The organism is Betaproteobacteria bacterium (assembly GCA_016709965.1).
In the GTDB taxonomy this organism is placed as follows: Bacteria; Pseudomonadota; Gammaproteobacteria; order Burkholderiales; family Rhodocyclaceae; genus Azonexus; species Azonexus amarohabitans.
This window is the reverse complement of record JADJLT010000006.1, coordinates 344523-401366: the sequence shown is the minus strand read 5'-3', so window position 1 is coordinate 401366 and position 56844 is coordinate 344523. Positions and strand designations below refer to the sequence as shown.

General features: G+C 58.3%; 56 protein-coding genes, 1 tRNA gene and 2 pseudogenes (2 of these 59 running past the window's edge). 27 read left to right on the top strand and 32 right to left on the bottom strand.

The features are described from left to right. From IPJ12_16405 to IPJ12_16385, 5 genes are all read right to left on the bottom strand, one after another. Nucleotides 1-858: the 5' portion of a protein nirF gene (locus IPJ12_16405; GenBank protein MBK7648681.1), read on the bottom strand. The gene continues 306 nt to the left of window position 1, outside the view; the window shows 858 of its 1164 coding nt (coding positions 1-858); the start codon lies at nt 856-858; its stop codon lies off the left edge, out of view. A 7-nt stretch (nt 859-865) separates the two neighbouring features. Then, the gene (locus IPJ12_16400; protein MBK7648680.1) at nt 866-1147 is read right to left on the bottom strand and encodes a cytochrome c; all 282 of its coding nucleotides are present in this window, start codon (nt 1145-1147) and stop codon (nt 866-868) included. Between the two features lie 43 nt (nt 1148-1190). Continuing rightward, nucleotides 1191-1541, bottom strand: a complete 351-nt coding sequence (locus tag IPJ12_16395; GenBank protein ID MBK7648679.1) for a cupredoxin domain-containing protein — start codon at nt 1539-1541, stop codon at nt 1191-1193. Between the two features lie 5 nt (nt 1542-1546). Then, complete coding sequence (locus IPJ12_16390) at nt 1547-2389, bottom strand: hypothetical protein (GenBank protein ID MBK7648678.1); 843 nt, start codon at nt 2387-2389, stop codon at nt 1547-1549. A gap of 132 nt (nt 2390-2521) precedes the next feature. Continuing rightward, entirely contained in the window at nt 2522-4207 is a 1686-nt protein-coding gene (locus IPJ12_16385) for a c-type cytochrome (GenBank protein ID MBK7648677.1), read from the bottom strand. Nucleotides 4208-4467: 260 nt separating this feature from the next. Here IPJ12_16385 and cobA point away from each other — a divergent pair, with 260 nt between their 5' ends. From cobA to IPJ12_16335, 10 genes are all read left to right on the top strand, one after another. Then, on the top strand, nt 4468-5232 hold the full coding sequence (gene cobA, locus IPJ12_16380; GenBank protein ID MBK7648676.1) for a uroporphyrinogen-III C-methyltransferase: 765 nt from the start codon (nt 4468-4470) through the stop codon (nt 5230-5232). Then, nucleotides 5229-5627 (top strand): hypothetical protein, encoded by a 399-nt coding sequence (locus IPJ12_16375; GenBank protein ID MBK7648675.1) that lies wholly within the window; start codon nt 5229-5231, stop codon nt 5625-5627. Before cobA ends, IPJ12_16375 begins: the two co-directional genes overlap by 4 nt. Before the next feature lie 25 nt (nt 5628-5652). Beyond that, a tRNA-Leu gene (locus IPJ12_16370) sits at nt 5653-5737 on the top strand. Between the two features lie 248 nt (nt 5738-5985). Then, the gene (locus tag IPJ12_16365; protein MBK7648674.1) at nt 5986-6360 is read left to right on the top strand and encodes a signal protein; all 375 of its coding nucleotides are present in this window, start codon (nt 5986-5988) and stop codon (nt 6358-6360) included. A 208-nt stretch (nt 6361-6568) separates the two neighbouring features. Further along, on the top strand, nt 6569-7615 hold the full coding sequence (gene queA / locus IPJ12_16360; GenBank protein MBK7648673.1) for a tRNA preQ1(34) S-adenosylmethionine ribosyltransferase-isomerase QueA: 1047 nt from the start codon (nt 6569-6571) through the stop codon (nt 7613-7615). Further along, nucleotides 7605-8714 carry a tRNA guanosine(34) transglycosylase Tgt gene (tgt, locus tag IPJ12_16355; protein MBK7648672.1) on the top strand — a complete coding sequence of 370 codons (1110 nt, stop codon included), beginning with the start codon at nt 7605-7607 and terminating at the stop codon, nt 8712-8714. Before queA ends, tgt begins: the two co-directional genes overlap by 11 nt. A gap of 42 nt (nt 8715-8756) precedes the next feature. Further along, complete coding sequence (yajC, locus tag IPJ12_16350; protein ID MBK7648671.1) at nt 8757-9083, top strand: preprotein translocase subunit YajC; 327 nt, start codon at nt 8757-8759, stop codon at nt 9081-9083. Nucleotides 9084-9131: 48 nt separating this feature from the next. Then, on the top strand, nt 9132-11006 hold the full coding sequence (gene secD / locus IPJ12_16345) for a protein translocase subunit SecD (protein MBK7648670.1): 1875 nt from the start codon (nt 9132-9134) through the stop codon (nt 11004-11006). Nucleotides 11007-11022: 16 nt separating this feature from the next. Then, nucleotides 11023-11967 carry a protein translocase subunit SecF gene (gene secF, locus IPJ12_16340; protein MBK7648669.1) on the top strand — a complete coding sequence of 315 codons (945 nt, stop codon included), beginning with the start codon at nt 11023-11025 and terminating at the stop codon, nt 11965-11967. After that, entirely contained in the window at nt 11964-12650 is a 687-nt protein-coding gene (locus tag IPJ12_16335) for a cytochrome b/b6 domain-containing protein (protein ID MBK7648668.1), read from the top strand. The genes secF and IPJ12_16335 overlap by 4 nt, the downstream gene beginning before the upstream one ends. A 50-nt stretch (nt 12651-12700) precedes the next feature. On the opposite strand, the gene IPJ12_16330 is transcribed toward IPJ12_16335, so the two are convergent. The 4 genes from IPJ12_16330 to purB form a co-directional block, all read right to left on the bottom strand. Beyond that, a complete protein-coding gene (locus tag IPJ12_16330; GenBank protein ID MBK7648667.1) occupies nt 12701-13180 on the bottom strand; it encodes a cytochrome c in 480 nt (159 codons plus the stop codon). A 140-nt stretch (nt 13181-13320) separates the two neighbouring features. Then, on the bottom strand, nt 13321-13638 hold the full coding sequence (locus IPJ12_16325) for a DUF2322 family protein (GenBank protein MBK7648666.1): 318 nt from the start codon (nt 13636-13638) through the stop codon (nt 13321-13323). Beyond that, entirely contained in the window at nt 13639-13914 is a 276-nt protein-coding gene (locus IPJ12_16320) for a zinc ribbon domain-containing protein (GenBank protein ID MBK7648665.1), read from the bottom strand. It abuts the gene before it with no gap. Beyond that, nucleotides 13914-15281 (bottom strand): adenylosuccinate lyase, encoded by a 1368-nt coding sequence (gene purB / locus IPJ12_16315; protein MBK7648664.1) that lies wholly within the window; start codon nt 15279-15281, stop codon nt 13914-13916. Before purB ends, IPJ12_16320 begins: the two co-directional genes overlap by 1 nt. A gap of 94 nt (nt 15282-15375) precedes the next feature. On the opposite strand from purB, the gene IPJ12_16310 reads away from it, so the two are divergent. Continuing rightward, nucleotides 15376-15984, top strand: coding sequence for a glutathione S-transferase (locus IPJ12_16310; protein ID MBK7648663.1), 609 nt, complete (start codon nt 15376-15378; stop codon nt 15982-15984). Between the two features lie 130 nt (nt 15985-16114). Beyond that, nucleotides 16115-16720, top strand: a complete 606-nt coding sequence (locus IPJ12_16305; GenBank protein MBK7648662.1) for an HD domain-containing protein — start codon at nt 16115-16117, stop codon at nt 16718-16720. 5 nt (nt 16721-16725) lie between these two features. On the opposite strand, the gene mnmA is transcribed toward IPJ12_16305, so the two are convergent. The 3 genes from mnmA to IPJ12_16290 are packed head-to-tail and all read right to left on the bottom strand — an operon-like array spanning nt 16726 to nt 18819. After that, nucleotides 16726-17823, bottom strand: a complete 1098-nt coding sequence (mnmA, locus tag IPJ12_16300) for a tRNA 2-thiouridine(34) synthase MnmA (GenBank protein MBK7648661.1) — start codon at nt 17821-17823, stop codon at nt 16726-16728. Beyond that, entirely contained in the window at nt 17816-18370 is a 555-nt protein-coding gene (locus tag IPJ12_16295; GenBank protein ID MBK7648660.1) for a hypothetical protein, read from the bottom strand. The genes mnmA and IPJ12_16295 overlap by 8 nt, the downstream gene beginning before the upstream one ends. Beyond that, nucleotides 18370-18819: an NUDIX hydrolase gene (locus tag IPJ12_16290; protein MBK7648659.1), complete on the bottom strand. Its 450-nt coding sequence runs from the start codon at nt 18817-18819 to the stop codon at nt 18370-18372. Before IPJ12_16290 ends, IPJ12_16295 begins: the two co-directional genes overlap by 1 nt. 89 nt (nt 18820-18908) lie before the next feature. Between IPJ12_16290 and IPJ12_16285 the strand changes: the two are divergent. From IPJ12_16285 to IPJ12_16250, 8 genes and pseudogenes are all read left to right on the top strand, one after another. Continuing rightward, nucleotides 18909-19828 (top strand): annotated as a pseudogene (locus IPJ12_16285) (branched-chain amino acid transaminase). Between the two features lie 15 nt (nt 19829-19843). Continuing rightward, nucleotides 19844-20032 carry a zinc-finger domain-containing protein gene (locus IPJ12_16280; protein MBK7648658.1) on the top strand — a complete coding sequence of 63 codons (189 nt, stop codon included), beginning with the start codon at nt 19844-19846 and terminating at the stop codon, nt 20030-20032. Between the two features lie 48 nt (nt 20033-20080). Beyond that, entirely contained in the window at nt 20081-21094 is a 1014-nt protein-coding gene (gene waaF, locus IPJ12_16275; protein ID MBK7648657.1) for a lipopolysaccharide heptosyltransferase II, read from the top strand. Then, nucleotides 21091-21522: a nuclear transport factor 2 family protein gene (locus IPJ12_16270; protein MBK7648656.1), complete on the top strand. Its 432-nt coding sequence runs from the start codon at nt 21091-21093 to the stop codon at nt 21520-21522. The genes waaF and IPJ12_16270 overlap by 4 nt, the downstream gene beginning before the upstream one ends. Beyond that, complete coding sequence (locus IPJ12_16265; protein MBK7648655.1) at nt 21473-22486, top strand: alpha/beta fold hydrolase; 1014 nt, start codon at nt 21473-21475, stop codon at nt 22484-22486. The genes IPJ12_16270 and IPJ12_16265 overlap by 50 nt, the downstream gene beginning before the upstream one ends. A gap of 101 nt (nt 22487-22587) precedes the next feature. Beyond that, the gene (locus IPJ12_16260; GenBank protein ID MBK7648654.1) at nt 22588-23964 is read left to right on the top strand and encodes a phosphomannomutase/phosphoglucomutase; all 1377 of its coding nucleotides are present in this window, start codon (nt 22588-22590) and stop codon (nt 23962-23964) included. 9 nt (nt 23965-23973) lie between these two features. After that, nucleotides 23974-25224: an EAL domain-containing protein gene (locus IPJ12_16255; GenBank protein MBK7648653.1), complete on the top strand. Its 1251-nt coding sequence runs from the start codon at nt 23974-23976 to the stop codon at nt 25222-25224. Between the two features lie 93 nt (nt 25225-25317). After that, entirely contained in the window at nt 25318-25632 is a 315-nt protein-coding gene (locus tag IPJ12_16250) for a hypothetical protein (GenBank protein ID MBK7648652.1), read from the top strand. On the opposite strand, the gene IPJ12_16245 is transcribed toward IPJ12_16250, so the two are convergent. The 5 genes from IPJ12_16245 to IPJ12_16225 all read right to left on the bottom strand — a co-directional run bounded on the left by IPJ12_16245 (nt 25633) and on the right by IPJ12_16225 (nt 31157). After that, nucleotides 25633-25935 carry a hypothetical protein gene (locus IPJ12_16245; protein ID MBK7648651.1) on the bottom strand — a complete coding sequence of 101 codons (303 nt, stop codon included), beginning with the start codon at nt 25933-25935 and terminating at the stop codon, nt 25633-25635. It abuts the gene before it with no gap. Continuing rightward, a complete protein-coding gene (alaS, locus tag IPJ12_16240; protein MBK7648650.1) occupies nt 25932-28547 on the bottom strand; it encodes an alanine--tRNA ligase in 2616 nt (871 codons plus the stop codon). Before alaS ends, IPJ12_16245 begins: the two co-directional genes overlap by 4 nt. Before the next feature lie 134 nt (nt 28548-28681). Continuing rightward, a complete protein-coding gene (locus IPJ12_16235; protein ID MBK7648649.1) occupies nt 28682-29038 on the bottom strand; it encodes a hypothetical protein in 357 nt (118 codons plus the stop codon). A 64-nt stretch (nt 29039-29102) separates the two neighbouring features. After that, complete coding sequence (gene ugpQ / locus IPJ12_16230; protein ID MBK7648648.1) at nt 29103-29846, bottom strand: glycerophosphodiester phosphodiesterase; 744 nt, start codon at nt 29844-29846, stop codon at nt 29103-29105. Continuing rightward, nucleotides 29847-31157, bottom strand: coding sequence for an extracellular solute-binding protein (locus IPJ12_16225; GenBank protein ID MBK7648647.1), 1311 nt, complete (start codon nt 31155-31157; stop codon nt 29847-29849). It lies immediately after the preceding gene. Between the two features lie 93 nt (nt 31158-31250). Here IPJ12_16225 and IPJ12_16220 point away from each other — a divergent pair, with 93 nt between their 5' ends. The 3 genes from IPJ12_16220 to IPJ12_16210 all read left to right on the top strand — a co-directional run bounded on the left by IPJ12_16220 (nt 31251) and on the right by IPJ12_16210 (nt 35892). After that, on the top strand, nt 31251-31655 hold the full coding sequence (locus IPJ12_16220) for a hypothetical protein (protein ID MBK7648646.1): 405 nt from the start codon (nt 31251-31253) through the stop codon (nt 31653-31655). 43 nt (nt 31656-31698) lie between these two features. Then, entirely contained in the window at nt 31699-34233 is a 2535-nt protein-coding gene (locus IPJ12_16215; GenBank protein ID MBK7648645.1) for a HAMP domain-containing histidine kinase, read from the top strand. Between the two features lie 192 nt (nt 34234-34425). Beyond that, on the top strand, nt 34426-35892 hold the full coding sequence (locus tag IPJ12_16210) for a DEAD/DEAH box helicase (protein ID MBK7648644.1): 1467 nt from the start codon (nt 34426-34428) through the stop codon (nt 35890-35892). Between the two features lie 64 nt (nt 35893-35956). Here IPJ12_16210 and IPJ12_16205 read toward each other — a convergent pair whose 3' ends face one another. The 7 genes from IPJ12_16205 to hyi form a co-directional block, all read right to left on the bottom strand. After that, on the bottom strand, nt 35957-36730 hold the full coding sequence (locus IPJ12_16205; GenBank protein ID MBK7648643.1) for a serine/threonine-protein phosphatase: 774 nt from the start codon (nt 36728-36730) through the stop codon (nt 35957-35959). An 86-nt stretch (nt 36731-36816) separates the two neighbouring features. Then, complete coding sequence (locus IPJ12_16200; protein ID MBK7648642.1) at nt 36817-37710, bottom strand: HDOD domain-containing protein; 894 nt, start codon at nt 37708-37710, stop codon at nt 36817-36819. Beyond that, nucleotides 37707-38942 (bottom strand): glycolate oxidase subunit GlcF, encoded by a 1236-nt coding sequence (gene glcF, locus IPJ12_16195; GenBank protein MBK7648641.1) that lies wholly within the window; start codon nt 38940-38942, stop codon nt 37707-37709. Before glcF ends, IPJ12_16200 begins: the two co-directional genes overlap by 4 nt. A 12-nt stretch (nt 38943-38954) precedes the next feature. Next, nucleotides 38955-40004 carry a glycolate oxidase subunit GlcE gene (gene glcE / locus IPJ12_16190; GenBank protein MBK7648640.1) on the bottom strand — a complete coding sequence of 350 codons (1050 nt, stop codon included), beginning with the start codon at nt 40002-40004 and terminating at the stop codon, nt 38955-38957. Then, a complete protein-coding gene (locus IPJ12_16185; protein ID MBK7648639.1) occupies nt 40004-41485 on the bottom strand; it encodes an FAD-binding protein in 1482 nt (493 codons plus the stop codon). The genes glcE and IPJ12_16185 overlap by 1 nt, the downstream gene beginning before the upstream one ends. 5 nt (nt 41486-41490) lie before the next feature. Next, complete coding sequence (locus IPJ12_16180) at nt 41491-42750, bottom strand: glycerate kinase (GenBank protein MBK7648638.1); 1260 nt, start codon at nt 42748-42750, stop codon at nt 41491-41493. Continuing rightward, nucleotides 42747-43520 carry a hydroxypyruvate isomerase gene (gene hyi, locus IPJ12_16175; GenBank protein ID MBK7648637.1) on the bottom strand — a complete coding sequence of 258 codons (774 nt, stop codon included), beginning with the start codon at nt 43518-43520 and terminating at the stop codon, nt 42747-42749. The genes IPJ12_16180 and hyi overlap by 4 nt, the downstream gene beginning before the upstream one ends. A 60-nt stretch (nt 43521-43580) precedes the next feature. Here hyi and IPJ12_16170 point away from each other — a divergent pair, with 60 nt between their 5' ends. The 3 genes and pseudogenes from IPJ12_16170 to IPJ12_16160 all read left to right on the top strand — a co-directional run bounded on the left by IPJ12_16170 (nt 43581) and on the right by IPJ12_16160 (nt 44986). Further along, nucleotides 43581-44159 (top strand): cob(I)yrinic acid a,c-diamide adenosyltransferase, encoded by a 579-nt coding sequence (locus IPJ12_16170; GenBank protein MBK7648636.1) that lies wholly within the window; start codon nt 43581-43583, stop codon nt 44157-44159. Beyond that, entirely contained in the window at nt 44156-44440 is a 285-nt protein-coding gene (locus IPJ12_16165) for a DUF1330 domain-containing protein (GenBank protein MBK7648635.1), read from the top strand. Before IPJ12_16170 ends, IPJ12_16165 begins: the two co-directional genes overlap by 4 nt. A gap of 21 nt (nt 44441-44461) precedes the next feature. Then, nucleotides 44462-44986 (top strand): annotated as a pseudogene (locus tag IPJ12_16160) (enoyl-CoA hydratase/isomerase family protein). 137 nt (nt 44987-45123) lie between these two features. Here IPJ12_16160 and IPJ12_16155 read toward each other — a convergent pair. After that, nucleotides 45124-46253 (bottom strand): IS3 family transposase gene (locus IPJ12_16155; protein MBK7648634.1). Its coding sequence is split into 2 segments (ribosomal slippage): nt 45124-45995 and nt 45995-46253, totalling 1131 coding nucleotides; the frame shifts between segments, so codons are not numbered across the junction. Between IPJ12_16155 and IPJ12_16150 the strand changes: the two genes are divergently transcribed. Next, on the top strand, nt 46140-46640 hold the full coding sequence (locus tag IPJ12_16150) for a hypothetical protein (protein ID MBK7648633.1): 501 nt from the start codon (nt 46140-46142) through the stop codon (nt 46638-46640). The two genes, IPJ12_16155 and IPJ12_16150, sit on opposite strands and share 114 nt — an antisense overlap. A gap of 117 nt (nt 46641-46757) precedes the next feature. Here the strand turns inward: IPJ12_16150 and IPJ12_16145 are convergent, their stop codons facing one another. The 7 genes from IPJ12_16145 to IPJ12_16115 form a co-directional block, all read right to left on the bottom strand. Further along, on the bottom strand, nt 46758-48776 hold the full coding sequence (locus tag IPJ12_16145) for a DUF4062 domain-containing protein (protein ID MBK7648632.1): 2019 nt from the start codon (nt 48774-48776) through the stop codon (nt 46758-46760). Nucleotides 48777-48941: 165 nt separating this feature from the next. Continuing rightward, nucleotides 48942-50909 (bottom strand): cytochrome C, encoded by a 1968-nt coding sequence (locus IPJ12_16140; GenBank protein MBK7648631.1) that lies wholly within the window; start codon nt 50907-50909, stop codon nt 48942-48944. Between the two features lie 127 nt (nt 50910-51036). After that, nucleotides 51037-53373 (bottom strand): MtrB/PioB family decaheme-associated outer membrane protein, encoded by a 2337-nt coding sequence (locus IPJ12_16135; protein ID MBK7648630.1) that lies wholly within the window; start codon nt 53371-53373, stop codon nt 51037-51039. A gap of 20 nt (nt 53374-53393) precedes the next feature. Next, complete coding sequence (locus IPJ12_16130) at nt 53394-54359, bottom strand: DmsE family decaheme c-type cytochrome (protein ID MBK7648629.1); 966 nt, start codon at nt 54357-54359, stop codon at nt 53394-53396. 47 nt (nt 54360-54406) lie between these two features. Continuing rightward, a complete protein-coding gene (locus IPJ12_16125) occupies nt 54407-54757 on the bottom strand; it encodes a c-type cytochrome (GenBank protein MBK7648628.1) in 351 nt (116 codons plus the stop codon). A gap of 163 nt (nt 54758-54920) precedes the next feature. Next, complete coding sequence (locus IPJ12_16120; protein MBK7648627.1) at nt 54921-55571, bottom strand: response regulator transcription factor; 651 nt, start codon at nt 55569-55571, stop codon at nt 54921-54923. Nucleotides 55572-55578: 7 nt separating this feature from the next. Further along, on the bottom strand, nt 55579-56844 hold the 3' portion of the coding sequence (locus IPJ12_16115) for a PAS domain S-box protein (protein MBK7648626.1). It continues 780 nt past the right edge of the window; only the last 1266 of its 2046 coding nucleotides appear in the window; its start codon lies off the right edge, out of view — the gene reads right to left on this strand; it ends in the stop codon at nt 55579-55581.

The window sequence follows — 56844 nt, the reverse complement described above, 5'->3', positions numbered from 1 at the left end:
ACCGCGAACGGGGATGTGGCCTGCTTCTTTCCAGGTTGCCGTGTCGACCACCAATACCTCGTGGTGACCGACCGAGGGCAGGTATAGCTTGCCTTGCGCCATCGACCAGCCTCGCAGGTGCGGCATTTTGAACACCGGCAGCTTTTCCTGGCCCCGTCCATAGTGTTCGAGGATCTTGCGACTACCCTTGTCCGGCTGCCAGAGATCGAGCAAGGCGATGCCGTCCTCGCCAAAAAGGCCGGCCAGATAGTAGCGGCCATCCGGCGTCACCAGCCCATCATACGGCTGACGACCGGCTGGAAAACGCTGCGTCACCGGATGTTTCGGGTTGCTGAAATCGCTGACCCAGATTTCGCCGCCATCAAACAAGGCGTAGGCGAATTTGTGACCCGGCACATCGGCCAGCCCAACGACCTTGGAAAATTTCCCCGGCGCATATTCAGCCGGCACTTCGGAAAGCAGTTCCAGCGTTTCGGCATCGAAGGCCTTGATGCCGCCCGGCGTGTAGTTCTGGGCCACGACGATGCGCCCATCCTGCGAGATCGAGCCGCCGATGGCGTTGCCCGACTGGATGACGCGTTTGACGATCTTCGCTTCGAGAAGATCGAGCTTGGTCAGCCCGCCGTCACGCCCAAAGATGAAAGCGTAGCGGCCATCACGGGAATAGACGACAGAGGCATGCGACAGGTCGCCCAGACCGCCGATGCGCGCATAGGGCTGGCGCGAGGTGGTGTTGACCAGGGTCACGTTGCCACTGGCCCGCTCGATGATCAGGCCGAGATCGCCTGTACCGCGCAATTGCGGGCCGGCACAAGCGTTGAGCACGAGGATCAGGAGAAAACTCAGAAACAGGCGCATGGCGTTCTCATTGGGGAAATTCGGTCATCAGTTTTTCGACAATCCACGCCGCTTCCGCTTCGGACAGGAATTGCTGCCAAGGCGGCATGGGGGTGCCCGGACGGCCATAGTAAATCGCAGCGGCCAGCCCTTCGACCGGTTTGTCACGCAGATTTTCCGGCAATAGCGCCGGTCCAAGGCCGCCTTTCAACGTCATGCCGTGGCAGGAACCGCAGTCCTGACGAACGAGGTGCACCAACTCCTTTTGCCGCGCCTGATCGGGTTCCGCGGCAATAGCCGGTGCAGCCACACCGGTTGCCACGGTCAACAGGAAAAAAAGGCAAAAAATGAAATTATTCGGTGACAACGACAGCCCCTGTCATTTCCGGATGCGGCCCACAGTGATATTCATAACGCCCGGAGTGATCAAAGCGACGCTGCCAGCTATCATCCGGAAACAGGCGCTCTGATTCCAAACCGCCTTCCGCCGGAAAGATGACCGAATGGCTGGTGCGCTTCTCGTGATTGGTCCAGCGCACGCTTTCGCCCACCTTGATGCCAACTTCGGCAGGTATGAACTTGTAGCCTTCGATACTCACTTCAGCCACATTTTGCGCCAGCGCCGAGAGCGAGAAGAACGCCAGCAGCAGCGGCGCTCTTTTCAGCCACAGACATCCGGAATGCACGGCAAAGCCGGATGACATAACGATTACTGCTTGGCAGCCTTCACGTCGCCATCAGCGCCGAGGCCGAGCGTATGACCAAAGGACACATGGTGGAAGCGGCCACCGGCATTGTCGGCATGAATGGCAATGCCAAACGGTACGGTCTTGCCCGGGGCCAGATTGACGCCACCGGCCAGCTTGCGGGTGAAGGTCACGGTGGTCATGTCACCCGCCTTGGTCGCCTCGGCCGTCACGCCGGCCTTGTTGCTCTCCATGTTGCGCTTGTCAGACACCATGCCGTCGACAGCCTTACCGCCACCGCTGCTCTTCCACTGCATCAGCTCCATCGATCCGGCAGACACATACTTGGTCTTGGTATCGGCAGCGCCGGGCATCGTCCGCGCATCTTTGTGACAGGCTACCCAGCAACCGGCCTGTTCGCCGAGCGGCACCTTGTCGCTCGGGAACATGACGCTGGCCTTGAGTTCGTTGTCCTTGTCGGAATGATCGAAACCACCACCCGGTGCCTTGAAAGTCAGGCGAACGTAAAGATTGGTCGCGTCATAGGCGGCCTGCATGGTGACCGGGTAGGTCAGCGTCTTCGGCGCGCCCTTCGGCTCCATTTCCTTGCCGGCCAAACGCTTCAGGTCGAGGCTCAGCTTGCCATCTTCAATATGGCAACCGGAACAGCTTTCACCCTTCTTCAGGCCACTGGCACCACTATGCTCCCCCTTGCCCTGCACCCATTCGATCGGCGCAGCACCCGGGTGAAAAACGTGGATTGTGCTTTTGGCAGCCTTGCTCCAGTCCGGGGCCGCCATGGCAACCTGGGAACCGAGCGCGAGAAATGCACCAAAGACCGCCAAGGAAACTAGATTCTTCTTCATCGTGGTTATCTCCACCAAAAATGATTTGCAGACGCCGCAAGTAACGGAACCTGCGGGCAATTCTACGGTTTCATATGCTACGGGGGCTTGCGCCCCCGTAGCCTCAAGTCATGTCAAACAATCAGCAGTCGATTAATAGATATCGTGCTGCGTGTTGTAAACATTGAACTTGCCGGTCGGCGTGATCATCTTCGGATCGGTGATCACCTTCTTCAGTGTCAGCGTTGCATCGTCATAGACAACGATGGCTGACTGATCGGTCTTGCCACCCCACAAGGAGATCCAGACCTCCTTGCCATCAGCACTGAATTCCGGATGCACCGCACGGCGAGTTGCCTTGGTGACGGGCAGACCAGAATCCTTGGCGACATTGATCACTTTGTATGGTTTGGAAAGATCGGACAGATTCCAGACAGAAACCGATTCCGCCAGTTCCCGGTCAGAGTTCTGCGGCGAATCAGCCCACAGGTGCTTGGAGATCGGATGCGTCTTGACGAACAGGTTGCCCGGCACGTGCTTCACTTCCTGCACAACCTTCCAGTTGAACTCCTTGAACTTGGCATTTTTCTTGTCATCCGACGGTGTGCTGATCAGGGTCAGGACATCGGCACCAAGGTGACCCGTCGTCCATACCGGACCAAATTTCGGATGGGTAAAGTTGGCGCCACGACCCGGGTGAGGCAACTTCGCGACATCGATCAGCGCAGCCAGTTTGCCTGTCTTGGTATCAACCGCAGCGATCTTGTTGGACGCATTGGCTGCCACCAGGAAGTAACGCTTGGAAGCATCCCAACCGCCGTCATGCAGGAACTTGGCCGAACCGATGGTGGTGGTCTTCAGGTTTTCAATGTCGGAGTAATCGACCAACAGAATCTGGCCGGTTTCCTTGATGTTGATGACCCATTCCGGCTTGATGAAAGAAGCAACGATGGAAGCAACGCGCGGTTCCGGATGGTATTCGCCATCAACGGTCATGCCACGGGTGGAAACGACCTTGCGCGGCTTCAACGTGTCGCCGTCCATGATCACATACTGCGGGGGCCAGTAGGAACCGGCAACGGCATACTTGTCTTCAAAGCCCTTGAACTTGGAGGTATCGACCGAACGGGCGTCGAAGCCGATCTTGACTTCGGCAACCACCCCCGGCTTTTCCATCCACAAATCAATCAGCGACAAACGACCATCGCGACCAATCACATACACATAACGACCAGACGCCGAGAGGCGTGAAATATGAACTGCATAGCCGGTCTTGACGATACTGCGAATTTCTTTGGTATCGCCGTCGATCAGTGCCACTTCACCCGTATCGCGCAGGGTGACGGAGAACATGTTCTTCAAGTTGAAGTTGTTCATCTGCTTGGTTGGACGCTGGTCAACCGGCACGATGACCTTCCATGAATCCAGCGTTTCCTTGAAGCTGTATTCCGGCGGGACATCCGGCTTGTTCTGGATGTATTTGGCCATCAGGGAAAGCTCATCCTTGGTCAGGATGTCGTCAAAGTTCACCATGCCGCCATCGGTACCGTAACCGATGATTTTTTCCAGGCGCTGCTGGCCAAGCTTGAGCGTGCCGCCCTCGGTGACGTTGCCGTCCTTGTCCTTCTTGGTCCAGTGCGGCTCAAGATTCTTGCCGGTGGCGCCCTTGCGCAAGACACCGTGACAACCGGCACAACGTTCAAAATAAATTTTCTTGGCAGCATCTTTTTCGGCAGCCGTCATCTCCGGCGCCACCTTCGCAGTTTCCTGAGCGAAAGCCGATCCCATGGCTGCGGCCATGGCGCCAAGAGCAAGCATCCCCACTACTGTTTTTTTCATCTTTCTATCTCCTGAAACGAAACAATTCGCGTCCTATCCCCTTAACGCGATGCATTGCAAGGTTGAACCTCGGGCCGACTTGCATCCTTGATACCCATCAATCTTTTAAACATAAGAAATTGTTCATATTCAGCACGTTGTAATTACAATTAGCTACACCACTAGTGCTTTAGTAGTAATTCCGGTCATTCGTTGATTGCCTGCTATTGGCAGGCGCTGCATAGCGCATTAGGATGGCCGCCCAAAGACAGAGATCACGCATGAACCCATCTAACAAACTGGAAGCCGGCAAAGTCTGGCTGGTCGGCGCCGGCCCCGGCGATCCCGACTTGCTGACTGTCAAGGCGGCACGCCTGATTTCCCAAGCAGACGCCATCGTGTACGACCATCTGGTCGGCAACCGCATCATGGATTTGGCCCGCGCCGATGCACGTCTTATCTATGCCGGCAAGGAAGCGTCAAAACACACCCTGCCCCAGGACTCGATCAACCAGTTACTGGTTGATCTCGCTCGCGAAAATCTGTCGGTAGTGCGCCTCAAGGGCGGCGACCCGTTTATCTTTGGACGCGGCGGGGAAGAGCTCGAAACACTGGTGGCCTCCGGCATCCCCTTCGAGGTCATCCCCGGGGTCACTGCGGCAGCAGGCTGTGCCGCCTACGCCGGCTTCCCGCTGACTCATCGCGATCATGCGCAATCGCTGACCTTCGTCACCGGCCACCTCAAGGACGGCACCGTCAATCTCGACTGGCCGGCGCTGGCCCGACCGAAACAGACAGTCGTCTTTTACATGGGCATTGGTGCAGTCAACGAAATCTGCCGGCAGATGATCAATCATGGCCTGCCCTCGATGACTCCCGCCGCCGTAGTCCGCAATGGCACTCAGCCCGACCAGCAAACGCTGCTCGCCACACTGGGCACCCTGCCCAGTCGCATGGCCGAATTCGGCATCAAGCCGCCAGCCCTGATCGTGGTCGGTAGCGTCGTTAATCTGCAGGCAAAACTCAACTGGTTCGAAAAAAAATGAAATATCTCTGGCTGATTGCCGCTCTCTTCGTTACCTCTGCACACGCTTATACCGGCCAGGAACTGCGTGAAGACTGCCAGGCTGCGGACGAATTTTTCGCCGGCAAAAAAACGACAGACCTCTATCAATCGGTCAAAAGTGCGCGCTGTATTTCCTATGTCGCCGGGTTCGCCGACAGCTATTCAGTCAGTAACTTTCTGGCCGAAAAAGTCGGGGTAAAACTCAATGCCTTCTGCCTGCCGAACGACCCCGATCTATCTATGCGCCTAGTCCGTGCGGTGGTTATCCACGTCGAGCACGTACCGCCCAATACGACCGTCAGTACGGCAAAACTAATCGCGGGCGCGTTTGCAAAAGCATTCCCGTGCACCGATACGCTTGAATCCGGGAAGTGATTCGTGGATAATCCGCGCTCCGAATGCCCCGGTGGCGGAATCGGTAGACGCAGCGGATTCAAAATCCGCCGCCGAAAGGTGTGCCGGTTCGAGTCCGGCCCGGGGCACCAGTTATAAAGAAAAAGGCTTTCAGCGATGAAAGCCTTTTTCTTTTTCCGCACAAAGAACGGTTTTCCCCGAGCTTCTGGATGAACGCCACAGAAAGTACGAACCAAATCCCAGCCTTAACGCAGCAACATATTTTTGCAAATTTCCCTGTGTACTTTCGCGCCGCCTTGCCTATCTAGTGCTAGTGTTCATCCAGTTGGCAAGCATGCCGACCGAATAGATTCCAAGCTCAATCTCTTGAAGGGAATGTATGAAAACGCTACTGCAATCGTTTGTTTTTGGTACCAGCCTGGTGATCGCCGCTCACGCCTTTGCCCAAGCGCCTGCTGCGCCGGCCAAACCCATGACGGCAGCACCTCCCGCGGTCGTTGCCGCCCCTGCACCCCCGGCTGCACCGATGGCCCCGGCCACCGCAACGCCCCCGGCCAAGAAAAAAGCTTTCCAAACGCCTGCAACCGCAGCCCCTGGTGGCGGCGCTGACAAGGTTTGGGTGAATTCCGGATCGAAGGTTTATCACTGCCCAGGCGGCAAATATTACGGCAAGACCAAGGCTGGTTCATACATGAGCGAAGCTGATGCCAAGGCTGCCGGCAACCATGCAGTGAGCAAGAAAGGCTGTTTCTGATCCACAGCAGTTCGCCGCAACACTGAACCCCGCCGCGGCGGGGTTTTTTATTGCCCGGCTGCGGCCGGTCACCAAGCAGCGTCAGAGAGAATAAAAGTCCCGGTGATAGAATGTGCGCCCCTCGGTAGAACAGTCATTCACCCACAGGGATAAAGCCTGCAACTCAATTTTTACCGCCTACTTTGTTCATCAACTACGGATTCCGCCCATGTCGTTGACCGTCGACGACTTCGACTTCCCTCTACCGCCCGAACTGATCGCCCAGCACCCTGCCGCTGAACGCCGTGGCAGCCGCTTGTTGCATGTCTGCGGTCAACTGGAATTTCATCGAAAATTTGAAAATTTGCCTGAGCTGCTTGAAGCGGGCGATCTGCTGGTATTCAACGACACCCGTGTCATCAAGGCACGCTTCTTTGGCGTCAAGGACAGTGGTGGACGGGTAGAAATCATGCTTGAACGCATCGTCGATGCCACTCATGCAATCTGCCAGATTCGCGCCAGCAAGGCGCCGAAGCCAGGCAGCACCATGAAACTGGCCGATGCTTTCACGGTCAAAATGACCGGACGCACCGGCGCTGATGACGATTTTTTCGCGCTGGAACTCGCCGACTCGGGCGACTTCTGGGACCTAGCCGAACAGTACGGCAAGCTACCGCTGCCGCCCTACATCGAGCATCCGGCCGAAGGCGCTGACGAAACCCGCTACCAGACGGTCTATGCCCGCGAGCCCGGCGCTGTCGCCGCCCCCACGGCCGGCCTGCATTTCGATGAAGCAATGCTGTCCACGCTGCAGGCACAGGGCGTCAACACGGCCTTCCTGACTCTGCATGTCGGCGCCGGCACCTACCGCCCGATGCGTGTGGAGAAAATCGCCGACCATCGCATGCACAGCGAACGTTTCGAGATTCCACAAGTCACGGCCGATGCCATTGCCGCCACCCGAGCGGCTGGCGGCCGGGTCATTGCGGTTGGCACAACCAGCTTGCGGGCGCTCGAATCTGCCGGCAACGACGATGGAACCGTCCGTGTGGGCGGCGCCGAAACCAGCATTTTCATTACCCCCGGCTACCGCTTCAAGGTGGTTGACCGGCTGATCACCAATTTCCATCTGCCGAAATCGACGCTGCTCATGCTCGTTTCGGCCTTTGCCGGCTACGACAACATCCGCGCCGCCTACGCCCACGCCGTGGCCGAGCGCTACCGCTTCTTCAGTTATGGCGATGCCATGCTTCTGGAAAAAACCGATGCAATTTGAACTCCTGAAAACCGATGGCGCTGCCCGTCGCGGCACGTTGACGCTGGCCCACGGCCAGGTCCAGACCCCCGTCTTCATGCCGGTCGGCACCTACGGCACGGTCAAGGCCATGACGCCGCAATCGCTGCACGACATCGGCGCCCAGATTTGCCTCGGCAACACCTTCCACCTCTGGCTGCGTCCGGGGCTGGATGTGATTGCCGCCCACAACGGCCTGCACGATTTCATGAACTGGCAGAAGCCTATCCTGACCGACTCCGGCGGATTCCAGGTCTTCTCGCTCGGCGCCATGCGCAAGATCACCGAGGAAGGCGTCAAGTTCAGTTCGCCGCACGATGGCGCCAAGCTATTCCTGACGCCGGAAATCTCGATGCAGATTCAGAAGGTGCTGAATTCCGACATCGTGATGATTTTCGACGAATGCACGCCCTACCCGGCAACGCACGAAGAAGCGGCCAAGTCGATGCGGATGAGCATGCGCTGGGCGCAGCGTTCGCGCGACGAACACAACAAGCTGGAAAATAGCAATGCCCTGTTCGGCATCGTGCAGGGTGGCATGTACGAAGACTTGCGCGATGAATCGCTGGCCGGACTGGACGACATCGGCTTCGACGGCATGGCCATCGGCGGCCTGTCGGTCGGTGAGCCAAAGGAAGACATGGTGCGCGTTCTCGCCCATGTCGCGCCCCAAATGCCACTCCACAAGCCGCGCTACCTGATGGGCGTCGGCACACCGGAAGACCTTGTGCGCTCAGTCAAGGCCGGCATCGACATGTTCGACTGCGTGATGCCGACCCGCAATGCTCGCAACGGCCATCTTTTCACTCGATTCGGTGACGTAAAGATCAAGAATGCCCGATACAAGCTGGATACCGGCCCGCTCGATCCGTCCTGCTCCTGCTACACCTGCACCAATTTCACCCGTTCCTACTTGCATCATTTGTTCCGCCACGGCGAAATCCTCGGCGGGATGCTGAACACCATCCACAACCTTCATTTCTATCAGGTCATCATGGCCGAAATGCGCGCCGCCATTGAATCCGGCACCTTCGACGAGTGGTCGGACGAGTTTGTCCGCAAACGGTCATCCTGCGAGTGATAGAATTAACAGTTCTGCTTTTAGTTTATCCGGAGTTACACAATGATTAGTCTTGCCCACGCCCAGACCGCTGGCGCTGCAGCCGACCCGATGGGCGGCCTGATGCAGATGCTGCCGATGATCCTGATGTTCGTCGTGCTGTGGTTCCTGATGATTCGTCCGCAAATGAAGAAATCCAAGGAACACAAGGCACTGCTCGCAGCACTGGCCAAGGGCGATGAAGTCGTCACCCAAGGCGGTATCGTTGGCCGTGTGACCAAGGTCGGCGATGCCTACGTCACCGTCGAAATCGCCACTGGCACCGAAGTTGTCGTGCAAAAGCCGTCAATCGGCCTGGTTCTGCCCAAAGGCACGCTGAAGTCGCTGTAATCATCCCAAAAGGCGGCTTTGTGCCGCCTTTGTCGCTTTGAAGCCGCTATGAATCGCTACCCACTCTGGAAGTACATCACCGTTGCCATCGCGCTGTTGCTCGGCTTCGTTTATACCTTGCCCAACTTCTTCGGTGAATCACCGGCCGTGCAGGTTTCCAGCGCCAAGGTCACCATCAAGGTCGACGCCAAAGCCCTGGCGCGTGTCGAAGAAGCCCTGAAAGCCGCCGGCATCACGAACGAAGGTATCCAGCTCGATACCAACGGCGTGAAGACCCGCCTGAAGGACACCGACACCCAATTGAAGGCCAAGGACGTCCTCGAAAAGGCGTTCAATCCGGACCCCGCCGATCCGCAATACGTCATCGCACTGAATCTGCTGACGGCCTCGCCGCAATGGCTGACTTCGCTGCATGCTCTGCCGATGTACCTCGGCCTCGACCTGCGCGGCGGCGTTCACTTCCTGCTGCAAGTCGACATGAAGGGTGCTCTGACCAAGAAGCTCGACTCGACCGCCGCCGATCTGCGCACCGTGATGCGCGACAAGAATCTGCGCCACAGCGGTGTGAACCGCGAAGGCGACCGTATCGTCGTCAAGTTCCGCGATATTGAAACCCGCGACAAGGCTCGTTTCGCCATTAGCGACAGCCAGCCGGACCTGCTGCTCAGCGAACAGGGCGATACCAGCGAGCCAAAGCTGGTTGCCACGCTGAAGCCTGAAGCCCAGAAAAAGCTCGGCGAATTCGCGCTAAAGCAGAACATCAACACGCTGCACAACCGGATCAACGAACTCGGCGTTGCCGAGCCGGTTATCCAGCAGCAGGGCATCGATCGCATCGTCGTCCAGCTGCCCGGCGTGCAGGACACCGCCAAGGCCAAGGACATTCTGGGCCGTACCGCCACCCTTGAAATTCGCATGGTGGATGACTCGCCAGGGGCGCTGGAAGCCGCACTGGCCGGCAACCCACCCTATGGCACAGAGGTTTACACCGAACGCGGCGGCCAGCCGCTGCTGGTCAAGAAGCAAGTCGTACTGACCGGCGACCGTCTGACCGACGCCCAGCCCGGCTTCGATCACCAGACCAATGAAGCGGCTGTCCATTTGACGCTCGACTCGGCAGGCGCCCGCATCTTCAAGGACGTCACGCGCGAAAACGTCAACAAGCGCATGGCCATCTTGCTCATCGAAAAGGGCAAAGGCGAAGTCGTCACCGCACCGGTTATCCGCGCTGAAATCGGCGGTGGCCGCGTGCAGATTTCCGGCCGCATGAGCACCACCGAAGCCAACGATACCGCCCTGCTGCTGCGCGCCGGTTCGCTCGCCGCACCGATGGACATCATCGAGGAACGGACCATCGGCCCGTCGCTCGGCGCTGAAAACATCAAGAAGGGCTTCCACTCGACGATGTGGGGTTTTGCCGCGATCGCCGTGTTCATGATCCTCTACTACCAGATGTTCGGTGTCGTTTCGGTTATCGCGCTCGCTTCCAACCTGTTGTTCCTGGTCGCCATCCTGTCGTTGCTGCAGGCTACGCTGACCCTGCCCGGCATCGCCGCTATCGCGCTGACCCTGGGCATGGCGATCGACGCCAACGTGCTGATCAACGAACGTATTCGCGAAGAGTTGCGTAATGGCATGCCGCCGCAAGGGGCGATTTCCGAAGGTTATGAACGTGCTTTCGGGACTATTCTCGATTCGAACATCACGACCCTGATCGCCGGCCTCGCACTGCTCATCTTTGGTTCCGGCCCGATCCGCGGCTTTGCCGTGGTTCATTGCTTGGGCATTCTGACCTCTATCTTCTCATCGGTCGTCGTGTCGCGCGGCCTAGTGAACCTGATCTACGGTCGCCAGAAGAAGCTGACCAAGGTGGCCATCGGCCAACTCTGGAAACCCGCGACTGCTGCGGTCAACGGCAAATAACAGGAAAAAACGAAAAATGGAATTTTTCCGCATTCACAAAGACATTCCCTTCATGCGCCATGCGCTGAAGTTCAATGTCATCTCGCTCATCACCTTCCTGCTGGCCGTCGTTTTTCTTTTCACCAAGGGGCTGCACCTGTCGGTTGAGTTCACCGGCGGCACGCTGATCGAAACCCATTATGCGCAGACCGCCGATCTTGAAAAGATTCGCGGGGCACTGGGCAAGGCCGGGTTCTCTGATTATTCGGTGCAGAACTTCGGCACATCAGAGGATGTACTGATCCGCCTGCCGCTGAAGAGCGACCAGAACACCAACCAGATTGGTGAATCGGTCATGACCTCACTGGCCGCTGAAGCGCCCGGCGCCGAATTACGCCGCGTCGAATTTGTCGGCCCGCAGGTCGGCCGGGAACTCGCCGAAAACGGTGCCATGGCCCTGTTGCTGGTCGTCATCGGCATCGTCATCTACCTGGCTTTCCGCTTCGAATGGCGCTTCTCGGTGTCGGCCATCATCGCCAACCTGCACGACGTGGTGATCATTCTCGGCTTCTTCGCCTTCTTCCAGTGGGAATTCTCTCTGTCGGTGCTGGCTGCCGTGCTTGCCGTGCTCGGCTACTCGGTCAATGAATCGGTCGTCGTCTTCGACCGGGTCCGCGAAACCTTCAAGAAGGTCCGTGGCCTGACCACGCCGCAAGTGCTCGACCACGCCATTACCAGCACGATCAGCCGCACCATCATCACCCACGGTAGTACGCAGTTGATGGTCCTCTCCATGCTGATCTTCGGCGGCGAGACCCTGCATTACTTCGCCCTGGCGCTGACCATCGGCATCTGCTTCGGCATCTACTCCTCCGTCCTCGTCGCCAGCCCGCTGGTCATGTGGCTGGGTGTTTCGCGCGAGCAGTTCATCACCAAGGCCAAGACCATCGAAGGCGCCAACGAGGAAGGCGCCGTCGTATGAAAAAAGTGCTGGTCTGGGATCTCCCGACCCGTATTTTCCACTGGCTGCTGGTTGCCGCCGTTGCCGGTGCCTATTTCACGGGCGAGAATGGTGGCAACTGGCTGGTCTGGCATGAGCGGCTGGGGATTCTCATCGTTGGCCTGATCGCCTTCCGCCTGACCTGGGGTTTTGCCGGGTCCACCTACGCCCGCTTCGCCACTTTCGTGCGCGGACCGGCGGCCATCAAGGCTTACCTTACGGGACAGTGGCGAGGGCTAGGCCACAATCCGCTGGGTGCATTGTCGGTACTCGGCCTGCTGGCGCTGGTCGCCCTGCAATTCAGCACCGGATTGTTTACCCAGAACGACGACACCGGAATTGCTGGCCCCTTTTATGCCATGGTTAGCGACAATCTCGGCAACCTCGCGACGAGCCTGCACCACAAGATATTTGATGTGCTGGCGGTTCTGATCGGCTTGCATGTGGCTGCCATCGTGTATTACACACACGTCAAGAAAGACAATCTCCTCAAGCCGATGGTCACCGGCCACAAGGAAGTCAGCAAGGGCGAAAGTGCCCGTGGTGGTGGTCCGATCGCCTTGGTCATCGCCTTGGTCATTGGCCTTGCCGCCAGTTACACAGCCTCCGGCGCCTGGGTAGAAAAACCTCCGGCGCCACCAGCGGCTTCAACCCCCGCCTGGTGATAAAAAATGGCCGCCCCAAGGCGGCCATTTTTCTTTGCAGGCATTACCAATCAATGCTCGTGGTCATGCTCTTCTTCACGGTATTTCTCGTGACAGGCCTTGCAGCTTTCGCCCACCTTGCCGAATTGAACCTTCAGCGCAGCCGCATCGCCGGTAGCGGCAACTTTGGCCAGTTCATTGGCTTCCTTGTTGAAAGCCACGGCCACCTTGCCGACACCTTCTTTATCAGTAAATAGCGCTGGCTTGGCGCGGGTTTGCTCCCAGCCCTTGCCCTTGTCGCTACCCGGCACATAAAGCGCCCCCATGCCTGAATTGGCAGTGGCAGCTATCAGATTGGCAGCCGCAATCGCCTGATCCTTGTTGAAAGACGCAGGATTGTCGATCAGCATGCCTTTCAATTCGCCCATGTTCCAGGCCATGAAGGTATAGCCGGACTGGCGAATTTTGATCGCGTCATGAACTTTGAGCTGAGCAGAAGCGGTACCCGCGATGGCAACTGCCAGCAGGGCGAGCAAGAGTTTGGATTTCATTGGTTATCTCCGTGCTAGGAAGGGGTAAAAATGCCTTGCAGCCGGATAAACGGTTGCCGGCCAACATTTATTCCATGAAATTATAACCGCGCGATATGACAAAGAGCTCGCCCGGCGCGGCGCTCATTCAACAACCGGAATCAGACGGCAAAAACGTGCTTGACCCTCAAGGCCGGGGCGCCTTGCTCGATGGCGACAAGACGCGCGATGTTTGGGTGCTTGCCCGGATTGGCGCGCTCATCCTCAGTATGCTCGGCAAAGATTTCCATGCCTTTTTTGGCCGCTTCGACATTGATCGAGCCGTAGGTCTGCGCCAGATGGTTGTAAACCGCCAAGGATCCTTGGCTACCCGCCTTGTTTTCGATGGCGGCAACCACGTTTCCCTCGGCATCAAGCAGGTTGATGGCTGCAAGGTGCGAGATACCGGGCAGCTTTTTCAAATTTTCAGCAAATGACATTTATTTCCATTCCCGTTTTGCCCTGACCAGCCCAATGATCAGGCCGGTGGCAAAAGTACCAATTGGCAGCGCCAGTGCAATTGCCGTGATACCTCGTTCAAGTTCGTAATTGGCGAGCAGCACTGTCACCAGCGCCAGCCCGATGGCCAGCCCGATAGCCCCGCCTTTAACGCCGCCATTGATCACGGCAGCATCTGTCGTTTTACGATCACCGGTGCAGTGCGAGCAGTAAATCGCATCGGCCGGCACCTCCAGCCCGCATTTAGAGCACTGCATCAGATACGCTTCGCGAGTTCAGCAGCCTTGCCGGTGTAATCCCAAGGCGTTAGCTTGAGCAGCTCAGCCTTTGCGGCTTCTGGGATTTCCAGCGTCGAGACGAAAGCCTGCATGCCGTCGCGGGAAACACGGGTGCCGCGGGTCAACTCCTTCAGCTTTTCGTAGGCGTTCGGCACAGCGTAACGGCGCATCACGGTCTGGATCGGCTCGGCGAGCAGTTCCCAGTTGGCATCAAGGTCGGCTTTCATCAGGTCGGCGTTGACTTCCAGCTTGCTCAGGCCCTTCAACAGCGAATCGTAGGCCAGCAACGTATAGCCGAGACCAACGCCCATGTTGCGGAGCACGGTGGAGTCGGTCAGGTCACGCTGCCAGCGGGAAATCGGCAGCTTTTCAGCCAGATGCTTGAGCACGGCGTTGGCCAGGCCGAGGTTGCCTTCGGAATTTTCGAAGTCGATCGGATTGACCTTGTGTGGCATGGTCGAGGAACCGATTTCGCCCGCCTTGACCTTCTGCTTGAAGAAACCAAGGGAGATATAGCCCCAGATGTCGCGATCGAGGTCTATCAGGATGCTGTTGGCGCGGGCGAAGGCATCGAACAGCTCGGCCAGTGCATCGTGCGGCTCGATCTGAATGGTGTAGGGGTTGAAAACGAGGCCAAGCGACTCGACGAAGCGTTTGGCAAATCCTTCCCAGTCGTAGCCGGGATAGGCGACCAGGTGAGCGTTGTAGTTGCCGACTGCACCGTTGATCTTGCCCAACAGTTCGACATTGACGATGCGGACGCGGGCGCGCTCCAGGCGGTAGGCGACGTTGGCCATTTCCTTGCCCAGCGTGGTCGGCGTGGCCGGTTGGCCGTGCGTGCGGCTCATCATCGGCACGTCGGCATTGACGTGGGCGAGTTCCTTCAGACGGTCAATCACCTTGTCGAGCGCCGGCAGCATGCCTGCTTCGCGTGCCCCCTTGCACATCAGGGCGTGCGACAGGTTATTGATATCTTCTGAGGTGCAGGCGAAGTGGATGAACTCGCTGACCTTAGTGACCTCGGCATTGCCCTTGGTATGTTTCTTGATCCAGTATTCCAGCGCCTTGACGTCGTGGTTGGTGACGGCTTCTTCGGCCTTCACTTCAGCGGCCTGCTCAACGCTGAAGTTGGCGACCAGCGCGTCGAGCTCTGCCACGGTCGACGGGGAAAAAGCAGCGATTTCGAAAAAATGCGGTTCGGCGGCCAGGGCCTTCAGCCATTCGATTTCCACCTTGAGGCGGGCCTTGATCAGGCCGAACTCGGAAAAATGTTCGCGCAGGGCGTCAACTTTGCCGGCGTAGCGGCCATCAAGCGGGGAAAGGGCAGTCAAGGGATTGAAGGTCATGGAATCATCCTTTTCGGTAAGCCCTCAATTTTACCTGCCCAGCGGAGCACTCGCCATACGCTATAATCGAACTCCCAAAATCAGAGAGCATGCGATGAAGCTGATCGGCTCCCATACCAGCCCGTTTGTACGAAAAGTACGCGTCGTGCTGGCCGAAAAAAAGATCGAATACGATTTCGTCATCGACTCTCCATGGCTTGCCGGCAGCAAGGTGCCGAGCCAGAATCCGCTCGGCAAGATTCCCGTGCTGGTTCTCGATGATGAAACCCCGCTGTTCGACTCTCGCGTTATCGTCGAATACATCGACAACGTTACGCCGAACAACAAACTCTTCCCCGCACCCAATCGCGAGCGCACCGAAGTCAAGCGCTGGGAAGCACTGGCCGACGGCATTTGCGATGCAGCCGCAACCGCTTTTCTGGAAAACAAGCGCCCGGCGGATCAGCGCAGCGAGGACTGGATCCAGCGCCAGCGCAACAAGGTCACCCTCAGCCTCGAATTCATGGCCGAAGAGCTGGGCGAAAAGAGCTTCTGCATGGGCACGCATATTTCCATGGCAGATCTGGCGACCGGTGCCGCCCTCGGCTATCTCACTTTCCGATTCGCCGACATCAACTGGCACGAAACGCACCCGAACCTGGGCAAACTGTATGACAAACTGATGCTGCGGCAATCGTTTGCCGACACCGTGCCGCACGATTAGAAACATCATGCGGGCATTGAAAGGGGGCAAAGGCCTCCTTTTTATTGCTCCATGAGTTTCACCCCGGCAATGAAACCTTGGCGCAATCTTGCGGTCTGTAGGCTGGCACCACCTGTTGAAGGAACTTCCATTGAGACACCACGCCACAACCAGTCCGCTGCAAGACATTGCCCGAACCCTTTCCGTCGCCCTCGGGCAGCGCGATGAACACACCAGCCTTCACTCGGACCGTGTGGTGTTGCTCTCTGCCGAACTCGGGCAACACATCGGGTTATCCGACCATGAACTTGAACTGTTGTCCCTGGCAGCCCGGTTTCACGACCTTGGAAAAATTGGTATTCCGGACAAGATCTTGCTCAAACCGGCAGCTTTTGAGCAAGACGAATGGGCCTGCATGAAGCAACATGCAGTGATAGGCGAACGGATCATTCTTGCCATCGAAGGTGAGATGACGCCGACGGTAGCCAGGTCCGTTCGGCACCACCATGAACATTTCGATGGAAGCGGCTATCCGGACAAGCTTCTGGGAAGCGCAATCCCCCTGTATTCCCGCATCATTTCGGTAACGGACAGCTATGACGCGATGGTCGCCTCACGGCCATACCACAGGGCGCGATTGCACCAGGAGGTCATGGATATCCTGAGTAGCGAATGCGGGATCAAGCACGACCCTGACCTGCTCCACGCCTTCAAGGCGGTCATCGAGCAATCGGAAATGCGCGCACCGGATGCCTGAATAACCTACCGGATGACCCCGCCGCCCAGACAAACCCTGCTTTCGTAAAGCACCACCGACTGCCCCGGCGTCAATGCCCATTGCGCTTCGGCGAAATTGATCTTGCAGGCTTCTGTGTCAACCGACTCGACTTCGCACGGCTGGTCAGCCGTCCGGTAACGCGGCTTGGCGGTGTAAACCCAGTGCGTATGCGGCGCCCGGTTCGAGACCCAGGACAGCTGCTCAGCCACCAGATCGCTCTTGAGCAGCGCAGGATGGTCATGCCCCTGAACGACATAGAGCACGTTCTTTTCCATATCCTTGCCCACCACGAACCAGGCATCGTGATCGCCACCGCCGGCCTGACCTTTTTCCTTGATACCACCAATGTGCAGCCCCTTGCGCTGGCCCATGGTGTGGAACATCAGCCCGTCGTGCTCGCCCATCACCTTGTCATCATCCAGACGACGGATTTCACCCTTTTTGGGCGGCAGGTAACGCGCCAGAAACTCCTTGAAGGGGCGCTCGCCAATGAAACAGATGCCGGTCGAATCCTTCTTGGCGGCCACATGCAGGCCTTCGGCTTCGGCGATCTTGCGCACTTCGCGCTTGTAGATGTCAGCCAGCGGGAACAGCGTCCTCGATAATTGTGCCTGATTCAGCCGATAGAGAAAATAGCTCTGGTCCTTGGTGCCGTCCTCCGCCTTTAGCAGCTGATACTCACCATTGAACTCGCGGACGCCGGCATAGTGACCGGTGGCGATCTTGTCGGCGCCCAGTTGCAAGGCGTGGTCAAGAAAGGCCTTGAACTTGATTTCCGAATTGCACAGGATGTCCGGATTCGGGGTACGCCCAGCCTCGTACTCACGCAGGAACTCGGCAAACACACGCTCGCGGTATTCAGCAGCGAAATTCACCACTTCGACGTCAATGCCGATACGGTCGGCGACGCTCATAACGTCAATCAGATCCTGGCGCGACGAGCAGTACTCCTCGGTATCGTCGTCTTCCCAGTTCTTCATGAACAGGCCGATCACCTTCCACCCCTGTTGTTTCAGCAACAAAGCTGCCACAGAGGAGTCAACGCCGCCGGACAAGCCGACCACCACAGTTTTTTCAGACATCGGGCCCAGCCCCTTTCTTCCATTCATCCAGCGGCAAGATCACCGCTGGCTGGCCATTATCGACGAACCAGCTATCCACGACGAAGCGGCCAGTTTCGCCGTCTGTTTTTTCTTCTATCACCGCCGACCAATGCGCTAAAAAAACGCCGGCAAAATAGCGCGGCTCGCGTGCCAGCACCCGATGCCAGCGCAGGTAACGACGCGCTTCCAGCAACTGCAAAAGACGCGTTGTTGAGGTCGAATGATCGATGCAATCCATCTTGCCGGGAACGCTGCCATCAGCAAAATTGCCGCCACGATCATTGCGAATATCCGACTGCTCACCCGCCCAGGAATACATAAGCCCGATCGCCCCGGATATCATTTTTCGCTCATTTTCCGGGTCGACCGCGGCAAACAACATTCGGCGCACCAGCCCGAGCTGCCCTTCGGTGTAATGGATATCCGCCTGAGCCAGACAGCCATAACCATAGCAGACGCGGACCGTTTCATCGGCAACGCATTGCCCGGCGCCAAAAACCAGCAAGGCCAGCAGCCAATTTCGCATTAGTCGTAATGGACCAGCAGTTCGAGCGGAGACCGCTTGCCCGCCAGAAAGTCCTCGATGCAGCGCAGAATCAACGGACTGCGATGGCGGCCCTGCGTTGCCCTCACTTCATCCAGCGTCAGCCAGCGTGCAGCGATGATGCCGTCATCCAGAGGCCGGCCGGCCTCGTAACCACGCAACTCGCCGGCAAAGGCGAAGCGCAGATAGGTCGCATCCTCCTTGGTCGGATGCGTCCAATTGTAGATACCCACCAGATGCGTCGGCTTGAAGCGATAGGCCGTTTCTTCCAGCGTCTCACGGACCACGGCATCAAGCAGCGACTCACCTTCTTCAAGGTGGCCAGCCGGCTGATTAAAAGCCAGCCCGGCCTCGGTTTCTTCCTCGACCAGCAGGAATTTTCCATCGCGCTGCACCACAGCGGCGACAGTGACATGCGGTTTCCAGACCATGCTCAAGCTCAATCGGCAAAAGCGCTATTTTACCTGCTGATTTCGGCTAGAATTATGGGCTTTTACAGGCGCAACACGGAGAATCGAACATGTCCATGTCGGATCGCGACGGCTTTATTTGGCAAGACGGCAAGCTGGTGCCCTGGCGCGAAGCCACGACCCACGTCCTCACCCACTCCCTCCACTACGGCATGGGTGTATTCGAGGGTGTCCGTGCCTACAAAACCGAGCGTGGCACTGCGATTTTCCGCCTCAAGGAGCACACCGAGCGGCTGTTCCGTTCCGCCCACATCTTCCAGATGCAGATGCCTTTCACGGCCGAGGAACTCAACGAAGCCCAGAAAGAAGTCATTCGCGCCAACAATCTTGAATCCGGCTACCTGCGCCCGCTGGCATTCTTCGGTTCGGAAAAGATGGGCGTCTCGCCCAAAGGCGCCAAGGTGCATGTCATCATCGCCGCCTGGCCGTGGGGCGCCTATCTGGGCGAAGAAGGCATGGAACGCGGCATCCGCATCAAGACATCATCCTTCACCCGTCACCATGTGAATATCACCATGGTGCGTGCCAAGGCCTCCGGCAATTACATGAATTCCATCCTCGCCAACAACGAGGCCACCACCGATGGCTATGACGAGGCCCTGCTCCTCGATCCGGAAGGTTATGTCTGCGAAGGCGCCGGGGAGAACGTCTTCATCGTCCGGAATGGCAAGCTGTACACGCCGGATCTGACGGCCTGCCTCGAAGGCATCACCCGCGCCACCGTGATTCAGCTGGCTGGCGAAATGGGCGTTGAAGTCATTGAAAAACGCATCACGCGCGACGAAGTCTATTGCGCCGACGAAGCCTTCTTCACCGGCACCGCCGCCGAAGTGACGCCGATCCGCGAACTCGATAACCGCCAGATTGGTGTCGGCCATCGCGGCCCGATCACCAAGGCATTGCAGGAAAAATACTTCGATGTCGTCTAGGCCGCTCCGCAGCCCACGCCGACTGGCTGGCCACCGTCTAATTCAGGGAGAACATGATGTCCGACAAAAAATCCGTTGAAATCACCGCCCACGACCTGCCGCTGCATTGCCCGACCCCCAGCGTCGCGCTGTGGAGTCAGCATCCGCGCGTATTCCTCGATGTCCTGAAAACCGGTGAAGCGACCTGTCCGTACTGCTCCACCAAGTATATCTTCAAGGGCGAAGCGCCCAAGGGCCATCACTAAGTACCGGGCCGCGGGCCTGGTTTTGCTACCTGAGTCCGCCGCTGCCGCATGAAAAAAGCGCTGATCGTTGCCCCTTCTTGGATAGGCGACACCATCATGGCGCAGCCGCTGTTCGTCCGGCTGCACGCGCTCCATCCCGGTTTGCAACTTGATGCGGTCGCCCCGCGCTGGGTGGCCCCCGTCCTCCAGCGCATGGCGGAAATCACCGATGTCATCGACAGCCCCTTCGGCCATGGCCAACTCTCGCTGAAGCCGCGTTGGCGGCTGGCGCGGATACTGGCGGATCGCCGCTACGACGCAGTCTACGTCCTGCCCAACTCGCTGAAATCGGCACTCGTGCCATGGATGGCCAGCATTCCCAGACGTGTCGGATTTACCGGTGAATCTCGCTACGGCCTGATCAACATCCGCCACCGACTGGACAAACTGGCCTTGCCGCTGATGGTCGAACGCTTTGCCCAGTTGGCAGAGGCACCCGGTCGGCCGCTCAAAAATTCCGTTTTCCGGCCAAAAATCCGGTCGACCGCAGCAGACCAGCAAAAGACCCTGGCCGAGCTCAAACTTGACCGTCCGGCCCGCATAGTCGCGTTTTGTCCAGGAGCCGAATTCGGCCCGGCCAAACGCTGGCCGGCCGCGCACTTTGCAGCGCTGGCCAAGCGTCTCGCCGAACAGGGTTACGCCATCTGGCTGTTCGGGTCGCCCAAAGACCATGCCGTTGCCGAAGAAATTGCCCAACTCGCGCCCGGGCTTTGCCGCAACCTGTGCGGCACCACCTCGCTGGCCCAGGCCGTCGATCTGCTGGCCATGGCTGAACTGGTCGTCTGCAATGACTCCGGCCTGATGCATGTGGCCGCCGCGCTCGACCGGCCGATCGTCGCACTGTACGGCTCGTCGTCACCCGGCTTCACACCGCCCCTCTCGGACCAGGCCGACATCCTCAGCCTGAACCTCGACTGCAGTCCCTGCTTCAAGCGTGAATGTCCGCTCGGTCATCTGGATTGCCTGAACAAACTGATGCCAGAACGAGTCTTTGCCGCCTGCCAGAAGAGGATCGCCCCATGAGCGGCCCAGCCACGTTTGCCTCGCCGGAAGACGCCGAACACGCCTTCTACGATGCCATTACCGAGCGCGATGCCGACCGTCTGATGCTGGTCTGGGCCGAAGATGAAGAAACAGTCTGCGTCCATCCCACCGGGGTTCGCCTGCTCGGCCTGCCACCTATCCGCGAAAGCTGGCGCAGCATTTTCTCCAATGCCCGCCTGCGCGTTCAACCCGAACCCGTCGCCCACTGGCACAGCAGCGTGATTGCCATCCACCACCTGACCGAAGTGCTCTTCGTCGGCGACGATCCCAGCCCGCACGGCCCACTCTACGTCACCCATGTTTATGTCCGTGGCTCCCAAGGCTGGCGCCTGGTCAGCCGGCACGCCTCGGCGGCCGATGACAGCCATCAGGCCATGGCCGAAGCCGTGCCGCACACATTGCACTGAAGCCACGTTGAGCCCTTATCGCGCACCCGGCTGGCTGCCCGGCGGCCAGGCGCAAACCCTGTGGCCGCTACTCATCAAACCACTGCCACAGCCGCTGCGCCGCGAGCGCTGGGACACGCCAGATGGCGACTTCATCGATGTCGATTTCCTCGAAGGCCCGGTGGAGGCGCCACTGCTCGTCCTATTTCATGGACTCGAAGGTAGCGCCCGCAGCCACTATTCCATCTCGACGGCGCTTGCCTGCAAATCTGCCGGCTGGCGCCTGGCGCTGCCCCATTTTCGCGGCTGTTCGGGCGAACTCAATCGCCAGCCGCGGGCCTATCACTCGGGTGATTCCGAAGAAATTGACTGGATACTTCGGCGCCTTCACGCCGCCAACAGCCACCGGAAGCTGCAGGCAGCCGGCGTCTCTCTGGGCGGTAACGCGCTGCTCAAATGGGCTGGTGAACGGAACGACTCGGCTAGCGAACTGGTCACCGGCATCGCCGCCATCTGCGCGCCACTCGACCTTGCCGCCTGTGGTCACCATCTGGCGCACGGCTTCAACCGCGTGTACACGCAGCATTTCCTGACCACGCTGAAGTCGGTTTCAGCCAATCGCTTGCGGCAGTTTCCCGGTCTTTTCGACGAATCACGCATGCGCAAGGCAATCAATCTCTATCAGTTCGACGATGCAGTTACCGCTCCCCTGCACGGATTTGCTGGCGCTGACGACTATTGGCGACGCGCGTCGGCCAAACCCTGGCTGAAATCAATCACCGTGCCGACACTTGCGGTCAACCCGAAAAATGACCCGTTTTTGCCATCCCGATATCTGCCGACAGCTGCCGAAGTGAGCGCCTGCGTGCACCTCGAACACCCGGAAAGCGGCGGCCATGTGGGTTTTGTCACAGGCTCTTTCCCGGGAAATCTGGACTGGTTACCGCAAAGGCTCTTACACTTCTTTCTTTTCGAAACGTCATAAATCCATGCAATTTGGGCAAAGATGCGCTGGCGCAAGGAAATTGCAACGATATCCATGCATCATTCGTGTTTTCCCGCAGCAAAGCTAACGACAGGACAACCATGAGCCAACTTCCCGCTGAAATTTTCAAGGCCTACGACATTCGAGGCATCGTCGATAAATCGCTGACGGCCGATGTGGTCCGCCAGATCGGTCACGCACTGGGCTCATTGGCCATTGAGCAAGGTCAGAAGGCCATCGCCGTTGGTCGCGACGGTCGCCTGTCCGGTCCTGAACTGTCCGGCGCCCTAATGGACGGCATCTGTGCCGCTGGCGTTGATGCCATTGACGTCGGCTGCGTGCCGACCCCCGTCACCTATTTTGCTGCCTACGAACTGGGTTGCCACTCCTGCGTTTCAGTCACCGGCAGCCACAATCCGCCGGACTATAACGGTCTGAAAATGGTCATCGGCGGCAACACGCTGGCCCTCGACGCTATCCAGAACCTGAAAAAACGCATCGAAGCCGGCAACCTGAAGCATGGTCAGGGCAAGCGCAGTTCGGCCGACGTGCTCGGCGCCTATGTCGAAAAGATCGTCGGCGACGTCAAGCTGGCCCGACCGATGAAAATTGTCATGGACTGTGGCAACGGCGTTGCCGGCGCCATCGCCCCGGAACTCTTCAAGCGTCTTGGCTGCGATGTCGTGCCGCTGTTCTGCAAAGTTGACGGCAATTTCCCGAACCATCACCCGGACCCGTCCAAGCCGGAAAATCTGGCCGATGTCATCAAGGCACTCAAGGAAACCGACGCTGAAATTGGCATCGCCTTCGACGGCGACGGCGACCGCCTTGGCGTCGTCACCAAGGACGGCGAAATCATCTTCCCGGACCGTCAGCTGATGCTCTTCGCCGCTGACGTACTATCGCGTGTACCCGGTGGTACGGTGATATACGACGTCAAATGTACCCGCCTGCTCGCTCCGTGGATCAGGGAACACGGCGGCGTGCCGCTGATGTGGAACACCGGCCACGCGCTGGTCAAGGCCAAACTAAAGGAAACCGGCGCCCCGCTGGCCGGCGAGATGTCTGGCCACACCTTCTTCAAGGAACGCTGGTATGGCTTCGACGACGGTCTGTACACCGGTGCCCGCCTGCTCGAAATTCTCTCCCGTTCGGCCGATGCCAACGCCCCACTCAAAGCCCTCCCGAACTCGCCATCCACCCCGGAACTCAACATCAAGATGGCTGAGGGGGAACCTTTCACGCTGATTGACAAGCTGAAAGCTGAAGGCAAATTCACTGGCGCTGACGAAATCATCACGATCGACGGCGTCCGCGTAGAATACGCAGACGGTTTCGGCTTGGCCCGCCCGTCGAATACGACGCCAGTGGTTGTCCTGCGTTTTGAAGCCGATAACGCCACCGCGCTGGAGCGCATCCAGGCTGATTTCCGCCAGGCTCTCCAGTCTGTTTGGCCCGGTATCCATTTGCCGTTTTAAGGAGATTTCGTGAGCGAAACAGCCGCTGACCAGCTCTTTCTGGGACGCCAGCCCATCCTTGACCGCGATCAGCGGCTTTACGCTTACGAACTCCTATTCCGTAATGGCAGCCGTAATGCGGCTGATGTCACCTGCGGCGTCCATGCCACAGCCACCGTCATCGCCAACGCCTTTTCCGAACTGGGCGTCGAAGCAGCGCTGGGCAACCATCGCGGATTCATCAATGTCGACGAACATTTCCTGTTCAGCGACATGCTGGAACTGCTGCCGCGACATGCCGTCGTTCTCGAAATCCTCGAAACCGTCCCGCCGACACCTGCCGTCATCGAGCGCTGCATCGCGCTGAAGGCGGCCGGTTTTACGCTGGCCCTGGACGATGTCATCCAGCTTCAACCCGGATTTGCGGAACTGCTGTCACTGGTCGAGATCGTCAAAGTCGACATCCAGCCGCTGTCACGCGTTCAGTTGATGCAACTGGTCATGAAACTCAAGCCAATGGGCAAGCAGTTGCTGGCTGAAAAAGTCGATTCGCGCGAACAAATGGAGCAATGCCTGAAGCTCGGCTTCACGCTGTTTCAGGGCTACTATTTCGCCAAGCCAACGATCATTTCCGGCAAGAAGCTAGACCATTCGCAGCTATCGCTGATGAAGCTGATGGGCTTGCTCCTCGCCGATGCCGCCACCGCTGAAATCGAGGCGGCGCTCAAGCCCGAGCCCGGCCTGACCATCAACCTGCTGCGCATGACCAATTCAGTCGGTGCCGGCTGCAGCGAAAAAATCACCTCACTAAGCCACGCCATCACGGTGCTTGGTCGCCGCCAACTGCAACGCTGGCTGCAATTGCTGGTCTTTGCCTCAGGCAATCAGAATGGCAGTTGCAATCCGCTACTGCTCCTGGCCGCGACACGCGGTCGCCTGATGGAACTGCTGGCAGCAGAGTTGCGGCCAGGCGAGGGAGCCTTCGCCGACCAAGCTTTCATGGTCGGCATCATGTCACTGATGCCGGCACTGGTGGGTCTTGGCATTAACGACATCGTCGCTCCACTGGGCCTTACTGCCGACGTCCGCGATGCCCTGTGCGAAGGGACTGGCCCACTCGGCGCCCTGCTCGGACTAGCCGAAAATAGCGAAAATGGCGATATTTTCCGGTTGACCGCAGCACTCGCCGAGTTGCCGGGCTTGAGTGCCAAAGCGCTCAACCGCACCCAGACACAGGCACTGCAATGGGCCAACAGCATTGCGCAGGAGCAACCCGCCTAAGCGCGCTCCCGTTACAAAAACGCGACAGCACCCGCACAAACCAGCACAGGGACTCGTCTACAATCATCTCGTTTTCAATGACGTGAGCAGACCATGAACCTTGGGCAGAACCCGCAATTTCGACAAGGCACACCGCCTGGGCCAGTGGCCAAGCTGGCCGCCTTCGTCCTGAGCGTGGCCTTCATGGTACTGGCCTTCATGTTTTCACTGGTTGCGTTGGCGATTGTGGCGGTCGCCGGCGTGATGCTGGGCGGCTGGCTGTGGTGGAAAACCCGCGCGCTGCGCAAGCAGATGCAGGAAATGCGCGACGCCCAAACGATGGGACGTCCACAGCAGCCGGCGCGAAGCGATCAGGTGATTGAAGGCGAATTCATCCGCGAAGCCGGGCCGGACCAGCGCCTGCCCTGATCAGCGCAACTTGGGGTTCAACGTACCTCGGTTGTAATCCTTGTCACCTGGCATCACCGTCCGGCCTATGCCAAAAATACCCCCTTGGGCCTCTGCCGGGCGCACCTTGTTTTCCGGGTACTCGGCGGCCACTTTCTGAGCCGCTGCGGCCTTGGCTTGATCCACGAATTCCCAGCGACCGTTTGGAAAAAGACGCACTTTTTGCCCGTCGACCGTCGTGGCCTCCAGCGGCGTACGGTCCAGTTCAGCAGCGAGGCACTGCCCCGCCGCCAGGATTATCATGAGTGCAAAAACGGTTTTCATAGCCGGCCCTCAACCCAGGTCGGCACCGACGCCAATGCAGCCGTCAGGTTTTCCGGCTGTGTACCGCCGGCCTGCGCCATGTCCGGACGCCCGCCCCCCTTGCCGCCGACCTGCTGGGCGACCATGTTAACCAGCTCGCCTGCCTTGACCTTGCCGGTCAGGTCAGCCGTCACGCCGGCAATCAGCGTCACCTTGCCATCCACCACCGAAGCCAGCACGATGGCCGCTGATTTCAGCTTGTCGCGCAGCTTGTCCATGGTTTCGCGCAGCGCGTTGACGTCAGCGCCTTCGAGCGTTGCCGCGAGAACCTTGGCCCCCTTGACGTCGACGGCGTTCGACAACATGTCGTCGCCTTGCGCCGAAGCCAGCTTGCCCTTGAGGGCGGCCAGTTCGCGTTCGAGCTTCTTGACCTGATCGAGCACGGCCAGCACGCGGCCATGCACATCCTTCGGCAATACCTTGAGGGTGCCGGCGACACCGCCGAGGGCGGTTTCCATGTCCTGCATGTAGGCCAGCGCGTTGTCGCCGGTAACCGCTTCGACACGGCGCACGCCGGCAGCAACGCCACCTTCGGCCGTGATGCTGAACAGGCCGATGTCGCCGGTCCGTGAAACGTGGGTGCCGCCGCACAGTTCGCGCGAGGAACCGATGTCGAGGACGCGCACGTCGTCGCCATACTTTTCACCGAAGAGCATCATGGCACCGAGCTTCTGGGCTTCGGCAATCGGCAGGACGCGGGTTTCGGTGGCGACGTTGGCGAGAATCTCCGCATTGACGATATTCTCGACGCGGCGGATTTCCTCGTCGGTCATCGGCTGGTTATGCACGAAGTCGAAGCGGGTCTTGTCCGGATCGACCTGCGAGCCCTTTTGCTGGACGTGATCGCCGAGTACTTCGCGCAGCGCTTTGTGCAGCAGGTGGGTCGCCGAGTGGTTGCGCATGATGCGCTGGCGTGCCAGCACATCGACCTTGGCGGCGACGCCGTTGCCAACCGAGATGGTGCCGGTCTTGACCACACCGTGGTGGCCGAAGACGGTGGCCTGGATTTTCTGCGTATCTTCGACGGCGAAGATGCCATGCACCGACTGCAGCGCGCCGCAGTCGCCGACCTGGCCGCCGGATTCGGCGTAGAATGGCGTGTCGTCAAGGACAACGACGCCCATTTCGCCTTCATTGAGCTGGTTGACCGCAGCACCGTCCTTGTACAGGGCGAGTACATTGGCTTTGGCTTCGAGGGTGGCGTAGCCGTGGAAAGTCGTAGCAGGGCCGTCGTACTCGAGATTGGTCGCCATCTTGAACTTGCCGGCGGCGCGCGCCTGGTCCTTCTGGCGGGCCATGGCGGCGTCGAAGGCAGCGGCATCGACGGTGATCTTGTGTTCGCGGCAGATGTCCTGCGTCAGGTCGAGCGGGAAACCGTAGGTGTCGTGCAGCTTGAAGGCGGTGTCGCCGTTGAAAACGCCACCTTCGCCGAGGGCCTTGAGTTCGCCTTCGAGAATGGCCATGCCGTGCTCGATGGTCTCGAAGAAGCGGTCTTCTTCCTGTTTCAGTGTGGCAACGATCTTGGCCTGGTTCTGGCCGAGCTCCGGATAGGCCATGCCCATTTCGGCGACCAGATCCGGCACCATCTTGTGGAAGAAGGCGGCGCGGGCGCCCAGCTTGTAGCCGTGGCGGATGGCGCGGCGGATGATCCGGCGCAGGACGTAGCCGCGGCCTTCGTTGCCCGGAATGACGCCATCGGCGAGCAGGAAGGAGCAGGCGCGGATGTGGTCGGCCAGCACTCTCAGCGACGGGGAATCCATGTCAGCATCGCTGGTTTCTCGGGCTGCTGCCTTGAGCAAGGCCTGGAATAGATCGATTTCATAGTTAGCGTGCACGCCCTGCAGCACGGCGGAGACTCGCTCCAGGCCCATGCCGGTGTCGACCGAGGGCTTGGGCAGCGGATGCATGACGCCGGCTTCGTCGCGGTTGAACTGCATGAAGACGTTGTTCCAGATTTCGATGAAACGGTCGCCGTCTTCTTCCGGCGATCCCGGGGGGCCGCCCCAGTGCTTTTCGCCGTGGTCGTAGAATATCTCGGTGCACGGACCACAGGGCCCGGTGTCACCCATCATCCAGAAATTGTCGGACGCGTAGCGGGCGCCCTTGTTGTCGCCAATGCGGATGACGCGCTCGACCGGCACACCGATTTCCTTGGTCCAGATGTCGTAGGCTTCGTCGTCCTCGGCGTAAACGGTGACGGTCAGCTTGTCCTTGGGTAGCTTGTAGACTTCAGTGAGCAGTTCCCAGGCGTACTTGATGGCATCGCGCTTGAAGTAGTCGCCGAAGCTGAAGTTGCCGAGCATTTCGAAGAAGGTGTGGTGACGTGCGGTGTAACCGACGTTCTCGAGGTCGTTGTGCTTGCCGCCGGCGCGTACGCATTTCTGCGAGGTCGTCGCCCGCGTGTAGGGACGCTTGTCGAAACCGAGGAAGACGTCCTTGAACTGGTTCATCCCTGCATTGGTAAACAGCAGCGTCGGGTCCTCGTGCGGCACCAGCGAACTGGACGACACAATCTGATGGCCTTTGGAGGCAAAGAAGTCGAGGAACTGCTGGCGGATTTCGGCGCTTTTCATAAGCTGTCGGCCCTACATGGCGTTGAATTCGGAATCCGTGATTTTAAATGAAAGCGTGAAGCTTCGGCGAGACAAGGCCCAAAACGAAAAACCCGCCTGTCGGCGGGAATTTCGCTTTCCACTGTGCTCAGTCATCAATAGCGGCGGCGCGGACGATCCACCCGTCCATCGTGATTGAAGTCATGTTGACGATCATGCTTCTGCGCATAAATATGCCGGCTTTGTACGTTCTGAGCGTGATTCAGGCGAGCACGCTCGCGGCGGGTGACCACGCCATCGGCCTTGGCTCGGTTTTCCATGTTATCGACATGTTGCTGACCACGCTCGAGGCGATTCGCCTCGCGTTGCGTCAGGCTCCCTGAAGCAACGCCCTGATCGATGCGGCGCTCCTGGTTGGCCTGGCGCTGATCGACACGCGGCGTGTTGGCCTGGGCAAATGCCAGTGCCGGCAGAACGAGGGAAAGTACAGCAAGCGTCTTGATGATTTTCATGATTTCCTCCTGATGAATAGGGCGAACTCCCTGGAAACCATTAGAAGACAAACCAGCCTAAAAATCAGCCGCCTAAATGCAAGCCTTTGTAAGCACTTGTTTCGGCGACAAAGAGATCAAGTCGATCGGTAAATATGGCACTGACGCCACGATCAAATATTGATTTTGCCGCTTTTTTCCCGTTGACCGTGTAACACAGGACGGGAATGTCATTAGCCTGCGCTTCGAGCAGTACGTCGTCGCTCAACTGATCGGCAGCGCAGTGCAATGACACCGCCCTCATACGTTCTAATGTTTCCCGCCAATCGACCGGCGCATGCTCATACAAAATGCCGCGGGGAATGTTTGGCGCCAGATCACGAGCAATTTCCAGAGCCTCGAGCGAAAACGACGAGATCAGCGGAACAACTTTTGCGCCCTGCCAAAGGATTTCAGTCATTTGGGCAACCGTCTCTGCAGTCTGTCGTTCGAAGCCGCTCGCCGGCTTGATTTCAATGTTCGCCAACAGGCCATATTCCCGACAAAGGGCTGCCGCCTCGGAAAAACGGGGAATGCGCTCGCCATTTCCCGCATCCAATAAAAACAGCGCGTCGTCAGACGTATCACAAACACGCCCTGCCCCGCTGGTCGTGCGCTCCAGTGTCTCGTCATGAATGAGCACGGGCGTACCATCTGCCGACAACATGACGTCAAATTCGACGGCCTTGAATCCCATTCGTGCAGCAAGCCGGATGCCGGCCAGCGTGTTTTCCGGCGCCAGCGTCCCGCCGCCACGATGAGCAAACCAGCGCGGCAGCGAGCGCTTCATTTAGAAGGGCTGCGATTTCTTCAGGGCGGGCTTGGCCCCAAGCAGGGCATTGCCGCGGTTAACTGACGTATCCAATGCTGCCTTGGCCGGCGTTTTGTCTGCCCAGACAGCTTCCAGCTCTTCATTCGCAATGATGCGCACCGGGTCGATGTTGGCGACACGTACTGCCGGCTTGCCGCCATTGCCCTTCAGTGAGGCGTAGGCGATCTCCAGTGTCTTGTCGTCATCCTTGAGCACCTTGCTGTGCGTAGCAGCACGAGCAGCGGCCGTCAGCGGCAAACCGCCGTATGCGCGAACCATTTCAACCTGCATTTCCGGCGACAGCAGGAAAGAAACAAATTTCGCGGCCTGCTTGTATTGTGCCGGCGAGCGACCAGCGCCTACCCACAACGAAGCCCCGTCAGCCAGCGAGGACTGACGTCCACCATAGACATCATCATGATACGGTAGCGGTGCAACGCCCAACTCAACGCCCTTCGCATCACGGAAATTGGTGAATTCCCGAGAGTCGGTGCTGATCATCGCGCACTCACCATCGTGGAACTTGGCACTGGCCTCGTCACGACGCCCGAATAGCTTGAAGTAATTGGCCTTGGTCCAGGTCGCCATCATGGCCAGATGCTTGACTTGTGGTAGTCCATTGAAAGTCAGCTGCCCTTTTTCTGACATTGCCGGGACACCGGAAACAGCACTCACGTTATCAATATGCACCCAGACCGGCCACGACGAGGTGTAAGGGCATGCATAGCCGGCATCCTGGAGTTTGTCGAGCATGCCCTGCATTTCAAACCAGGTCTTTGGCGGCTGCTCCGGATCCAGTTTGGCCTTGCGGAACGCATTCTTGTTATAAAACAGCACTGGCGTCGAATAAACGACGGGTAATGCAACCAGACGTCCTTTCGCATCGACCACGCCAGCCTTCAAATCGCCTGACAACTCGCCGAAATTCAGCGGCTCACCGGCCTTGGCCATTACGCTGTAGAGGGGAACAAACTGTTTTGACTGACTGAGGACATCGCTCATGTCATAGCGACGCACCAGATTCAGGACTGCCGGCTTGCTTCCCTTCTCCAGACGCACCAGCTTCAGGGTGCTGCCTGATTCCTTGTTGAAGCGGTCTACCACCGCTTGCAGACGATCCTCGCCAACCGGGCCCAGATTGTGTGCCAGCTCAAACTCGGCAGAAACCGCCGGGGCAACTGCCGTGGCGGCGACATGCTTTGCAGCACGCTTGGCCGGTTTGGCCTGAACAACGGAACAAGCCAGTACCAATGTAATGGCGAGCGACAGTGGACGGATGCAATGCGACATGAGTACTCCACAAAATCTTAAAGGGCACAATTATAACTGGCGGGTGAATCGATGCATCACACACATCTTTCGCAAATATGCGAAAATCCCGCCATGATCAAGCGGACTTTACTTACCCTCATTTTCCTGAATCTGGTCGCCTGCGATCAGATCAGCCAGAAACTGGGCATGGAAGACCCGGCAAAAAAAGAAGCGCGCATGGAACCGGAAGCCAAGGCCGTCGGTAGCGCCTGCCGGCAATCCGGGCGGGCCATCGAGGACTGTTACTCGATCTACAGCTGGCTGCCCAAAGCAGGCATCTACGCCGGCTGGCGCGAAATGGATGAATACATGCGCGAGAACAAGCTGGAGACCATCGTGCCTTTGTTACCGCCACCCGAACCGCCCGGCAACCGGAAAAAGAGAAAGCCCGCCGCGCAGGACACCGCTCCTGACACTGACACCAAGGCAGAAAGCGGAACGAAAGCCGACGCCGAAAAAAAAGCTGACTCGCACTAATTCCGCCGTCCAATCAAACTGACCACGTCCAGAGGGCAATTTAATGAGGCTTCCAGCGTTTCTGGGCGGAATCCGCGGCAAGCTGATCGCAATTTTTGTTCTGATCAAGGTTGTCCCGCTACTATTACTTGCCTGGTTTGCCTGGTACGCGACCAGCCAACTCGGGCAGGATGTCTCGAAAAAAGCAGGCAGCATGGCCGATGCAATGCTGTCAACCATCAAATCGGTTGGCAAAACGGTCACCGACGACTCCATCCGCGCCCTGGACCAGCGTTCCCGCGAAGCCATCGAGTCCTTGACAACCGACGCCGCCAAGGAAATTGCCACCTTCCTTTACGAGCGTGACGCTGATATTCGTCAGGCGGCGGCCCTCGATCCATCCGCCACCAGTTTCCGACGCTTCTTGAACGAGCGAAGCCGAACCATCTATCAGCATGGACCGTGGAAGCTGGCCCAAGATGGTAAATCCTGGGAGCCTGAACAGGTCGCTTCCCGCACAGCTACAGTGACACGACCAGTCCTGCCAGACAACGCAAAGGACTTCCACGCCCGCCCACCCGAGTATTTCGGTGACAGCGAGATGCGCCCGCTCTTTGTCGAGATGACTTACATTGACCTCAACGGGCAGGAAAAAATAAAGGTTACGACTGGCCAATTAACGGAAAAAGGCCTCAAAAATGTGGTCGACCGTCGCAACACCTTTATCAAGGCGGAAACCTATTTTCCCGAGCTCAAAAAACTCAAGGCTGGCGAAATCTACGTTTCCGACGTCATCGGTGCCTACGTTCCAACGCAGATTATCGGCCCCTACCTACCGGCTACGCTGGAAAAGGCCGGCAAGCCCTTCAAACCTGAAGACTCAGCCTACGCGGGCACTGAAAATCCGGTTGGCAAGCGCTTTCGTGGCATCGTGCGCTGGGCCATGCCGGTCGTCAGAAACGGCCAGATCAATGGCTATGTCACCTTGGCCCTCGATCACGACCACATCCGCCAGTTCTCGGACCGCCTGATGCCGACCGAAGAACGCTACACACCCATTGCCGACGCCATCAAGGGGAACTATGCCTTCCTTTGGGACCACAAGAGCCGCTCCATTTCTCATCCACGTGACTATTTCATTGTCGGATACGACCCAAAAACCGGTCTGCCGGCAACCCCCTGGATGGATGACGAGCTCTACACCGAATGGCAAAAAAGTGGACAACCATCGTACGAATTCCTTGCCGGCATCCCCGCATTTCGTGACCAGAACCTGAAACGAAAGCCCGCCCGCGCGCTTGTGCAGGCTGGCACCGTTGGCCTCGACTGTCGATACCTCAATTTTTCACCGCAGTGCGATGGCTGGAACGCAGTCACCGAACATGGGGGCTCAGGTTCGTTCGTCATTTATTTCTCGGGGCTGTGGAAATTAACCACCGCCGCCGCCATTCCCTACTACACCGGCCAGTACGGAAAAACCCCGCAAGGCTTCGGCTTCGTCACAATCGGCGCCAATGTCGATGAATTCCACAAGGCAGCTACAGAAACGGCCAGCCAAATCAATACACTGCTGGCGCAAAAGGACGCCAGTTTCAAGACCCAGCGTGGCGAAATGCTTGACCAGATCCAGCAAAGCCTGACCTCGACTGCCTTCGGCCTTTGGGCATCGACCTTGCTGATGGTGGCCATCGTCATCGGCATTGCCATCTGGATGGCCAGCCTTCTTACCCACCGCATTACCGCCATGATCTCCGGAATCCACGCCTTCCAGCAAGGTGACCGCACCCGCCGCCTGGATACCCGCTCAACCGACGAAATCGGCGAACTTTCCCGCTCCTTCAACCACATGGCCGACTCAGTCGAAGAGTCGTTCAAACGGCTTGAAGAAGCCAAGGAAAAGGCGGAGGCGGCAAGTCGCCAGAAATCAGCCTTCCTGGCCACTATGTCACATGAACTGCGCACGCCGCTCAATGGCATTCTCGGTTTTGCCGAGCTACTCCGGTACGAGCTGGAGAATCCGGAACATCGGAGTTACATCGACATCATTGAGCAGAGCGGCAGCCACCTGCTCAATCTGGTGAATGAAATTCTGGATCTGGCCAAGATCGAATCGGGCGAAATGCGCTTTAACCAGGTCGCAACGCCACTGGCCAGTCTGATTACCGATTGCGCTGCCAGCCATCAAGTATCGGCACAAGCCAAAGGCCTGACATTTGAACTGAATTTGGCACCAGACCTGCCGTTAGCGGTATCGACTGACCCTACGCGGTTATGTCAGATACTGAACCATCTGCTGAGCAACGCCGTCAAATTTACCGCGACCGGGCAGATCAGCCTGATCGTTACGCAGCGTGAGCACGAAATCACGTTTGCGGTTCGCGATACAGGCCCCGGCATCCCGCCCGAAAACCACGAAATCATCTTTGAGAAATTTCACCAGTTGGCCAATTTTCTGACGCGTGAACAGGGTGGCGCCGGCCTTGGGCTGGCACTCGTCAAACAATTGGCAGAACACATGGGGGGACGCGTCACGCTCGATTCTGAAGTCGGCGTCGGCTCGACTTTCGCCGTACACCTCCCGCCCAACCAGCCCCTATAGCCTGATCGCGATATCGTTGTCCGTCTCCAAAGCACACACTTGCTCGCCCAATTTCTACCTGACGATTTTTACACAGGCAACAAGCATCCGGCTGTTGCACAGCAGGGTGGCGTATAATCATGCCCCATGTCTGAAATCAATACCTTAGCCGGCGATAACGCCGTAGTCATCGCTGCCGACGCAGTGCCTGAAATCACCTTTGCCGACCTCGGTCTGGCCCCGGAGCTCCTGCGTGCCGTCCTCGACGAAGGCTATACCAAGCCAACGCCGATTCAAGCGCAAGCCATTCCGCTCGTCATCAGCGGCAAGGACATCATGGGCGGCGCCCAGACTGGCACTGGCAAAACCGCTGCCTTCACGCTCCCCATCCTGCAGCGCATCCTGCCCTTCGCCAGCAGCAGCCCTTCACCGGCAAAACACCCCGTACGCGCCCTGATTCTCGCCCCGACCCGCGAACTGGCCATGCAGGTCTTCGAATCAGTCAAGACCTATAGCAAGCACACACCAATCCGTGCCATGTGCGCCTTCGGCGGTGTCGATATCAAACCGCAGATCGCCGAGCTGAAGCGAGGTGTCGAAATCCTCGTCGCAACACCGGGCAGACTGCTCGATCACGTTGAAAACAAGAGCGTCAGTTTCAATTCCGTGCAGGCGCTGGTTCTCGATGAAGCCGACCGCATGCTCGACATGGGCTTCGTACCTGACGTCACGCGAATCCTGAACATGCTGCCCGCCCAGCGCCAGAGCCTGCTCTTCTCGGCCACCTTCTCGGAAGAAATCAAGAAGCTCGCCGATACCATGCTGAAGTCGCCGGTGCTGATTGAAGTTGCTCGCCGCAACCAGGTTTCCGACACCATCACGCACCGCGTCCATCCGGTATCCGAATACGGCAAGCGTGGATTGCTGACCAAGTTGCTGCGATCCGGTGAAATCCGCCAATGCATTGTCTTCATGCGGACAAAACAGGGCTGTTCACGCCTGACCCGCGAACTTCAGCGCGCCGGCATCAAGGCAGATGCCATTCACGGCGACAAAAGCCAGCTTGACCGCATCAAAGCACTGGAGGCTTTCAAGGGCGGTGAAACGCATGCGCTCATCGCCACCGATGTTGCTGCCCGCGGGCTGGATGTTGATGACCTGCCCTACGTCATCAACTACGAACTGCCGCACACGCCGGAAGACTACGTGCACCGCATCGGCCGTACCGGTCGTGCCGGCAAGATGGGCAACGCCATTTCACTGGTCAGCGCCCGTGAAGTTTGCTATCTGGTCGATATCGAGAAACTGATCAAGCGCCCCATCGAGCAGATCGAAGTTGCCGGCTTCGAGCCGGAGCCGGAATACGAATACCCACCGGGCAACAAGAAAAAACGCAGCGCACCGGTCGTCGCGCCTGTCGCCCAGCGGCCTGAGCGTGGCGAGCGTCCCGAGCGCAACACTGAGCGTTCAAGCCGTCCGGAACGTAGCGACCGCAATGACCGTCGTCCGCCGCGTCGCAACCCAATGATCGCCGCAGATGGTTTTGACTTCAGCAAACCGTACGAAGACAACTCACCTCGCGGCGAAGTGCCGGATTCCCCGACCGTTCCCGCCCGTGTTGATCCGCACAAGCCAAAACGCGTGGTAGCTGCACTGCTTGGTGGTCTAGGCCGCAAGTAAATCTAAGCATTATTAAAAAATAATGGCGCCATGAGGCGCCATTATTTTTTAATCTGAAACAGACTCAGATGCGTAACGTAGACTTGCTCGGCAACGCATCGATCAGCTTGATGATCGCCAACGAAAGGTTGTCGCCGCTACCGTTGGCACGCCGCCTCGCCTTGTCGATCAGGACTTCACAAGCTTGGCGAGCCGAATTCTGCGCGATCAGCACGCCGAGTTCGATATCGTCGAAATAAGCCCAAAGCCCATCGGAACACAGCACGAAGGCGTCGCCAGCGGCCAGATCACTGGTTTCATCAAGCGCAATTTTCGGATCATCCTGCCCGCCCAGCGAAGCCAGCAACACATTACGGTTGGGGTGAGTAAGTGCCTGCTCGGCGGTGATTTTTCCGGTGGAAATCAAATACTCGACGTAGGAGTGATCAACAGAACGATTGACCAGATTGGTGCCCCGAAAATGGTAGAGCCGACTGTCGCCGCAATGGCCCCAAGTAATACGACCCGGCTGCAGCAGCAACATCACAGCGGTGCTATGCGGGTCCATTTCATTCATGAAACGCGACGCCTTGATCATCGTATGTGCCTCGCGCATGCTGTTTTGCAGCATCAATTGCGGGTTTTCATCGATGGAAAAAAATTGTTCGAGATTGGTCTTGGCGGTGTGCACGACCTGCTCTGCGGCCAAGGCCCCACCGGTATGGCCGCCCATGCCATCGGCAACGACAGCCAGCGCCACGCCGCGTTTACGCGGGTGCGCCAGGATGGCAACGCGATCCTGCTGTTCCTTGCGATCTCCCTGATGCTGTGCTGCACAGGCATCGACTGCTATCGGCATCCTTCCTCCTTGGTGGCCGAAAGATTATCACGAATGCCTTGGCTAACCGCCAACACTGTGTCAAAGACTGGATTTGAGCGTGACATTTACAAGCCTGCACCGTTTCCGAAACGTTCAAGGATGACATCGACGAATTCCGGCAGGGCATCTTCGCTCAGGCCCAGCTCAGGCAGAACATCGTCTTTGAGACTCTCCCATTCCATGTTGGGAATGCGCTGATCGCGGTAATAGATGTCGATGGCCAACTGGACAATGGCAACCATGCTACGCGCCTCGGGCAGACCCAGGTCGCCGATGGCATGGTGATAGCGGATGGCATCGCAGATGAATTCCGGCAGATGCCAGTGACGGGCAACCAGATAGCCAACCACACAATGGTCCGCATTGAATTTGCGGTCCTCTTCGCCCAGATCGGTCCAGATACCGGGCGTCCCCAGTTTCATCTCGTTGCAGTAAGTCGGAAAGCGCTGCATCAGCAACGGTACGCCGCAATCGTGAAAGATGCCGGCCAGGTAAGCCTGGTCGGGGAAAATATTGCAGACGGCGATTCTCTCGTCAGCGACCAGCATGGCCAGCTGGCCGACGGCATGCGAGCGCGCCCAGAAGGCTTCGTACACCTGACGGTATTTCTTGATATCCCCCATGCTCGACAGCGCAATGGCCTGAACCAGATTGAAGGTTTGCCGAACGCCAACGGCGTGCAGGATTTCCTCGACTGAAGCGAAGGGCTGGTGCTGCCGGTAAGCGGAATTACCGACCACCTTGAAGAGCATCGCCGTCAAGCCGGGATCCTGATTGATGACCTTGGCCAGCACGCGCACATCCAGCTCGCTGCGTTTCATGTGCTGGCTCAGCTCTTCCAGCACTCTCGGCTGGGCCGGAATTTTCACGCCGTTTTCAAGCAATCGCTTGATACGGCCAGCGTCGTCAGCCCCCTGCGACTTGGTAATTTCAAAAACCGATGTTGGGGCACTACTCATGCAAGAACCTCGTCAATCAATTCAATCCAGTGCCGAACCGGCACGATGCTACCGGCCTGCAGATGCGTCAGACAGCCAATATTCGCCGTTGCCACCTGCGCCGGCCCACCGGCCGTGAGCGCAGCCAGCTTGTTGGCGCGCAACTTACCGGCCAACTCGGGCTGCAAAATTGAATAAGTGCCGGCTGAACCACAGCACAGATGGCTGTCAGCAACCGGCGTCAAATCGTACCCAGCCGCCTGCAACAAGGTCTCGATACTGCCACGGATATGCAGGCCATGCTGCAGGGTGCAGGGCGAATGAAAGGCCAGTTTGCCACGTCGATCCTGACGCGCCGCCAACAATGACAAGAGTGCTCCTTGTTCGGCACTCAAGACCTCGGCAGGATCGCGACACAAAATACTGATTTTTGCCGCTTTTTCCCGGTAGACCGTGTCATTGGCGAGAATATGGCCGTAATCCTTGACCTGCACGCCACAACCCGAGGCAGTCACCACGATAGCTTCGATACCCGCCTCGACATGTGGCCACCAAGCGTCGATATTGCGGCGCATGTCATTCTTCGCCGCTTCCTGATCGCTCAGATGAAAGCGGACGGCGCCGCAGCAGCCCGCCTTCTCCGCCTCAAACAGTTCGATACCCAACTTGTCGAGAACGCGGGCAGTCGCCGCATTGATATTCGGCGCCAGCGCAGGTTGCACGCAGCCCGCCAGCGCCAGCATGCGACGCGGATTACCTTCCGTTTTCGGCCAGGGCGCACCGGCAGCCTGGGCCGGCGGCAGCTTGTCGGCGAGGCGCGAGGGCAACAAAGGACGGAAAGCGCGGCCGAGCTTGACCGCTGCGCCGAACAGGGCCGGACGTGGCAAGACAGCGCGAAGCAAGGCACGCGGCAATGATTCGCCCAGCGAACGTGGCAATCTGTCCTCTACGACTTGTCGCCCGATATCCAGCAGATGGCTGTACTTGACGCCCGAAGGGCAAGTCGTTTCGCAGGCGCGGCAAGTCAGGCAGCGGTCGAGATGGGTCCGTGTTTTTTCCGTAACCGGCTTGCCTTCCAGTACTTGCTTGATCAGGTAAATACGGCCGCGCGGGCCGTCGAGTTCATCGCCCAAAATCTGGTAGGTCGGGCAAGTTGCCGTGCAAAATCCGCAGTGCACGCACTTGCGGAGAATGTCCTCGGCGACCTGGCCAGCATGGGTGGCGCGCAGTTCGTCTGTCAGCTTGGTATCCATCAGCGCATTTCCCTAAAACTCCGCGTACAGACGGCCGGGGTTGAGAATACCCTTCGGGTCGAAGGCCTCTTTCAGGCGACGATGCAGCGCCAGCAACGCCGGCTGCAACGGCGCAAACGCGCCTTCCAGGCAGCGCAATGACTCCGGCGCGCGGTAGAGCACGGCATGGCCACCGATTCGGGCCGAGGCCTCGCGCACAGCGGCCTGCTCGCCGGCATACCAGCGCTGGGCACCGCCCCACTCGATGGCACGCAGGCCGTCCAAGCCTGGACAAGGCGCCGTCGATGGCACCGAAAGTCGCCACAGCAGGCTGCCATCGAACGCGGCGTGGGTCTGTTCTTTTATTGAATTCCAGTGGCTTTCCGGGTTGACCATAGGATCTCCACCCAGTTTTCCAATTGCTGCCTCGACTGCCGCCCGCGCTCCGGAAAGACGCAACCACAGTTGTCCTTCGAACCAGAAGGAAGCAGAAATCGGCATAGGTTGGCCGCCCCACTCGTTAAGCCGGCGTATCGCCTCTCTGGCATCGCAGTCAAAAACCAGCGTCTGCTCGGCAACCGGCCTGGGCAGCACCTTGAGCGTAATCTCGGCGATTACCCCCAGCGTACCAAGGCTGCCGGCGATCAGGCGCGAAACGTCGTAGCCCGCCACGTTCTTCATAACCTGGCCGCCAAAGTTCAGCACCTGACCGGAGCCATCGACCAGCTTCACCCCCAGCACGAAGTCACGCACCGCTCCCGCTTGCTGGCGGCGTGGGCCGGACAAACCCGCGGCAACGCCGCCGCCCACCGTAGCACCACCGAAATGTGGCGGTTCAAAAGCCAGCATCTGACCTTTTTCCGCCAGCACTGCCTCGATTTCTGCAAGCGACGTGCCGCATTGGGCGGTGATGTAGAGCTCAGTCGGTTCGTAGGCAACAATGCCGCGATAACCGGAAACATCGAGGATTTCCCCGGCCAGCATGCCGCCGTAGAAATCCTTGCTGCCGGCACCGCGGATACGCAGCGGCGTTCGATTATCGTGTGCTGCCTTGACGGCGGCAACAATGTCGTCAAGCTGCATCAGAAACGCTCCAGTTCAGGGAATTTAACGTCGCCATGATGAACGTGCATGCGCCCATATTCGGCGCAGCGGTGCAGGCTGGGCACGGCCTTGCCCGGGTTGAGCAGTCCCGTTTCATCGAACGCCGCCTTGACGCGATGAAAAGCCTCAATTTCCGGCGTCGCGTACTGGACGCACATCTGGTTGATTTTCTCGATGCCGACGCCGTGCTCACCGGTGATTGAGCCGCCCAAGGCCACTGACATTTCGAGGATTTCGGCGCCGAAGGCTTCAGCGCGTTCCCAATTGCCCGGCTGCGCGGCGTCGTACATGATCAGCGGATGCAGGTTGCCGTCGCCGGCGTGGAAGACGTTGGCGCAGCGCAGGCCGTATTTGCGCTCCATCTCGGCGATCGCCGACAGCATTTCGGCCAGCCGCTTGCGCGGAATAGTGCCGTCCATGCAGTAGTAGTCCGGCGTGATTCGGCCGACCGCCGGAAATGCCGCCTTGCGCCCGGCCCAAAAGCGCAGGCGCTCGGCTTCGGATAGCGAGACGCGGATCTCGCTGGCGCCAGCGGCGTTCAAAACCTCGGCGACACGGGCGATTTCCTCGGCGACCTCTTCCGGCGTGCCGTCCGACTCGCAGAGCAGAATGGCTTCGGCGTTCATGTCGTAGCCGGCTTTGACAAAGGGCTCGACCGCTGCCGTCGCAGCCCTGTCCATCATCTCCAGCCCGGCCGGAATGATGCCGGCGGCGATGATCGCGGCCACGGCGTCGCCGGCCTTGGCGACGTCGGCGAAGGAGGCCATGACCACCTGCGCCAGTTCCGGCTTGGGCACCAGCTTGACGGTGACTTCGGTGACAACGCCGAGCATGCCTTCCGAGCCGATCATCAGCGCCAGCAAGTCATAGCCCGGCGCATCCGGCGCCTCGGAACCGATCTCAAAAACCTCGCCCTCAATGCTGACGACGCGGATGCGCAGCACGTTGTGTACGGTCAGGCCGTATTTCAGGCAATGCACGCCACCGGAGTTTTCGGCCACGTTACCGCCCAGCGTGCAGGCAATCTGCGATGAGGGATCTGGCGCGTAGTAGAGACCGAAGGGCGCCGCCGCTTCCGAGACGGCCAGGTTGCGCACGCCGGGCTGCACCACGGCCAGCCGCGCCGCACGATCAACCCGCAGAATCTTGTTGAAGCGAGCCAGCGACAAAACCACGCCTTGAGCGTGCGGCATCGCACCACCTGACAAGCCCGTGCCAGCCCCCCGGGCGACCACCGGCACGCCGAGGCTGTGGCAGGTGCGCAGGATGTCGATGACCTGCACCTCGGTTTCCGGCAGACAGACGGCGAGCGGCAGTTCGCGGTAGGCGGTCAGGCCATCGCACTCGTAGGGGCGTAAATCCTCTTCACCGACCAGAAGACAATGCGCCGGCAGAAACAGCCGAAGGCGCCGGGTCAGGATGTCGAGATCGGTTGTGAAGACGGGGTCAGGAGCGTTCATGGCGATCATTCTACGAGGATGGCGCGGAAGTCGTTCACGTTGGTCAGTGTCGGGCCGGTGACGAGCAAATCACCGAGTTCGGAAAAACAGCTCCAGGCATCGTTATTGGCCAGCCTGGCGCGCAGATCCAGTCCAAGCGCCCTTGCCCGTGGCGGTGTATCGGGTGTGACGAAAGCCCCGGCATTGTCTTCGCTGCCATCGATGCCGTCGGTATCGGCGGCCAGCGCATGAATGCCGGGCGCACCGTCGAGCGCCAGCGCCAGGCTGAGCAGGAATTCGGTGTTGCGTCCGCCGCGCCCATCGCCTTTCATCGTCACCGATGTTTCACCGCCAGAGAGCAGGACGCAGGGCTTTTGGGCGGGAAAGCCGTGTCGAGCGCAGGATTGCGCGATGCCGGCCATGACCTTGCCGACTTCCCGCGCCTCGCCTTCGATCGCGTCACCCAGGATGAGCGGCGTAATGCCGAGGCGTTGCGCCTCCTCCGCGGCAGCTTCGAGCATCTGGCGCGGGCTGGCGATCTGGCGAAATTCACTGTGGGCAAGACGGGGATCGCCCGGCTTGGGCGTTTCCAGATCGCCGGATCGCAGTCGCTGGCGCAGCTCGGACGGGATGGCGATATGGTAAAAATCGAGCACCCGCAGTGCATCGGCACAGGTCGTCGGGTCGCCCACGGTTGGGCCGGAAGCGATGACCGCCGGGTCGTCGCCGGGCACATCGGAAATAGCCAGCGTCAGCACCGAGGCCGGCCAGGCGGCTGCGGCCAGTCGGCCGCCCTTGAGCGCAGACAGATGCTTGCGCAAGCAGTTGATCTCGCCAATACTCGCCCCCGAGCGCAGCAAGGCCGAGGTCAGCCCCCGCTTTTCGGCCAGCGGCACATCAGGTGCTGGCGCCGCCAGCAAAGCCGAGCCGCCACCGGAAATCAGCGCCAGAACACGGTCTTCCACGGTCAACCCGGAAATTTGCTCAAAAATGGAAAGTGCAGCGGCCTCGCCGGCAGCGTCCGGCACCGGGTGCGATGCCTCGACGATTTGGATCCGTTCGCACGGCACACCGTGGCCGTAGCGCGTGACGACCAGACCTTCCAGCGGCCCGGACCAATGCTGCTCGACCGCCCGCGCCATCGCCGCCGATGCCTTGCCGGCGCCAATGACGATCAACCGCCCACCATCATCCGGCGGCAAATGCGGCGGCACGCACAAGGCCGGGTCGGCGGCTGCGATGGCTGCGTCGAACAGGCGGCGCAGAATGTCACGTGGATTCATCATTTAGGCAGCCAACCGAGACCTGCTTCGGTCGTCGTCAACGGCTTGTATTCGCAGCCGACCCAGCCGTCGTAGCCGAGCCTGTCGATGAGATCAAACAAAAACGGGTAGTTGATTTCGCCGGTCCCCGGCTCATGGCGGCCGGGGTTGTCGGCAATCTGGAGGTGGCCGATGCGAGCGATGTTGGCTTCGATGGTCCTCGCCAGATCCCCCTGGATAATCTGCGCGTGGTAGAGGTCGAGCTGCAGCTTCACGTTGCTGCGGTCAATGGCGCCCAGCAGTCGCACGGCCTTGTCCACGCCGTCCAGCCAGTAGCCGGGCATGTCGATGCGACTGTTGATCGGTTCGATCATCACGGTTGCGCCGACAGTCGCAAAGCGATCGGCCGCAAATTGCAAATTGGCGATGTAGGTTGCTTCGAGTTCGTCCTGGCTAACGCCCCACGGGCACAACCCCGCCATGCAGTGCACACGCGCGCAATCGAGTACCATGGCGTAATTCAGCGCCTGCTCGACGCCTTCCGCAAATTCGCCCTGACGATGCGGCAGGCAGGCCAGCCCACGCTCACCGGCGGCCCAGTCGCCCGGCGGCAGATTGAACAGCACCTGTTCGACATCGGCCGCCTTCAACCACTCGGTGACGTCGTGCGCCGGCCAGTCGTAGGGAAACAGATATTCGACGCCCTGAAACCCTGCGGCAGCGGCCCGCTGGAAGCGTTCCTCAAACGGCGCATCGGTAAATAAAAAACTGAGGTTGGCGGCAAACTTTGGCATGGCGATGACAGTCTGTGGCGTGAGCCAAAAGTATAATCCGCACTCACTCAGGAGAACGCCATGAACGACACCGAAAAAGAACGCAAGGGCAACCGCCTGTCCAAAATCGTCACTCGCACCGGCGATGCCGGCACCACCGGCCTTGGCGACGGCAGCCGCACCACCAAGGACAGCCTGCGCATCGACGCCATCGGCGAAGTCGATGAGTTGAACTCCGGCCTCGGCGTACTGCTCTGCGAAGAAATGCCGGACACCATGCGCGCCGCGCTGCTCGATGTCCAGAATGATTTATTCGATCTCGGCGGCGAACTCTGCCTGCCCGGCATGGCCGTCATGAAAGACGCGCAAGTCGCCCGCCTCGAAGCGCAGGCCGAGGCCTTCAACGCCGACCTGCCGATGCTCAAGGAATTCATCCTGCCCGGCGGCACCCGCGCTGCCTCGCTCGCCCACCTGAGCCGCACCGTCTGCCGCCGCGCCGAGCGTTCGATGGTTCGCCTGCACGCTGCCGAGCCACTGTCCGAAGCTGCCCGCCGCTATATCAATCGCCTCTCCGACCTGCTCTTCATCCTCGGCCGTGCCCTCAACCGCGCCGGCGGCCGTGGCGACGTGCTCTGGCAAAAAGGCAAGAACGCCGTATGAGCGCGTGCGTCATCGGCCACATCACCGTCAAGGATGCCGACAAATGGGCGCAATACCGTGCCCAGGTGCCGGCCACGCTGGCGCCGTGGGGGGCCGAACTGCTCTTTCGCGGCCAACTGGCCGGCGTCATCGCCGGCCAGCATGCGCATACCGACACCGTCGTCATCCGCTTTCCCGATCTGGCCTCGGTCAATGGCTGGCAGCAGTCGGCTGCTTACCAAGCCCTGATTCCACTGCGCCAGCAGGCGGCCGATCTCGAATTGCTCTCCTTCACCGACTGACCAACCTGCGCCAGGTTCGCCATGAAACTGCCCGCTTTCTCGACCCTCCGCATCACCCTAAACGAAGGCATCGCCGAGGTCTGCCTCAACCGGCCGGACAAGTCGAACGCGATGAACGATGCCATGTGGCAGGAAATCCGCCAGGCGTTCGACTGGGTGGATGCCACCCCGGAAGCCCGCGTTACCATCCTCAGCGGTGCCGGCAAGAACTTTTGTGCCGGCATCGACCTCGCCATGCTTGGCAGCATCCAGCAGCGTATCGCCCACGCCGACGGCGCCCGTAGCCGCGAGGCCCTGCGCCGGATCATCCTTGATTTGCAAGACTGCCTGAGCAGCATCGAACGCTGCCGCAAGCCCGTTCTGGCCGCCATTCAGGGCGCCTGCGTTGGCGGCGGACTGGGCCTCGTCGCCTGCTGCGACATGCGCTACGCGACACCGGATGCTGTATTTGCGATCAGGGAAATCGATCTCGCCATGGTCGCCGATATCGGCACGCTGCAACGCCTGCCCCACCTGATCGGCGAAGGTATGACGCGTGAACTGGCCTAAGAGCTGGCCCCGTTTGTTTGGACAGGATTGCCACGGAGATAAGTGTAGCCCTGCGCTGGTAGCGTTATCCACGGTGGCGTCTGCCGAAGGTCCGTTTAGACCGTAGGCTGACGACGCGGTGGGTAACGCGGGGGTCATGCAGCCAAGCCTTTTGTCGGCAGGCCAGCGAAGTAAATCATATCCGGCGTCTTGCCACCAAATGACTGATGCGGCCGCCGGGTGTTGTAGAACTGGATGTAGTTACCCAGACCTGCTTTTGCCGCCGAAACGCAGTCGTAGGCTTTGAGATACACCTCCTCGTATTTGATACTTCGCCACAGCCGCTCGACAAAGACGTTATCGCGCCAGCAGCCTTTGCCATCCATGCTGATCTGGATACTGTTAGCTTTGAGCAGGCCGGTGAATTCGGCGCTGGTGAACTGACTGCCCTGATCCGTGTTGAAGATCTCCGGTCGGCCATAGCGAGTGATCGCCTCCTCAACCGCCTCAACACAGAAATCCGTGGTCAGCGTGTTGGAGAGCCGCCAGGCCAGCACCCGACGGCTATACCAGTCGATGACGGCACACAGATAAATGAAGCCCCGGCGCATCGGAATGTAGGTGATGTCGGTGGCCCAGACCTGGTTGGCCCGATCGATCACACGATTCCTGAGCAGATACGGGTAAATCGGATGCTTGGCATGTCGCTGACTGGTGTTGGGCTTGCGGTAAATTGCCTCGACGCCCATTTTATTCATCAGCGTCTGCACCCGTTTTCGACCGATGGCATGCCCGTCATGGCGCAGCAGATCCCGTAGCATCCGGCTGCCGGCAAAGGGGAACTCCAGGTGCAGCTCATCGATCCAGCGCATCAGCGCCAGATCTTCTGGCGAGACCGGTTCGGGCGTGTAATACGCCGTCGAGCGAGCAATGCCGAGAACCCGGCATTGCCGGACAACCGGAAGATCATGGCTGCGGTCGATCATCGTCTTGCGCTCAGCATGCCCGCTTTGGTGAGCGCTTTTTCTAAAAAATCATTTTCCAGTGCCAGATCTGCGATCTTTAGCCGCATCGCTGTGGTGTCGGGTGAGTCGGCCTTGGCCCCGCTGTCACCGAAGACTTGCGATGAGCGCTCCAGCAACTGCGTTTTCCAGTCGGTGATCTGGTTGGGATGGACATCAAACTGCTGGGCCAACTCGGCCAGCGTCTTGTCCCCTCGCAAGGCGGCAATCGCCACCTTCGCCTTGAACTCCGGCGAGTGATTCCGCCGTTTCCTTCTCGTCATGCTCTTGCTCCTCAGTCAAGCCGCTACGCGGCCGTGGGTGAAGCAAGGCTATCACTTATCTTACTGTCCAAATTTCTGGGGCCAGCTCTCTACACCGGCCGTAATGTCGGCGCTGACGAAGCCGAAAAACTCGGCTTGATAAATTTCAAATTTGGCGCTTTTTCCGGGTTGACCGTGGAAGTCCGGAAAATCGCCCAAACCATCGCCGCCAAGTCACCGCTGGCCGTTCGCGGCATCAAAGAAACCATGAACTACAGCCGCGACCACTCGGTCGCCGACGGTCTCATGCACGTCGCCGACCGGAATGCGGCGACATTACTTTCTGCCGATCTCGCTGAAGCCATCACCGCGCAACAAGAAAAACGGGCACCACGGTTTGAGGATTGATTGCCAGATGTAGCGCTATGCAAGCCGGGGATGGTCAAAAATCCTGGGCCAAATATTTCGAATTGGGCGCTTTTTTCCGGTTGACCGCAGCACTGCCGCTTTTCCTCGCACAGCCACTCAAGTTTGAGCCTCGTCATCGAGCTTACTAAGCGTAGTCTCGAATACGTCAATCCAATCCTGATTCGGAAGCAACCTTCCAGCCTGTTTCAACGCCCTCAAAATTTCCAGGCCACGCCTCAGAAAATCCCGCCGTTCGATGAGCGACAAGCCATCAAACGCCGCCAATTTCCAACAAGACACCACCACATCGACCTGCCACTGAGCATTTGTCAGGTCGCGTTCCGCCAGAAGTTCGGCAATAGCAAGATCCTTCCGATAGGCGACGAGCGCCCCCGGCCCATTTCCCTGGGCGACCAGCACATTACCGATATTCTGGTAGCTTATCGAGAGGTCGCGTAGCCATTCGGTGTTGGCGGGGTCGCATCCGGATAGGTTTTTGGCAATGCGAAGGCTTTCCCGGTAAGCGACCAAGGCCCCAGGGGAATCATCTTGAGCGGCCAGGACATCGCCAACTTTGTTGTAGCTGACCGAGAGGTCGCGTTGCCATTGGGTATTCGCGAGGTCGCATGTGACCAGCGCCTTTATAATCGCGCTGCCTTTTTGGTAGGCGACCAAGGCACCAACTCGATCTCTATGTGCGACTAGCATGTCGCCTAACTTGTTTGTGCTAACCCACAGGTCACGTTGCAATTCAGTGTTAGCCGGATCGCTTTCCGCTAGGCACTCGACAATATCAAGCCCCTTTCTGTAAGCCACAAGCGCCCCCGCCCTGTCTTCCAGAACTGTTAACATATCGCCGATCTTGTTATGACTAACCGATAGATCACGCTGCCATTTGGTATTTGCAATGTCGCCCTCAACCATGAACTCGGCTATGTCGAAGCATTTTCTAAAGGTGGCGAGAGCTTTCGCGCCTTCTCCTTGACGGGCCAATAGACTTCCAATTCTGTTGTAGTAGACCCAACGATCACGTTGCCATTGAGTATTGGCAGGTTCGCGTTCGGCTAGAAATTCTGAAAGGGCAAGCCCCTTCTGGTAAGCGGCAAGCGCCCCCGGCCCATTACCCTGGGCAACGAGCACCTGACCTATCCGGTCGTAGCTGACCGAGAGGTCATGCTGCCATTCGATATTGTCCGGGTCTCTGCCGGCCAGGGTTTCGGCAATAGACAGCGCGGTGCGGTATGTCTCAAGAGCAGGAACACTCTGGCCAAGAACAACTTGAGCATCGCCAAGTTCTATTCTCGTCCAGAAGTCTTCCGGCTGATAACTGGCGGCGCGCATCAATGCCGCCAGTGCGGTTTCGCTATTGCGCCCGATAGCCAGCGAAGCAATTTCACGGGCTCGCTCGGCGGCTTCTTTACGGCTATCTTCCGCCGCTAACGCGGCCCTATCCTCCTGCTGGCGCAACAGCTTTTCAGCCAGGGCTGTATCGCCCTGTAGCAGTGCTTTCCGGGCGCTCAGTGCAAGATCGTCCGCATCTGGTTCGCTGGCTTGTTCCAGCACCCGGCTAACAGCGGCCTCGCGGGTCTTGCGTAACTCTTCTTCTAGCTGGATGACACGTTGCTCGGCGTGCGCAGCTTTGGCATCGCGTTTATTCAGTTCTTCCTGAATACGCTTGTTCAGCTCACGCTGAATGCCGGTACTCAAGCCGTGGATCAGTCCTGCCTCGTCGGCGAACACTGCCGGACGCAGGGCTTTGCCGACTTCGTCGCGGAATTCCTGAAGCCTCGCGCTACGAGCAGGTTCCAGCAGGTCACTTAAATTGACGTCCGGGATACTGGTTCGTAGCAGGGCGATTCTCGGAATGCCCAGTTTGCCGGCATGGCGGAATTCAAGCTGGGTGATGGAGCCTTGCTCGGGATTGCTTTCCTCCGGCACGAAGCCATAGCGATGGCCGAGTATCAGGATGTAAAGATCGCAAGCATCGATGTCGTTGAGGCAACTCAGATGGACGCTCTCGCTGTCGGCCACATAGCTGTGCACCGGCAGATGGCCGGCAGCGATCAGCCAGTTGGTCACGACTGTGCGCTCTGCTTTGAGGTCAACTAGCGTAGAGGACAGGTAGACTTTGGCCATGCCGGGCTTTCGAGGCTTGCTGGGATGCCGGCATGATGCAGCGAGGCGTATGGAATATCAAGGCAAACCAACGGCATAGGGCGACGATTTTTGCCTCCTGAATTTTCAAGGCAAAAAAAGGGAGGGCCGAAGCCCTCCCCCCATTCGCGACAGGTAACCCAGCGACTATTTGCCGAAGAATCCCATCGCCACGAGCACCAGCAGGCCGAGGCCGACGGTGATCAGCACAATGCCGAGGATCACCGAGCCGATATGCATCTGCTTCGACGGTGCATCGACCAGATATTTCTCCAGTTCGCCGGTTTCCAGCATGCGCTGATAGTGCGCCGGGTGGTCCTTGCGGAACTCTTCGATGCTCTGCGTACCGGTGAACATCACCACATCGGGCGGCGGCAGTTTGTCCGGACGGAAGTGGTTGTTGAAGAAATGCACCGTGAAGAGGAAGACGGCGGCGAGGAAGGCTTCTTCACCATGTACCAGCGTGGCGACGTTGAACACCCAGCCCGGCAGGTAAGTGGCGGTGACGTGCGGGAAGGCCAGCATCAGGCCGCTCCAGCCGATGATGTTCACACCCCAGAAGACTGCCCAGTAGTCGAACTTCTCGAAGTAGGCCCAACGCTCGAATTGCGGCTTCGGACCCTGGCCGAAGAACCACTTGAACATGCCCCAGCAATCGGCGAAGTCCTTCCAGTTCGGGATCAGAGAATCCGGCCCGAACCAGCGGAAGGTCTTGTCGCGCAACAGGCGCTGCATGACATAGACGAAGTGGATCAGGAAGATGCCGACAAAGAGTGCCGCGGCTGTACGGTGAATGATGCCCAGCACTTTCGGACCACCAACCAGTGCGGCGACATGAGGCGCCCAGCTGCTACCGGAGAACATCGCCGAGGTGCCAGTCAGGACCAGGGTCATGGTGACCAAGGCAAAGACCAGGTGGGCGATACGCCAGCCCAGCGGGAAGCGCTGGAAGTGCTTCTCGGGCTTGATGCCCATGGCTTCGGTATCCACAACCTTGGTGACCAGATGACCGCCACGTTCCTGCCATTCGCGGTAGTACCACAGGCCGCAATGGAGCCAGAAGAAGGCGAAGACACCGATCAGCAGCGCGACCATGAACTTGGTGGCGATCCACATCTGCGGATATTTCTTGAAGTCGTGGCTGTTGGCATGCGGGCCAAACGAAATGAAGCCTTCGGTGGCCAACGACAGCCCCTTCTTCTCGTTGTGGCATTCCTGGCAAGTCTTCAGACGGTTCTTGATATTGACCTTGGAAGCAGGGTCATCAACCTTGGCAATGCCGTGGCTGCCATGGCAGTTCGAGCACTTGGCGGTGTAGGTGTAGCCCAGCTTGTTGACCTGCCCGTGGTAGGTGTCGCGATAGCTGTGCAACTCTTCCTTGTGGCACGCCCCGCAAGCCTCGACGTTCTTGAGTTTGAAGGGATCGGATGAGGCGCCCTTGATTTCGTGGGTGGTATGGCAATCGATACAGACCGCACCCTTGGGGTCGTCCTTGCCCATGGTCAGGGCGCCATGCACTGAGCCTTCATAGTCCTCAAGCTGCTCGTCATGGCACTTGGCGCCACAGGTCTTGGGAATGGTCAGGCGCCACTGGTCGCGCTCCGGCGTACCTTTGGCCGGCACAGCAAAGTCATGCGTTGCATGGCAATCGCCGCAGACTGCCTTCGGGCGTTCCGGATGATCGGCATCCGGCCGGGCGTGGAAGGAGTCCTTGTAGGCCGCAATATTCTCGGCGACGACACCGAGACGTTCCTTGCCGGCAGGATTGGCCCTGGCCTCATCCCACAGTTTGGCATGACAGGTCGCGCAGTCAGGCTTGGCAACATTAACGGCCTTGACGTGGCTGTCCTTGGCATCAACGATGTCCGTGTGACAGGCGACGCATTCCATCTTGCTGTGTACGCTTTTGGCGAAATTTTTCGGGTTGACCGCGGCAAGCGCACGCTTGCTGTCGTCGTCACCGGGCACCTCGATCTTGTGCTTGCCGCTTTCGTGGCAGGTCAGGCAGGTGGCGTTATCGAGCTTCGTCACCACCTCTGCCGCCATCATGCTAGTTGTTGATAACAGGGATGCACCTGCGACAAGCAGTGTCCCGACAATTTTCCTGAAACCCATGGCTAAATCCTTCTTGTACATGCCATTAATAGTGCAACCAAAGCATCCTGAGCATTCGCGCCGAATCACGAAAAAGGGGCCAAAATCTGGCCCCCTGATCAATTGGCAAAATTCACCTGACTGACGCTTACTGGAAACTGTAGATGTAAGTCGCCATCACCATATTGACTGAGTAGTGCGCCGCCTGCTGATTGCTCGGCATCACGGAAGTTGGCGTGAAACCCATCTGATAGATGTTGTAGACGTAGTCGTTCGACTTCAAGTTTTGATACAAGTAGCCGAGACGAACCCTGCTGGTCTTGTCGAGCTGGTAGTTACCTTCAAGCTTGAACGACAGCAGCGTCGACTTCACGTCCGGCGTATTGCCGCAAGTCAATGAGCCTGATCCAGCGCAAGCTGCAGCATTCGCAGGATAACTGCCAGTCGTGTAGATGGTCTTGCCGTCAGACCATGACAGATCGCTCTTGACCGCCAACTTGCCATGCATCAAGCCTCCCCACTTGGCATACATACCAAGCGCGCTTTCCCGATCACTCAGACGATTGGCCCAGATGTTGGTGCCAATGCCGGTGCCAGCATTGACGGTTGCAGCGATATTCATGTCACGCTGCATCGTCTGGGAGCTGAGATAAGCACCCACCATCGTATTTTCGGTGAAGTTATAGCTGGCATCGAGATTGGCCGCAAAGGTATTGCCATCGCGAACACCGAGTGGTGACTCGTAGTAGTCCTCTTTGCTGACACGACCGTCGAGTGTCACGGAAAGCTTTTCCGTGACATCCCACGCTGCGCCAAGCTTCAGCATGTTTTGACGACGGGAAGCTGCGAAGTAGGGCTTGTAGCCCACCGCATCACCACCGTTGATGTACCCGTAAGTCGTCACACCAATAGGTGTAACCGCATTATGGCTCTCATCGGCACGACGGTCAGAATAGCCGTATCCCGCACTAAAGTTGATGCCACTGTCCAGTTTCAGGCGGTAGCGCGCGTTCAGTTTGTCTTCGGAACTGCTACCTACGACCACACACGGAGCAGCCGTCGGGTTATTGGCCAGATTGTTACACCAACGGTAAATATCTTCACGTTCATACGAAACACGAATATTTTGCCCCTTGGTCAGACGGTAATCGCCAGCCAGTTCATATTGTGTCTTTTTGTTGCTGTACGGAGCGTTTGCAATGACACGCAGCGTAGCGTGACCAATATCGTAGAACCGATAGACATTCGACTGGGTCTGATTGTCACGCTCGTTGTACTTGACTCCAGCAGACAGCGTCAGATCCTTGATCGAATTGTTCGTCAGCTTCAAATTGGCATTGGTCGTGATGACCTTGCCGTCCAGAGAAGCGGCGGGCAAGGCACCGTTGATCAAGGCGGTATCGTTCAAGAAGCCCTGGTTCTGGGTGTTCTGGCCGTAAGAGAGACCGCCGGCCAATTTGGTTGCCGAGCCAAAGCGATATCCACCGGAGAGATTCAACTGATGGAAATCATTGCCCGGCGCGGTGCTAAGTGTATCCGTCGGAAAAACCCTGGCTGCACCGGTAGCAGGAGCGCCACCACCGCTGACGAACGGATTGTTCCAAGAGAGGCTATTGTTGTCATCACGGAAGAAAGAACCGTAATAGCCACCACTCAAATGACCATTTTCACCTGTCCAGTTCAGTGCGAATTTCACGGTATCAGTTTGATAACTCGTGGGATTCATCAGCATCATTACAGCCTCGCCAGCCGCATTGGCTGACTGTGCACCGTTTGACCCTGCTGCCTGCATATTGGAGCCGGATGCGATCAGTTTGGCGCCGTCCTGCTTAAGGTGGTTGAACTCAATATCCACGCTCCAGGCATTGTTGAAACGGTACAAGCCATTCACGCCGATATTGGTGCGACCAGAATACAAGTCATCTACGGTGCGCATCAGCGACTTCTGCGTAACAGTCAGTCCGCGGCTACCGGGAGCGGTGGTATTTACCGCGCCAAAGTTGGAAGGAAGGACAAAGCTATTCCCTCCCATTGCCCCCTGCAGCGGCGTAATGAAAGGCTCGGCAGTGTAATGGCGCATTTCGTCATAAGAAGCACCTACCGACCAATCGCCCTGTTTGCTGACAGAAGCATCCAGCGCACGGGAGGTCGTACCCAGATCACTGCCGTTGGCTTCCCAGCGCAATTTGCCGTCACCACCGTTATACGAGTCATAAGCATTACCACCCTTGATGCCGAAATTCCCGACCACATATGGGCCGTTCTCGTTCATTCCATTGTATTCGCCAAACTTGTTGGAGTCGCGCGAGACACTCTTTGCACCAACCTCGACAAAACTGGTGGGCTTAACTTGCGCATTGACACTTTCGTCTTCTGCATCAGCTGCCATGGCGACCGTCGACATACTGCACATTACAGCTAGTGCGGTACGGACCAACACGGTCGTAGAGTTCAGGGCGAACGATTGAGTTCCACGGTTTTTCATTTCATGTCCCCTTATCTAGACTAGCGATGCAGCCAGGCACCAGCCGGGTTATTCGACCCGTGGACCATGACATGGCAGTTCATACAGGAGCGACCACCTGCGGTTGCGCTCGGATTTGCACCGGTATATCCCCCCTGGATACCAGCCGCATTACCGGCGACAGCGCTCTTCGAATGAGGACCATCGTGACATTCGTTACAAAGGAATGGCGGACGCGATTTAAGCAACGGCGAGATGTTTGAACCGTGCGGCGTATGGCAGGTTGAGCAATCTTCAGTCACCGGCTGATGCTCCCAAAGCAACGGCCCACGCTTTTCGGCATGACAGGTGAAGCATGTCTCATTCAAGGTGTTCTTTTTCAACAGCTTCGGACCAGCTGAACCATGTGGGTTATGGCAATCCGAACAGGCAATCTTTCCTGCACCAATAGGATGGGTAGAAATCTTGTGGGTCTGCGCACGCTCCGATTTGTGGCAGGTATAGCAAACCTCTGGCTGCGTTTCCTTCTTAAGCACTTTGTCCTGATGAACGTGGTTGCTATGACAGCTAACGCAGGTCACATCACTGCTCTCATGCTGACTGCCCGTCCAATGGGTACGCAGACCGCTTTCATGGCAGCTGATACATGCACCATTTTGTTCTTTGGACGAATTGGTCGATTTTGCGCCAAACACGACATCAACCTTGCCCCGTTTTGCGCCAACTACGCCCGGCTTCGGGCCATTCTTCACATGCGACTCGCTGGCGCCGTGGCAAGTCTGACAACCCGGCGTGCGTCCATCAGCCTTGACGCCATGCTTGCCTTTATAGACTGCCAAAATTGCCTTGTTGTCATTTTCGTCGTGGCATTCGGTACAGATTTTGTCGCCCTTCAGGCTGCGATCACCGGCGGCCATCGCCCCCTCATTACCGGCGTACGCTGCGCCAAACTGCCCCAATCCAGCCATCGCCGCGCAGACGATGAGAAGTTTTTTCCAATGTTTCATGCTACCCCCTGAGTTACCTGCAAATACCCCTCAAACCCGATGCTCTTTTACAGCGACAGAATCCAGTGCACCAGATTCTTGATCTCGGCCTGATCCTTGGTATCGATGATCTTGTGATCTTCTTCCGTGCCATCCTCAAGCTTGACCTTGGGGCCGGTGGTGATGTTCTTGATCATTTTTGCCTCGCCTTCGGCTTCCTTGCCCTTGTACTTCGTGGCGATTTTCTTGTAGGCAGGACCCTTCTTGGTCTTGTCGATGGCGTGGCACTTGAAGCAGTCATTCTTCTTGGCCAAGGCCTTGGCGGCCTCCTCGTCTACCGCAGCACCAGCGGCGGTAGAAAACACAAAAATTGCCGCAGTTGCTGCGAACAGAGAAGTGCGAGCGAAACTGAATTTCATTTTTTTACCCTTCCTAAGCAATGTTCGGGAACACCACGTTCCCCCAGCCTCAAGCACTAGGCCTTAAGGCGTATTCTTTGGATTGGAAGTGTAAAGATCGGTAAATATCCCCAATATAAGCAGGGGATTAATCCGCTTATAGGAAAATTCCTATTTGAATTTTCTAATACTCGCTCTGCTCGGCCAGTCCATGGGTAATGGCGTAGCGAATCAACTCGCCAGTATTGGCAAGATTCATTTTTTGGAGGATGTGAGTCTTGTGAGTACTGATCGTTTTCACGCTCAAAGACAGTTCGAGGCCGATTTCTGTCAGACCAGTCCCCTTGACCAGCATGTTGAAAACCTGATATTCGCGATCGGAAAGCAGGTCGTGGGGCAGCGTTTCAACTATTGGTCGAATACCACGCACCATCAGTTCGGCAACCTTCTCACTGATATACACGCCCCCCGCGGCCACACGCCGAATGGCGGCGACCAGTATCTCACTGTCACTTTCCTTGGTCAGATACCCGGAAGCGCCGGCATGAATGGCACGGACCGCGTACTGCTCTTCGTGATGCATGCTCAGAATAAGTATGGGTAAGGTCGGTTTCTCGTCCTTGACCATGCGGATCAAATCCAGCCCACTGCGCCCGGGCATGGATATATCCAGCACCAGAACACCCCAATTTCTCTCGCGGACCAGATGCATGAGCTCATTGCCGTTGGCGGCCTCACCAGAGACAACAAGATCGTCGGTATCTGACAAAATCTGCTTCAGACCATCGCGAATAATGGCGTGGTCGTCCGCTAGCAACACCTGGGTTTTATGCATTATTTCCTCACTGCGGCTGAGCTTCCGGAATTCGAACTTCGATCAACGTGCCCTCGCCAGAAGCGCTCGTCAGGTGGAAGGCGCCACCAAGAATCTGGACACGCTCCTTCATGCCGATCAATCCGATGCCAGTGGGTTTGCCTGCGCTTTCGACAAATCCGACACCCTCATCCTTGATTGAAAGCAGCCAATACCCCTCAGACAAGCTGAGTCGAATCTCAACATGCTTTGCATTGGCATGCCGAGCGATGTTGGTTAATGACTCCTGCATAATTCGAAACAGCGCTGTGGCAATGATGCCGCCATTCTCGGGATCATGCTCGGGGAGCGATAACGAAACCATAATGGCGGAATGCTCGGAGAATTGGGCAACATACCAGTTCGCTGCTGCTGAAAACCCGAGATCATCGAGCACCAGAGGGCGAAGCTCCGAAGATATTCTGCGAACGGCCGAGATGCTTCCATCAATCAATTTCTTGATTGATCCAACCTTCTTCTCCAGTTCCGGGTGATTTGGCTGGAGGCGGCCTCCAAGCCACGAAATCTCCATTTTTATTCCGGTGAGCGACTGCCCCAATTCATCGTGCAACTCGCGGGATATCCGCAAGCGCTCCTCTTCCCGAACGTTTTGCTGTGCCGCAGAGAGCTCCTGGAGTTTCCGGTTGGTTTCTATCAACTCGTGTTCCGCCCGCTGCCGCTCCGAAAGATCCCGGAAGACTGCAGTGATCAGCATATCGCCCCGAAACATCGTGCTCGACAAACTAAGTTCAACCGGAAACTCGGTATCTCCGCGTGCAAGGGAAATGATACCAAGCAGGGCGAGGCCGGACGAAGATTGCCACCCCTCGTTCAGGTAGTGCATGAAATTCAGCACCAGAGGTCTTGGCTGACATTGGAACAGAACCTCATCAATCTGCTTGCCAAGCACTTCGTTTGCCTCGAGGCCAAACATTTTCTCGGCCGCAGCATTGAACAGAATTACTCTTTTTGACGGATCGACGGTCAGAATGGCGTCCCGAACCGACTGAACCATATAGCGAAGCTTGGTATCGCTCTCCTTGAGCGCCGCTTCAAGACTCTCTTTGCGGAGCAGACTCAATACCACCAAGGCTGTTGTCATCAAGATGAAAGCAATAACGAGAAACACGCCAACTGCAATAGGCAACGCCACCCGGCGCCATGGTATGAGTGCATCCTCTTCGTTCACTGCCGGTGACACCATGAGCGGGTAATCGCTCACCAGATGGTAGGCAACCAACCATCGCCCATCTCC

Excerpts from the sequence above, each read along its gene's own strand:
- alaS (MBK7648650.1), bottom strand. The coding sequence starts at position 28,547 with ATGAAAAGCGCCGAAATCCGCCAGCAGTTCCTCGACTTCTTTGCCTCC.
- IPJ12_16395 (MBK7648679.1), bottom strand. The coding sequence starts at position 1,541 with ATGTCATCCGGCTTTGCCGTGCATTCCGGATGTCTGTGGCTGAAAAGA.
- IPJ12_16165 (MBK7648635.1), top strand. The coding sequence starts at position 44,156 with ATGAGCGCGTGCGTCATCGGCCACATCACCGTCAAGGATGCCGACAAA.
- IPJ12_16170 (MBK7648636.1), top strand. The coding sequence starts at position 43,581 with ATGAACGACACCGAAAAAGAACGCAAGGGCAACCGCCTGTCCAAAATC.
- IPJ12_16290 (MBK7648659.1), bottom strand. The coding sequence starts at position 18,819 with ATGGTCTGGAAACCGCATGTCACTGTCGCCGCTGTGGTGCAGCGCGAT.
- IPJ12_16365 (MBK7648674.1), top strand. The coding sequence starts at position 5,986 with ATGAAAACGCTACTGCAATCGTTTGTTTTTGGTACCAGCCTGGTGATC.
- IPJ12_16385 (MBK7648677.1), bottom strand. The coding sequence starts at position 4,207 with ATGAAAAAAACAGTAGTGGGGATGCTTGCTCTTGGCGCCATGGCCGCA.
- hyi (MBK7648637.1), bottom strand. The coding sequence starts at position 43,520 with ATGCCAAAGTTTGCCGCCAACCTCAGTTTTTTATTTACCGATGCGCCG.
- tgt (MBK7648672.1), top strand. The coding sequence starts at position 7,605 with ATGCAATTTGAACTCCTGAAAACCGATGGCGCTGCCCGTCGCGGCACG.
- waaF (MBK7648657.1), top strand. The coding sequence starts at position 20,081 with ATGAAAAAAGCGCTGATCGTTGCCCCTTCTTGGATAGGCGACACCATC.
- IPJ12_16180 (MBK7648638.1), bottom strand. The coding sequence starts at position 42,750 with ATGATGAATCCACGTGACATTCTGCGCCGCCTGTTCGACGCAGCCATC.
- IPJ12_16235 (MBK7648649.1), bottom strand. The coding sequence starts at position 29,038 with ATGAAAATCATCAAGACGCTTGCTGTACTTTCCCTCGTTCTGCCGGCA.
- IPJ12_16215 (MBK7648645.1), top strand. The coding sequence starts at position 31,699 with ATGAGGCTTCCAGCGTTTCTGGGCGGAATCCGCGGCAAGCTGATCGCA.
- glcF (MBK7648641.1), bottom strand. The coding sequence starts at position 38,942 with ATGGATACCAAGCTGACAGACGAACTGCGCGCCACCCATGCTGGCCAG.
- IPJ12_16220 (MBK7648646.1), top strand. The coding sequence starts at position 31,251 with ATGATCAAGCGGACTTTACTTACCCTCATTTTCCTGAATCTGGTCGCC.
- IPJ12_16145 (MBK7648632.1), bottom strand. The coding sequence starts at position 48,776 with ATGGCCAAAGTCTACCTGTCCTCTACGCTAGTTGACCTCAAAGCAGAG.
- IPJ12_16225 (MBK7648647.1), bottom strand. The coding sequence starts at position 31,157 with ATGTCGCATTGCATCCGTCCACTGTCGCTCGCCATTACATTGGTACTG.
- IPJ12_16280 (MBK7648658.1), top strand. The coding sequence starts at position 19,844 with ATGTCCGACAAAAAATCCGTTGAAATCACCGCCCACGACCTGCCGCTG.
- IPJ12_16295 (MBK7648660.1), bottom strand. The coding sequence starts at position 18,370 with ATGCGAAATTGGCTGCTGGCCTTGCTGGTTTTTGGCGCCGGGCAATGC.
- IPJ12_16320 (MBK7648665.1), bottom strand. The coding sequence starts at position 13,914 with ATGCAGTGCTCTAAATGCGGGCTGGAGGTGCCGGCCGATGCGATTTAC.
- glcE (MBK7648640.1), bottom strand. The coding sequence starts at position 40,004 with ATGCAGCTTGACGACATTGTTGCCGCCGTCAAGGCAGCACACGATAAT.
- secF (MBK7648669.1), top strand. The coding sequence starts at position 11,023 with ATGGAATTTTTCCGCATTCACAAAGACATTCCCTTCATGCGCCATGCG.
- IPJ12_16205 (MBK7648643.1), bottom strand. The coding sequence starts at position 36,730 with ATGCCGATAGCAGTCGATGCCTGTGCAGCACAGCATCAGGGAGATCGC.
- IPJ12_16335 (MBK7648668.1), top strand. The coding sequence starts at position 11,964 with ATGAAAAAAGTGCTGGTCTGGGATCTCCCGACCCGTATTTTCCACTGG.
- IPJ12_16375 (MBK7648675.1), top strand. The coding sequence starts at position 5,229 with ATGAAATATCTCTGGCTGATTGCCGCTCTCTTCGTTACCTCTGCACAC.
- IPJ12_16120 (MBK7648627.1), bottom strand. The coding sequence starts at position 55,571 with ATGCATAAAACCCAGGTGTTGCTAGCGGACGACCACGCCATTATTCGC.
- ugpQ (MBK7648648.1), bottom strand. The coding sequence starts at position 29,846 with ATGAAGCGCTCGCTGCCGCGCTGGTTTGCTCATCGTGGCGGCGGGACG.
- IPJ12_16330 (MBK7648667.1), bottom strand. The coding sequence starts at position 13,180 with ATGAAATCCAAACTCTTGCTCGCCCTGCTGGCAGTTGCCATCGCGGGT.
- IPJ12_16135 (MBK7648630.1), bottom strand. The coding sequence starts at position 53,373 with ATGAAAAACCGTGGAACTCAATCGTTCGCCCTGAACTCTACGACCGTG.
- IPJ12_16150 (MBK7648633.1), top strand. The coding sequence starts at position 46,140 with ATGGACATCAAACTGCTGGGCCAACTCGGCCAGCGTCTTGTCCCCTCG.
- purB (MBK7648664.1), bottom strand. The coding sequence starts at position 15,281 with ATGACCTTCAATCCCTTGACTGCCCTTTCCCCGCTTGATGGCCGCTAC.
- cobA (MBK7648676.1), top strand. The coding sequence starts at position 4,468 with ATGAACCCATCTAACAAACTGGAAGCCGGCAAAGTCTGGCTGGTCGGC.
- yajC (MBK7648671.1), top strand. The coding sequence starts at position 8,757 with ATGATTAGTCTTGCCCACGCCCAGACCGCTGGCGCTGCAGCCGACCCG.
- queA (MBK7648673.1), top strand. The coding sequence starts at position 6,569 with ATGTCGTTGACCGTCGACGACTTCGACTTCCCTCTACCGCCCGAACTG.
- IPJ12_16140 (MBK7648631.1), bottom strand. The coding sequence starts at position 50,909 with ATGGGTTTCAGGAAAATTGTCGGGACACTGCTTGTCGCAGGTGCATCC.
- mnmA (MBK7648661.1), bottom strand. The coding sequence starts at position 17,823 with ATGTCTGAAAAAACTGTGGTGGTCGGCTTGTCCGGCGGCGTTGACTCC.
- IPJ12_16245 (MBK7648651.1), bottom strand. The coding sequence starts at position 25,935 with ATGAAAACCGTTTTTGCACTCATGATAATCCTGGCGGCGGGGCAGTGC.
- IPJ12_16390 (MBK7648678.1), bottom strand. The coding sequence starts at position 2,389 with ATGAAGAAGAATCTAGTTTCCTTGGCGGTCTTTGGTGCATTTCTCGCG.
- IPJ12_16185 (MBK7648639.1), bottom strand. The coding sequence starts at position 41,485 with ATGAACGCTCCTGACCCCGTCTTCACAACCGATCTCGACATCCTGACC.
- IPJ12_16260 (MBK7648654.1), top strand. The coding sequence starts at position 22,588 with ATGAGCCAACTTCCCGCTGAAATTTTCAAGGCCTACGACATTCGAGGC.
- IPJ12_16270 (MBK7648656.1), top strand. The coding sequence starts at position 21,091 with ATGAGCGGCCCAGCCACGTTTGCCTCGCCGGAAGACGCCGAACACGCC.
- IPJ12_16130 (MBK7648629.1), bottom strand. The coding sequence starts at position 54,359 with ATGAAACATTGGAAAAAACTTCTCATCGTCTGCGCGGCGATGGCTGGA.
- secD (MBK7648670.1), top strand. The coding sequence starts at position 9,132 with ATGAATCGCTACCCACTCTGGAAGTACATCACCGTTGCCATCGCGCTG.
- IPJ12_16125 (MBK7648628.1), bottom strand. The coding sequence starts at position 54,757 with ATGAAATTCAGTTTCGCTCGCACTTCTCTGTTCGCAGCAACTGCGGCA.
- IPJ12_16265 (MBK7648655.1), top strand. The coding sequence starts at position 21,473 with ATGACAGCCATCAGGCCATGGCCGAAGCCGTGCCGCACACATTGCACT.
- IPJ12_16200 (MBK7648642.1), bottom strand. The coding sequence starts at position 37,710 with ATGAGTAGTGCCCCAACATCGGTTTTTGAAATTACCAAGTCGCAGGGG.
- IPJ12_16310 (MBK7648663.1), top strand. The coding sequence starts at position 15,376 with ATGAAGCTGATCGGCTCCCATACCAGCCCGTTTGTACGAAAAGTACGC.
- IPJ12_16250 (MBK7648652.1), top strand. The coding sequence starts at position 25,318 with ATGAACCTTGGGCAGAACCCGCAATTTCGACAAGGCACACCGCCTGGG.
- IPJ12_16325 (MBK7648666.1), bottom strand. The coding sequence starts at position 13,638 with ATGTCATTTGCTGAAAATTTGAAAAAGCTGCCCGGTATCTCGCACCTT.